Annotated in this window: 37 protein-coding genes (1 of these 37 only partly in view); 17 read left to right on the forward strand and 20 right to left on the reverse strand. The window is 49.1% G+C overall.

What is annotated here, in order from left to right; genetic code table 11:
• The 12 genes from HYW32_02400 to HYW32_02455 all read left to right on the forward strand — a co-directional run.
• A protein-coding gene (locus HYW32_02400; protein MBI2589848.1) for a hypothetical protein crosses the window boundary here: on the forward strand, positions 1-2,198 show its 3' portion. The gene continues 49 nt to the left of window position 1, outside the view; 2,198 of the gene's 2,247 nt are visible here — the last part of the coding sequence; its start codon lies beyond the left edge, outside the window; it ends in the stop codon at positions 2,196-2,198.
• A complete protein-coding gene (locus HYW32_02405) occupies positions 2,195-3,295 on the forward strand; it encodes a hypothetical protein (protein ID MBI2589849.1) in 1,101 nt (366 codons plus the stop codon). The genes HYW32_02400 and HYW32_02405 overlap by 4 nt, the downstream gene beginning before the upstream one ends.
• Positions 3,296-3,590: 295 nt before the next feature.
• Positions 3,591-4,964: a hypothetical protein gene (locus tag HYW32_02410; GenBank protein ID MBI2589850.1), complete on the forward strand. Its 1,374-nt coding sequence runs from the start codon at positions 3,591-3,593 to the stop codon at positions 4,962-4,964.
• A 736-nt stretch (positions 4,965-5,700) separates the two neighbouring features.
• A complete protein-coding gene (locus tag HYW32_02415; GenBank protein ID MBI2589851.1) occupies positions 5,701-6,093 on the forward strand; it encodes a hypothetical protein in 393 nt (130 codons plus the stop codon).
• Between the two features lie 90 nt (positions 6,094-6,183).
• The gene (locus tag HYW32_02420) at positions 6,184-6,549 is read left to right on the forward strand and encodes a hypothetical protein (GenBank protein ID MBI2589852.1); all 366 of its coding nucleotides are present in this window, start codon (positions 6,184-6,186) and stop codon (positions 6,547-6,549) included.
• Entirely contained in the window at positions 6,527-10,009 is a 3,483-nt protein-coding gene (locus HYW32_02425) for a metallophosphoesterase (protein MBI2589853.1), read from the forward strand. The genes HYW32_02420 and HYW32_02425 overlap by 23 nt, the downstream gene beginning before the upstream one ends.
• 198 nt (positions 10,010-10,207) lie before the next feature.
• Complete coding sequence (locus tag HYW32_02430) at positions 10,208-12,826, forward strand: hypothetical protein (protein ID MBI2589854.1); 2,619 nt, start codon at positions 10,208-10,210, stop codon at positions 12,824-12,826.
• Positions 12,827-12,866: 40 nt separating this feature from the next.
• The gene (locus HYW32_02435; protein MBI2589855.1) at positions 12,867-13,346 is read left to right on the forward strand and encodes a PrgI family protein; all 480 of its coding nucleotides are present in this window, start codon (positions 12,867-12,869) and stop codon (positions 13,344-13,346) included.
• Between the two features lie 5 nt (positions 13,347-13,351).
• A complete protein-coding gene (locus HYW32_02440; protein ID MBI2589856.1) occupies positions 13,352-14,068 on the forward strand; it encodes a hypothetical protein in 717 nt (238 codons plus the stop codon).
• Positions 14,069-14,126: 58 nt separating this feature from the next.
• Positions 14,127-16,097 carry an ATP-binding protein gene (locus HYW32_02445; protein MBI2589857.1) on the forward strand — a complete coding sequence of 657 codons (1,971 nt, stop codon included), beginning with the start codon at positions 14,127-14,129 and terminating at the stop codon, positions 16,095-16,097.
• A gap of 9 nt (positions 16,098-16,106) precedes the next feature.
• Positions 16,107-17,300, forward strand: a complete 1,194-nt coding sequence (locus HYW32_02450) for a lytic transglycosylase domain-containing protein (GenBank protein ID MBI2589858.1) — start codon at positions 16,107-16,109, stop codon at positions 17,298-17,300.
• Positions 17,290-18,336, forward strand: coding sequence for a hypothetical protein (locus tag HYW32_02455; protein ID MBI2589859.1), 1,047 nt, complete (start codon positions 17,290-17,292; stop codon positions 18,334-18,336). The genes HYW32_02450 and HYW32_02455 overlap by 11 nt, the downstream gene beginning before the upstream one ends.
• A gap of 45 nt (positions 18,337-18,381) precedes the next feature.
• Here the strand turns inward: HYW32_02455 and HYW32_02460 are convergent, their stop codons facing one another.
• On the reverse strand, positions 18,382-19,728 hold the full coding sequence (locus HYW32_02460; GenBank protein MBI2589860.1) for a hypothetical protein: 1,347 nt from the start codon (positions 19,726-19,728) through the stop codon (positions 18,382-18,384).
• A 201-nt stretch (positions 19,729-19,929) separates the two neighbouring features.
• On the opposite strand from HYW32_02460, the gene HYW32_02465 reads away from it, so the two are divergent.
• Positions 19,930-21,135 (forward strand): hypothetical protein, encoded by a 1,206-nt coding sequence (locus tag HYW32_02465; GenBank protein MBI2589861.1) that lies wholly within the window; start codon positions 19,930-19,932, stop codon positions 21,133-21,135.
• A gap of 32 nt (positions 21,136-21,167) precedes the next feature.
• Here the strand turns inward: HYW32_02465 and HYW32_02470 are convergent, their stop codons facing one another.
• Entirely contained in the window at positions 21,168-22,220 is a 1,053-nt protein-coding gene (locus HYW32_02470) for a hypothetical protein (protein ID MBI2589862.1), read from the reverse strand.
• A gap of 141 nt (positions 22,221-22,361) precedes the next feature.
• On the opposite strand from HYW32_02470, the gene HYW32_02475 reads away from it, so the two are divergent.
• Positions 22,362-27,914: a hypothetical protein gene (locus tag HYW32_02475; GenBank protein ID MBI2589863.1), complete on the forward strand. Its 5,553-nt coding sequence runs from the start codon at positions 22,362-22,364 to the stop codon at positions 27,912-27,914.
• 22 nt (positions 27,915-27,936) lie between these two features.
• Positions 27,937-29,145: a PD40 domain-containing protein gene (locus tag HYW32_02480; protein MBI2589864.1), complete on the forward strand. Its 1,209-nt coding sequence runs from the start codon at positions 27,937-27,939 to the stop codon at positions 29,143-29,145.
• Positions 29,146-29,314: 169 nt separating this feature from the next.
• Here HYW32_02480 and HYW32_02485 read toward each other — a convergent pair whose 3' ends face one another.
• The 8 genes from HYW32_02485 to HYW32_02520 all read right to left on the reverse strand — a co-directional run bounded on the left by HYW32_02485 (position 29,315) and on the right by HYW32_02520 (position 35,144).
• A complete protein-coding gene (locus tag HYW32_02485) occupies positions 29,315-29,599 on the reverse strand; it encodes a DUF721 domain-containing protein (protein MBI2589865.1) in 285 nt (94 codons plus the stop codon).
• Positions 29,589-30,671, reverse strand: a complete 1,083-nt coding sequence (gene recF / locus HYW32_02490; protein MBI2589866.1) for a DNA replication and repair protein RecF — start codon at positions 30,669-30,671, stop codon at positions 29,589-29,591. Before recF ends, HYW32_02485 begins: the two co-directional genes overlap by 11 nt.
• Complete coding sequence (gene dnaN, locus HYW32_02495) at positions 30,671-31,780, reverse strand: DNA polymerase III subunit beta (GenBank protein MBI2589867.1); 1,110 nt, start codon at positions 31,778-31,780, stop codon at positions 30,671-30,673. The genes recF and dnaN overlap by 1 nt, the downstream gene beginning before the upstream one ends.
• 200 nt (positions 31,781-31,980) lie before the next feature.
• Positions 31,981-33,384 carry a chromosomal replication initiator protein DnaA gene (gene dnaA / locus HYW32_02500; protein MBI2589868.1) on the reverse strand — a complete coding sequence of 468 codons (1,404 nt, stop codon included), beginning with the start codon at positions 33,382-33,384 and terminating at the stop codon, positions 31,981-31,983.
• A 193-nt stretch (positions 33,385-33,577) separates the two neighbouring features.
• Positions 33,578-34,336 carry a membrane protein insertase YidC gene (locus HYW32_02505; protein ID MBI2589869.1) on the reverse strand — a complete coding sequence of 253 codons (759 nt, stop codon included), beginning with the start codon at positions 34,334-34,336 and terminating at the stop codon, positions 33,578-33,580.
• 28 nt (positions 34,337-34,364) lie between these two features.
• Entirely contained in the window at positions 34,365-34,607 is a 243-nt protein-coding gene (gene yidD / locus HYW32_02510) for a membrane protein insertion efficiency factor YidD (GenBank protein MBI2589870.1), read from the reverse strand.
• Between the two features lie 2 nt (positions 34,608-34,609).
• A complete protein-coding gene (gene rnpA, locus HYW32_02515; GenBank protein ID MBI2589871.1) occupies positions 34,610-35,002 on the reverse strand; it encodes a ribonuclease P protein component in 393 nt (130 codons plus the stop codon).
• Positions 34,986-35,144, reverse strand: coding sequence for a 50S ribosomal protein L34 (locus HYW32_02520; GenBank protein MBI2589872.1), 159 nt, complete (start codon positions 35,142-35,144; stop codon positions 34,986-34,988). Before HYW32_02520 ends, rnpA begins: the two co-directional genes overlap by 17 nt.
• Positions 35,145-35,199: 55 nt before the next feature.
• Between HYW32_02520 and HYW32_02525 the strand changes: the two genes are divergently transcribed.
• Positions 35,200-35,916 carry a DNA alkylation repair protein gene (locus HYW32_02525; protein MBI2589873.1) on the forward strand — a complete coding sequence of 239 codons (717 nt, stop codon included), beginning with the start codon at positions 35,200-35,202 and terminating at the stop codon, positions 35,914-35,916.
• 24 nt (positions 35,917-35,940) lie between these two features.
• Here the strand turns inward: HYW32_02525 and HYW32_02530 are convergent, their stop codons facing one another.
• The 8 genes from HYW32_02530 to ddlA form a co-directional block, all read right to left on the reverse strand.
• Positions 35,941-36,285, reverse strand: a complete 345-nt coding sequence (locus tag HYW32_02530) for a hypothetical protein (protein ID MBI2589874.1) — start codon at positions 36,283-36,285, stop codon at positions 35,941-35,943.
• Positions 36,275-36,679 (reverse strand): peptide-methionine (R)-S-oxide reductase MsrB, encoded by a 405-nt coding sequence (msrB, locus tag HYW32_02535; protein MBI2589875.1) that lies wholly within the window; start codon positions 36,677-36,679, stop codon positions 36,275-36,277. The genes HYW32_02530 and msrB overlap by 11 nt, the downstream gene beginning before the upstream one ends.
• Positions 36,676-37,194, reverse strand: coding sequence for a peptide-methionine (S)-S-oxide reductase MsrA (msrA, locus tag HYW32_02540; GenBank protein ID MBI2589876.1), 519 nt, complete (start codon positions 37,192-37,194; stop codon positions 36,676-36,678). The genes msrB and msrA overlap by 4 nt, the downstream gene beginning before the upstream one ends.
• A 3-nt stretch (positions 37,195-37,197) precedes the next feature.
• Positions 37,198-37,428 carry a type II toxin-antitoxin system HicA family toxin gene (locus HYW32_02545; GenBank protein MBI2589877.1) on the reverse strand — a complete coding sequence of 77 codons (231 nt, stop codon included), beginning with the start codon at positions 37,426-37,428 and terminating at the stop codon, positions 37,198-37,200.
• Positions 37,421-37,642, reverse strand: coding sequence for a type II toxin-antitoxin system HicB family antitoxin (locus HYW32_02550; protein ID MBI2589878.1), 222 nt, complete (start codon positions 37,640-37,642; stop codon positions 37,421-37,423). Before HYW32_02550 ends, HYW32_02545 begins: the two co-directional genes overlap by 8 nt.
• A 239-nt stretch (positions 37,643-37,881) precedes the next feature.
• Positions 37,882-38,634: a hypothetical protein gene (locus tag HYW32_02555; protein ID MBI2589879.1), complete on the reverse strand. Its 753-nt coding sequence runs from the start codon at positions 38,632-38,634 to the stop codon at positions 37,882-37,884.
• Positions 38,635-38,829: 195 nt separating this feature from the next.
• On the reverse strand, positions 38,830-39,204 hold the full coding sequence (locus HYW32_02560; GenBank protein MBI2589880.1) for a hypothetical protein: 375 nt from the start codon (positions 39,202-39,204) through the stop codon (positions 38,830-38,832).
• A gap of 128 nt (positions 39,205-39,332) precedes the next feature.
• Complete coding sequence (gene ddlA / locus HYW32_02565) at positions 39,333-40,433, reverse strand: D-alanine--D-alanine ligase (GenBank protein ID MBI2589881.1); 1,101 nt, start codon at positions 40,431-40,433, stop codon at positions 39,333-39,335.
• 60 nt (positions 40,434-40,493) lie between these two features.
• Here ddlA and HYW32_02570 point away from each other — a divergent pair, with 60 nt between their 5' ends.
• Positions 40,494-40,718, forward strand: coding sequence for a hypothetical protein (locus tag HYW32_02570; protein ID MBI2589882.1), 225 nt, complete (start codon positions 40,494-40,496; stop codon positions 40,716-40,718).
• Between the two features lie 117 nt (positions 40,719-40,835).
• On the opposite strand, the gene HYW32_02575 is transcribed toward HYW32_02570, so the two are convergent.
• On the reverse strand, positions 40,836-41,987 hold the full coding sequence (locus HYW32_02575; protein MBI2589883.1) for a hypothetical protein: 1,152 nt from the start codon (positions 41,985-41,987) through the stop codon (positions 40,836-40,838).
• 6 nt (positions 41,988-41,993) lie between these two features.
• Positions 41,994-42,200, reverse strand: a complete 207-nt coding sequence (locus tag HYW32_02580) for a helix-turn-helix transcriptional regulator (protein ID MBI2589884.1) — start codon at positions 42,198-42,200, stop codon at positions 41,994-41,996.
• Positions 42,201-42,527 lie beyond the last annotated feature (327 nt).

The raw sequence follows: 42,527 nt of genomic DNA on the forward strand, positions 1-42,527 counted from the left end.
TAGAACCAAGTCCTGTCTATGCGCTTAATAGTCTTCAAGATCTTATCCGAAAAGAAGATGGCGGCTTGCGTCAGCTCTGGGAATTTTCTCGGTCTTTGATCAATTATCTGATGGTGGCGTTCTTAATGATGGTTGCCTTCGCCAACACGCTCCGCATCAACATCGATACCTATGGCGTTAAAAAGGTTCTGCCTAATCTGATTATCGCCTTTTTGCTGGCTAATTTTAGTTTGTTTTTAGCTCAAATCGTGCTCGATCTCGCTGATTCCTTAACTTGTTCGTCATATATGATCGCTAGCAAAGAAGCTTGTGGCACGCAAAGCATGAGCCCAGCCGCTTCAGTGATGGTTGATTTTGCCAGAGGAATGGGCGGGGGCTCAAAAACAGCGGCTGGGATCATTCTTGGCGTTGGTGGGGTAGGAGGACTCGCGGCAGGCGGTCTGGCCGGGGCCTTAATTAGTTTGATTCCGGGAGTGAATTTTGCCGCCGGCGCCGCCGCTTTGATAGGCGTGGCTCTCGCTTGCGTAATCATATTCTTACTCGCCCTCGTTCCAACTATTTTGATGCTAGTTCTCTGGGCAATGTTTATTATCCGTTTTTACTTTCTTCAATTTTTAATTGCCGCCGCGCCCGCCGCCTTTATCCTAATGGCTTTCCCATTCGGAAAAAATATTTTTAATAAGTGGCTTAATCAATTTCTAACCTGGGCATTTATGAAGCCGATCGCGTTTCTCCTGATGGCGCTCGGGAGTATTATCATCCAGAATCCGCTCGGCGATGCAATGGGCTGGGTGGTGAGTTTTTTTGTGGCGGGCGGAGCGATCATCGCCGCAGTGACCGTGCCCTGGAAACTTGGATCAGCGGTCAATAGCATGATAAGCGGTTTATTGCGTCGGGCTGGCGCCTTTGGCTGGAATAGTACTCGTTTAGGCTTAGCCGGCGTAGGAAGTAAGCTAAAAGATCGCAAAGATTGGGCGGGTAGGCTTGGTCGAGGTATGAGTGCGACCGCGGGTGTAATGTCGGCTCCAATAGCAATCAAAGAGGTGCTTGACAAAAATCGCCACGATGCCGAACTCGAAGCCCGAGCCGAAGGCGCGAGCATGATTGGCAACAAAACTTTGCGGCGGCAAGTTGATGACACGCGCATTGCCGAAAAAGCTAAAGAAATTGAAGATAAATCTGCGCCCGAGCTGGGCGAAATGCTTGGCGAAGCCGCTAAAAGACACGATAAACATCTGGTCCAAGCAATTCTGCAAAAACTCTACAAAGATGGCAATGCAGAATTTACTCTCTATGACATGGTTCAGAATAAGATGCTCGATGAAGAAGGCGCCCTGACCGATCTTGCCAAAGAGATTGGTTTGAGCACAGAAGAAATTACGGATCTTAAAAAGAAGGGCCCAACCGGCAAAGGTTTGAGCAAGCTCACGATGAGCATGCTTGGCGCTCAATTTGAGGATGTTGAGGTAACAGAATATAAGTTGGACAAGGATGGCAAGTCAACACAAGAAGAAGTTACAAAGACAAAGATTAAGGACAGCGGTGATTTTGTGGCTCGAATGCGTGAACGCCTTGAAGGGATTGCGCTTGGCCAAAACCGCACGCATGAATTTGGAACGATTGAACGTGATCCCAAAAAACCCGGCGATCAATTTCTTAGAAGCGATGCCGAGATTGCTAAAATAGGCGCAACTATCGGCAAAGATGACCCTCAAGTCATGCTCGCTAAGGCCGAGGGCGACGCGTGGTTGAAACATCGCGGCGAGGAAAAAGGTCTGCAGGATACTGTCCTCCAGCGGATCGAGGACGGCAGTATCAACCTTGGCACTTTTGAGCATATCGATCGATTATCTGGCAAGGTGCGCGGTTTGATTAATAGTGATCCCAAAGTAGCGGCCGGGGTTCAGAGAGATTTGACTAAAAAATCACAAGAGATGTTGGCGAAATACAATTCTGCTATGAAGACTGGAGACTTTGGAAAAGCAAAACAACATTATCTGGCTTATGCGACCGCGGAAGTCGCCAAATTAGGCCTGAAATCAGACTACTCGCGCGAAGAAGTGAACGTGGCCCGAAAAAAATTTATCGAGAGATCAGATAAAAGATTTGGTTCTTTACTTAAAGAGACGCCTCAATCTCAAGAACCTCCTATACCACTCGGGGGACCCGCAGATCCCAATAATATGCCTAACCCATGACGACCGAACCTCAACCCCAAATCACTATCGCGAATTATCAAAAAACGCTTACCCAAGCAGTCGGGCAACTTCGCGAGTTTTTGATTCCGCTCAAACGCGGGGAAATAACCTCGATTCCGCTTGATCCTCTCATCGAGCGAGTCACTAAATTTCACAAACGTTTCCAGGCGCGGCTGACAGCCGACACAGCTCTGGGCTTGCCAAAAACAGAGATCGCCGAGCATCTCGTGCAAGAAACGGTCTCGCAAATTCATAATTTAACCGCGGTTCTGGATGAGATCCAGGCGACTCAACCCAAAACAACATCCGCAATCGACCTCCCGCGCGCGGCGCTTCGTTACAACCAACGCGCGGCCGTGTTAACTCAACTCTTAACTTCGAATCTCCAGTTGCAAAATACAACCGTTCTCAAAGAAGAACATGCCCGAATCGCCGAAGTCAATGCGGTCAGCGCCGAACATGAAACCTGGGTGCCACTGCAAGCCTTGAGCCAAAAAGGGAGCGAAGACCTTTTGCGTATTATTACTCGCGCGATCCCGGTTGATCCTTTGATCGACGAGGACATCAGCTCGCTTTTGGGAGTGTTTCTGCGAGGCGCGCATACGGAAACAGCTATCCAACGCCTCGAGACCGGGCAACAATCACTCCGAGGTGATTCTGTCGCGCTTCGCGCCCTGGCGGACTCGCAACAATTTCGCGATGTTGTGGCCGCCACTTTCGTGCCTTTGTTTTCACGCCTTTTGAAGCAAGAAAAAATCGAAGCCTATGAGGATGAGTTTCGAAACGTCTACTTTACGGTGGTTAAGGAAGTTCAGAAGTATTACCAGTATAAGAAGCAAGCACAACCGCCGGCGCCAACTCTGCAAGTGCAGGCCGATGACCAGCCCAAGCCGACACCAGCGCCAATACCAAGTCAGACAAAGCTCGTGCCCCCGCAGTCTGCACCGCCGGCGCCGCCGAGTCTTCCAAAAACGCCTCAATCTCCACCATTCTCAATCGAACCCACGACCGCCGAGGTGGTTGGAATCAAGGTCAACCGCAAGGGCCAAGGCAATACGCCAGGCAAACGACCGATCACACCCATCCCAACAGAATAACTGCCATACACCTACGAGGTGAAAGGAACGAGGTGTCATTTGGATAGTGATTGCGACCGTTGACAAATCCCTCCTGTTTATGGTATGAAGTCTCGTTTCGCTTGCGATAAACGGGCGGAACAATTTTTGCCCCAAATGGGGCCGGAGGGATTTAACAATGAGGTTTTTTGTTCTGGTGATTTTGGTTGCTTTTTTTTCTTTTTTGACGGCGGGCGCGGGCTTTGCCCAGGATCCGATGATCCTCTACCCAAACGCCGGGGCGCGTTTTCAGGTCGATCCTGAAAAGCCCCTAAAGATGTACTTCATGGGCACCGCGCCGGCTGGCGCCGAGTGGGTACGGGTGAAATGGGACGGGCAAAACTTGCCCGGGCTCGTCGACGTGAAGCCCGATGGAACCTGGCGAGGTTTCGTCTCGCTCGGCTCGCTTGAAAGGCAAAACGGCGCGTATCTTTCGCGCGACAAGGAATTTGTCGCGCAAGCGCTCGATGAAAGTCGAACGCGCCAGATCGGCGATCAACGAACCGTCACGGTTGCGGTTGTGCCGGCGCCGGCGCGCATCGAGGTTGATGACCTCGAACGAGAGATGCGGATGCGCGCCGAGCGCCAACAAGTACCGGCGTGGATCTGGTGGGGTTTGGGCGCCGTGATGATTGTAATTCTCTGGTACCGCTTTTGGCCGCGGTGCCTCGTTTACGAGGATCCGACACCGCGGTACGCGGCCGGCCACGAGATTAAACTCAACCGGCCGAGCCATAAGGGGCTGTGTTGGGGAGGTTTCGCGGTTGATGAGCGAACTCCATTACCGCCTGGCCTCTCCTTTGTGGATGGCCAACTCGGCAACGCCCCGCCCCGAACCTCGGCGTCCGGCATCCTGGCCGGAACGCCAGGAGCGCCAGCTCCGCCTGCACCAGGAGCGCCAGCAATGGCGGCCGGCACCTACGACGTGCGCATCATCGGCGGGCTTTTTGCCACCACCGGCCCCTGGAGCTATCTCGGATGGTGCCGAACAACCGTGACTATCACGGTTGAGGCTCAAACGCGGCGCGTCGTGAAATACAACGACGACATCGCCGTGGTTTGGGAGGCCGGCAAATGGGCAAGTGTCAAGCCCAAGACCGAGCCCAAGGACATGGAATGGCAGTTCGCCATTGTGACCGTTGTGCCACGGGCGCCCTGGCTCGCCGTTAATCCAACGACGGGCGAATTGAGCGGCAGGCCACCCGCCCCACCGGTTCCACCCGTGGCAGGAGCGGCGCCCCCGCCAGACACCTGGCAAGTGGTAGTCTGGGCCACGAACGTGCGGACTCCGATCGGAGTCGTGCCGATCACGGTCACGATCCACGCCCAAGCGCCGGAGGCCCAGACGCGCCAACCGAGCCTCACCTACGAAGTGGTGAGAATGGCTTGTCGGCCTGGCCAACTGGTCTCGCCGAACGCGCCGCGACTCGACCCGCCCGGCACGCTGGCAAATGGATACACCATTCTGCCAGACCTGCCAGGCGGCATGGTCTGCCGGCCAAGTGATGGGATCATTGCCGGCACACCAGGGGCGGAGCGAGACGGCCAGACCTACACGATCCAGGCGTGGAACGGCCCGGCCTTCGTCGCCCAGGCCGCCGTTTGGATCGAGGTCAAGGCGCCTGGAGCGCCAGCGGGCGGTGGCAAATGAGGTAATCGGTCTCCCGGCGGCGCCGGCGATGGGCCTTAAATACGACGAGTAATGCCCTGGGGTTTGATCCCCAGGGCATTTTTTATCTCAAAGAACTTTCTCACTTACTCGAAAAAAATACTTTTTCAACGGTCTCCTCATAGAGACTTGACAAAACAGCCTGACTTGTGATTTAATCTCACGTTTTAACAATTCGGAATCGATGACGACGTAGCCATTGTTGGTGAAACGTGAATAGTGAAGCGTTTGATGCTTAATCGCTGACTCTTAACGACTCGCGCTTTACCACCGGATGGGTGCGTCGTCGTCGACAAGAAATCCCGGCCGGGTTCGGTCGGCGGCGCGCTCCCAAAAAACCAGAAAGGAGGTGGCTCGCATGTTGCGAACCACCGCATTGATCATCACTATTTTTTTCTTTTTCTCCTCTGCCTTTCCCGTCTGGGCGGAGACCGAGGTCGAGGCTCTGCAGAGCCTCCTCGGAACCGCCACCGCAACCTGGACGAAGGACCAGGGGTGGCGGGTTACCTTCCCGAAAGGGAAGCAATACCCGGCGGAGGCGGCTCACGCCGTCGAGGCGCTGTTGAATCGGGGAGAGGGACGGGTTGAGAAAGGAAAAATCCGCCTCAACCCGAAGGCCGATATCGGCCAGCTCAAGCTGGCGGACGCCCGGCTGGCGTTCGTCCTGCAGGGGGTCGCTCGCGACCTCCGGCAACAAAACCTGGAGATGGCGGGGCGGATGGCGGGCGTGGAGACCCGCGCCGACAACCTCGAGGAGTGGCAGAAAAATGTGGCGCCACTCCTCAAGGGAATCGGCCAGCCGAGCTGGGTGGCGTGGACCGCGCTCGCGGTTGCCATTCTGGCACTGATCGCGGCGCTTTGGAAGCGCCGCTCAACGGTCGAGCCGGCCGAGGAGCAAGAGGAGCCGGCTCGATCGCCGACTCGGCAACAACCGGCTCCGCCGGCGCGGCCGACTCCGCCGTCCCAGGGGGGACCCAAGCCAACGCTTCCGGCTCGGCCAGGACCGGCGCCAGCCATCCCCTCCCCAACGCCCGCCGCGCCCCCGGCTCGGCCGGCGCCTCTGCCGGTTCCTAACACGGAGCCGGAGGAGGAAAACGATTCGGCCGCTTAAAAACGGCCGGGGTACCGAAGAGAGGTCGTCTCACGACGCCTCTCTTTTTCTTTGCCCCTTTGTTATAATATGAACAATAAAGGAGGGAAGATGGCAGATCACTTCACCACAAATCCACTTGATCCGGCGGCGTTATTTGAAGAGAATATTTTTGTTCTGCTTGGCTTAAACGATCTACCTGAAGAAAAAAAGGCGGCTCTGCGCGAACAGATGTTAAGTTCAGTTCGCGACCGCGCTTTGGTTCGCATCTACGATCTCTTGCCCAAAGAAGAACAACAAAAATTCAATGAGGCACTTGAAAAAGAAGACCAAGAAACCATTCAACAACTTTTGAGTCGCAATAAACTTGACCTGTCTAAATTAATGGTCGAGGAAGCAATTCTTTATAAATTGCGCCTAACGCAAGCAAGCGAACAACTTGAGGATGCCGCCCATGCTGAAAAATCAGCCACCTAATAGCGTCAACTCACCGGATTCAGACGAAGAAGGTTCAAACGAATCTCCTGAAAATGATTCGCGCGACTCGGCTGATGAAGTTATCGAAGAAATCTCGCAAGAGCTTAATAAACGTGAAAAGGAAATTAGTGATCTTGTCAAAGAATTTTGTCGATTAGATCGCGAACGCCGGCAAGCGCGTTTTGGCGGCGGCGACCAAGCGGTCGGCAAGTTGTGGAATCCAAAAGAAATCGCTCGCCGCTGGGGCAACCTGCGCGATTCACTCCACCGCGTGGGCGCGCGCGTTTTTAATGAGAAATCAGGCACATTCGCTTTTGACAAAAACAAGTATGAGAAACGAGTTTTAGCCGCCCTTGGAGAATCAGCGGCTGGCTTTATAGGCGCTGGCGCAATTTTATTCTCCGGTTTTGGAAGTTATGTGGCGCCCACTCTGTTTGGGCACTTCTTAAAAGAGGGCATCGACGGCCTGGCAAAAAGCACTCAATTTATACTGGGCAAAAAACAGTGGAACGCCGAGATGGTGACTCAAGTTGCGTTCGACCTAAAAATCAAAAAATTTCTTGAAAGTGGCAAGGAATATGATGAGGGGCAATTTACTCAAGCCAAAGTCGAACTTATCGATATGGATGCCGAAATTGCCAGCCTTCAAGCCAAACACCATGCCTCGGATAAAAAATGGACCTTTTGGCGCAAGCTGACTTCAGGCTTTGCAACTGGCGGGGTCGCGTATGGCGTCACGGGTGTTCCGCTTGGCGTCCACAATTTCGATCCAGGCATTGGTGATGGTTTTACCAATGTAGTCGACAATACGTCGCAACATGGAATAATTGGATCCTTGCGCAAATTCCATCGCGTCCTCTGGGGAGCGCAAGGTGGAGAATTTGCGTATGGGCCTGGAGAGTACGAAAGTATAAAAAAAATCGTTGACGATCATGGCGGAGTACTCGAAAAAGTAACACACTTTCTAGGAGAGACCCGCCATACACTTGGCCACGGCTTGCCGTCGGGCCTGAAAAACTCGCTTTGGATCGCCGCTGGATATTTGGGGATTCAAAGTATCTGGGATGGCGCGCAAGGCAGAAATGCGGGCACGCAAACTCGCAAAAGGATTGAAAAAATGATCCACGATGATTACGTGTCGTCGGCGCCACCAACTGAAGCGGGGCAAGCGCCAACGCCCGAGCCTCCATTGTCTCTAGGAACGCCAGGCGACGAATCACCGCCTTCGCCTGAACCCAAACTACCCTCTGTTCCATCTCCTCAACCACCCGAGGACGCGGTGCAACGAACAAGTAAAGAGGAGAAAAAGATTAAAGACTTTCAATTGGCTTTTAGTCAACCGTGGATTCTGCGAAAAGATGGTCTACCTCTGGATATTGTAGGCAAAAAAATTAAGGTGATTTTCGGGCGAGGAAATGTCAAGAATGTCAAGAGTGATATTTCAGCCTTCACGACAGTCCACGACCAAGACACTCGTCGCGGCCGCGTAGTAGTCTATTTGTCTAACGAGATAAAAGAGAAGCTAACAGTCCATCTGGATAAACGCGGTGTTAGTGGAGTATTCAATGATGAAACTCGAGTTGCAGACATAGAGCTTTTCGTCGCTGGCATTCGCGAGGATCAAGGGCAGGCGCAGTTGGAAGTTAGCTTTCAACGTCCCTCAACACCATCAACCCCAACCCAATCGGAACCTCAAGTTTCTATGCCAGCGCCAATCCAGGAACAGGAAACGGAGATAAGGGAAGGGATTGAGGGGTTGGAGTGGCGAGAGAGGCTGACTTTTGAACAATTTAAGCAAATTCTTGACAACGCGACGGCGCTTTATCGGCACGAAATTGAAAACGGAAAACCGATTTTTGAGGGCGTAGAAAAGATTGACCAATTGCAACCGGTTGCAGAAATTACCCGCGACGACGCGTTGATTGTTTTCCCTAAAGATGTGCAAGTCTTCACTCTTGGCGACCTGCACGGCGATACACGCGTCCTGCATTCTTTTCTGAAAAAAACAGACCTTGTCGCAAAAATGCAACGCGGGGAAAAGGTGGCGCTTCTCGTTCTCGGCGACATGCTGGATCGCGGCGCTCAAAGTTCAGAACTCTTGGCGACCTTGCTCTCGCTCAAGCTTGCATTCCCAAAACAAGTAGTTCTCCTGCGCGGCGATCACGAGGATGTTGCAATAAATTGTGATTTTGTACAAAATGCTCGGAATTCCTACCACACAAAGACATTTGGTGCGCATGAGATACTAGGTAACACCGAGACTGAGTGGGAAAAAAAGTTTGGTGCAAAGAATACAGAGATAATTAAAAACACTCACACGCTTCTCTACGGAGGCCTCCCCTATGCCGCGGTGCTACCAAACGGATTTGTGGCAACCCATGCCGGTGTGCCTTATGAACTGAATAGATTAGAGGCATGGACGACACCCAACGAAAAACGGCAGACACAATTCATGTGGGGCGATTATACTGATAGAGAATTACTATCGGGTCTTGGTGATGCTGATAACGCTTCAGTATTGACCCGAGAAAATCCCGGCCGCGTCTACATGTTTGGCAATCAATTAATCCGGCATTTGAAAGAAAAATTCGGCATTCAGGGTCTGGTCCGCGGCCACGAGCATGACCGACAACCATTTCGGAATCAAGATAGCACTGTCTTTACCCTCGTCTCTTCAGGAGAGGTGGTGAGCGACACTAATAGACTCCGCTATGGCTTATTGCAAAGCGATGGTACGTTCTCCGCATACCCCTTGGAGTTTAAGCCCGAATACCCCAAGGGCGTGTTCCTTGCCGCGACTCAATCTCGGGAGCAAGGTCAGTCAAAACTTATTGATCGCTACTACGAGCTTGTCAGCACTTTGAAGAATGACTATCTCAATAAAATTGTAACGGTTGAGGTGCGCCGATCAAGGCTTGACGGGTATCTTAATTACCGAATTCCTCAAATTCAAGACTCGCTAAACGATGAAAATATTGTTCTCGAGATGCCTCAAAAAGAACGCAATCGAATGCGCGCGGAGCTTGACCAGAAAAACAAAAGCGAAGCCCAACTTAAAATTTCTGAAATAAAATTTGTTCTCGGTAAAGATTCCAAGCCAAAGATTAAGATTGAACTCCAAATCCCCGAACATGAGCCCGAACCAAGTCCTGAACAACAAAAACCTTTGCTTTCAAATTTCTCTGCTCAAGAGAATGAGATTCTCGATCAGTTGGTCGACCGAGCCAGCGATCCAGACTCGTACATATTAGTTTTAAGCGAGGCAGAGCTTGAACTTTGCAGAAAACTCGTTCTTCAAATCCCTTGGCAAGTAATCCGCAAGGGCAAGCGAAGAACTTCCAAAGAGAATGAGGCTTGCGACAAGCTTCAGGTAGCTCTTGAGTCGCCGGAGGGATGTATCCAAAACTCTCAAGAATTTGCCGAGAATATTACTTGTATGAGGTTGTTCATTGAGGATTAGTCATTGACCCTAGAACCAGTTCCGTAAATCCTGCGTAATCTTTTGCCATTGCGAGGTGCCAAGGGTGATGAAGCAATCTAATAGGATAGGGTCGCCACGCTTCGCTCGCATGACAAAGTCTGTTTGCGATGACGTCTAAAGAGAAAGGTGAGAAAGTCATAAACATTTTTGTTATAGTAAAAATATCTAGGAGGGAGAGTGGAACAGCAGGGGTCGCGCAAAGAGACGCTGGCTGAATTGGTTGGTCTGGAAATCCAGTCGCTCAATCAAGCACCAACCAAGCCATCCGCCGTAAAGCGGGTTGGGTTAGAGCAGGGTGAGATTGTTTCGCCTCGCTTGAGCGAGACTCGCAATGACAAGAGCGACAAAATTTTTCGCAATAATAGAGAAAGCGGTGTGCCTCTTTCCGTTGAACACGCCGAGCGATTGGAGCAGGTTCGAGAACAAATTCAAGACCTGAAAACGATCGCCGAATGCGCGCGCCAACTGACCGTCCGCTTAAGCGAACTCGCGGCTCAACAAAAGCCCGACTTGCCAGCCGAGGTCGCAAAAATATGGGCAAATGCCAGCAGTCAAATCGCCAGGTATTTGAATCAGCCGGTCCAGATCGGCGCTGGCGCAACGCCGCACTCGCTCGAGGAAGCGCAAGAACAGTTTGAACACTGGATCAGCTTGTTTTGCGAAAATGCCGCTGGTCCCGACGGAACTGGCCTTCAAGATGATCCCGACCGTCTCCGAAGCTTCCAGGGAAAACTCGAAAATATCGAACCGCTTGCAAGCACACTCGCCAAAAACGGGCGCGCGCTCGTGGCGCAGAAAGAACTTACTTTAGAGTATCTCCAAGCAAGCGCCCAGGAAACTTATGCCAAGGCGCATAAAAATACCGAGCGACTCAAGGCGATCGATCAAGCGGCGCGGCCTCTTCAGGCGCATTGGCTTGAGGCTCTTCAGCAGGAAAAACGCGAACTCGAACAGTTGAAGGCTGATCTCAAAAAAATCAGCGGGGAACACCAGCTTTCAGCAACGCTCTTGGCAAAGACAGATGAAGGCATTCAAATTCTCAACCATCTTTCCACCGAACCGCTCGAACAAGCGCAGATTTCAATTGCCGAATGGGTGGGCAAATTTCGCGAGGCTGAAGATTTTACCGCTGAAAAAGTCCGCGAGCGGATTCAAACCGACCTCAAAACTCCATTTCAAAAACTTGCCGGACGCATTGAGGAATTGAGGCGCGCGTATGATCCCGACCGCTTAAAAAAAATTTATGAGGCCGAGCTAAAAAAAGAGCGCGGGGTAGTGATTGAGGAGGCGCAGAATCTTTTAGGCGCGCTTAAAGCCCGAACGAGCGTGCTCACCAACTTGCGGCGCGAAAAACTCGGCTCAAAGCCAGACGTGCGGTTCTTTGGCGAAATTGCCAAACAAGTCAACACCGCGATTACCGCTTTGAGCGAGGCCGAGATGAGCTTGCTCGAAGCGATCAGCGCGCTCAAAGATGCTCCGCTCGTCTCCAAAAACGCCGCGAGTTTTACCGAAAGCCAGGCGAAGGCTAAAAAATTACTCATCCAAACTCAAAATTTTGCCGCTCGCAACAAAATTGAGGAACTTTTGGCCACGAGCTGGAAAACCAGCCTGACGCCGCTCAAGGAAGTTCTTGAAACCGCCCGCAAGCGGGAGATAAGCGCCAAAGCGCTGGCGGATAAGTACAGCCGACATCCTGGCTTCGATACCGCGCTTGCCGCTGACCTGAAAATTAAAACTCAAGCGTTAACCACTGCTTGCGCCCGAGCAACGGAATTTATCACCGATCACGAAAAGCAGTCAGGCGGGGCCAAGGAGCTGACTGCCCAGCGCGAGCGGCTTATGCAAACAATTCAAGCGGCGGCGCAAGCGCTTGAACCCTACACCGATGAGACGCGCCTGATGGCCAAGCTTGAAGCCAACAAAGAGCGAACTGAAGAACGACGAGTTGAAGAGGAACGGCAGGCGCGCGAAGAAGAGGCAAGGCGACGCTCAACACTCTTGCCGCGTCTCGTTACTCTCACGCATGAGGCAAGCCATCTAGCGAGTCAATTTCGCCGGGCGCTCGGTTATGCCACCCAACTCGAGCAGTACGACAGCTCGCGCGCGCTTGAGTTATACCAAAAGCTCACTGCGCTCGCTGAAACGAATTTCAACTCTCAAGTCAGCGCCCTTCCACCGCTTGGCGAGATCATCTCGCAAGGCAAATTTCTCACGGAGCTAAAAACGCGTTTTGAATCTGCTGAACATTCAACGAATGAAATTGAAATCGAGATTAGCCAGATCGAAGTCGCCTTGGGTGAAAACGGCCGCGCGAGCGAGCTTTTCCGCGAATTTAATGATTTGGAAAATAGATATCCACTGACCGCCTATCGAACGCGCGGTCAATTAAGTCATCTGCTAACCGTCCGAGTTGATCAGTTTGAGCAAAAACTTTTTCGTAGGCGGACGCCAGAACTCGACATCTTTCGCGAAGAGGTTGTGTGGTTGCGTGAAGAGATAGAGCGTTTTCAAAACGAACCACCGCAAAAAGCGACAGAGCGAGGCGCCAAATTAGAGGCGCGCCTGAAAGCGCTTGGCGAACGCTTGGCGTCACTCGAAGAACGAACTGAAAATGAGTTTGTTGAGCGCGAGGCTGTCTCAACTCAAGAAAACCGCGCTTTGCGGATGAAGCTTCAGGCGCTTTTGCGCGATCAATCGGACTATCAAAGTTATCCAATCAAAATCGACCAGGAAGCGAATCATCCTCAACCCCAAGTATCTCAAGACGCGAGTGAGACAATTCGGATTCATCGCTAACTGCTCATGTTATACTAGGTAGGAATACCCAGGAGGGCTGATGCGGTATCGCGTTCCGCAGAATATTGATATGGAGGATCGGATTATTGGGCCGCTGACAATGGCTCAATTTGTCTATCTCATGCTCGGCGGCATGATTATTTATGTTTCCTATCTGCTTTTCATCCCACCGGTCTTTTTCGCAATCGCTTTTGGAGTCGGCATCTTAACCCTCTCAATGACTTTTCTTAAAATCCAGGACCAGCCTTTCCCAAAATTCATCGCGGCGACCCTTTTGTATTTGGTCAAACCCAAACAACGGACTTGGCAAAAAGACCCAACGCTCCAGCACATGAAGGTGATTGAAAAAACCGCAACCACGCCTGAACAAAAATCTGTCCCGGGGCAAACCGTGACTAAAATCGAGCTCAATGATCTATCGCAACTTTTAGATACCGGAGGCAGAATAGAGCCGCAAAAACTTCAAACCCAGCCTGCTCTGGAGGAAAAATCCAAAAAAATCGACACGAGTTGGAAATAATCATTATGTTCCGCACTCGCGCCAAACGCACCCAAAAAAGCACCCAAGCCTATTTAGATATCGCCGCGATTAAAGATGGGGTTGTGGTTTTGCAAAATGGCGGCTTGCGCGCCGTGTTGGCGGTGACGTCAGTTAACTTCGCCTTAAAATCGCCCGAGGAGCAAGAGGATATCGTCTTGCGCTATCAAGGTTTTTTGAACTCTCTCCACTATCCTTTGCAAATTATGATGCAATCGCGCAAGTTAGATCTGGCCGACTACCTAACGCGCCTGCGCCAGCGAGGCGAAACAGAAGGCAACGAACAGATCAAAAATCAGATCGCGGCCTACACTGATTTTATGGAAAAACTTCTCGCGGTCGCCAACATTATGGATAAACGCTTTTATGTGGTGGTCAGTTACGATCCGGAGTCGCTCAAATCCAAGAGCTTTCTCGACAAACTTCTCCATCCGTCCAAGCAAATTACAATTAGCATGACGGAGCAGGAATTTCAGCGTTACACAACTCAACTCAATGAACGAGTCAACTTGATTGGTTCAGGACTCGCTTCAATCGGACTCAAGGCCGCAATGCTCACCACTAAACAACTGATCGAGCTTTACTACTCAACATATAATCCCGAAGAAGCGGTTAAAGAACGCCTGGTCGACATCAATCAGTTGAGCCAACAATATATCGTTCAGCCAAAGGCACCCGCCGCCGAGGGGGCGACCAATGGTTAAATTGCCTTTTCTTAAATTAGGCAAAAAAAAGAAAATAAGCGCCAGCGATAGTTGGTCAATGCCTCCTGAAACTAAAAAAGCCGGGCCTCAAGAGGCTCCTCGTAAACACGGCTGGTTTTCCACTCGGCGCGCTCTTAAAAACGAACAGGAAGTTTTTGAGCGTGGCTTGGTGAATGTGCTCGATTACATTGCGCCGGCCGCTTTTGCCGTTACTCCCCAATATGTTCAACTGGAAAATCTCTACGCAAAAACGCTTTTTGTTTATTCCTACGCCCGCTATCTGAATACCAACTGGCTCTCGCGAATTGTCAATTTAGATATTCAAGCCGACATCTCGATGTTTATCTACCCATTAAATACCGATGAGGTGATGAATGAACTCCGGCGGAAAATCGGCCAACTTCAATCCACTGAAACGATTCAGGCGGAAAAAGGCCAGGTTCGCGACCCTCAACTCCAAACCGCGATTGGCGATATCGAGGTGCTCCGCGACGCTCTGGCGCGTGGCGAGGATCGTCTTTTCCAGTTTGGAATCTACTTTACGATCTATGCGACTAAACTTGAGGACTTAACTACGCTTTCCAAACAGCTCGAGGCGCTCTTGGGAGGACTCCTCATTTATACCAAGCAGGCCTTGATGCAGATGGAGCAGGGTTTTAACGCCTCGTTGCCGCTCGGCAATGACGAGCTTTTGATCAATCGCAATTTGGATACGGCCTCGCTTTCAACCACTTTCCCGTTTGTCAGTTCGGAACTAACCAGTAACGATGGCATTCTCTACGGCATCAATCTACATAACTCTTCACTGGTGCTCTTCGACCGGTTTAGCTTGGAAAACGCGAACTCGGTTGTGTTTGCCGCCTCGGGCGCGGGTAAAAGTTTTGCCGTCAAGCTCGAAGCATTGCGGAGTATGATGTGGGGCACCGACGTGATCGTGATCGATCCGGAAAACGAGTACGAGCGCATCGCCAAAGCCGTCGGCGGCTCGTTTTTGAGCCTCTCGCTCAATTCTAAAGAACGCATCAACCCTTTTGATCTACCCAAAACCGCCCAGTACGAAGAGGGCGAGGATATTCTTCGTTCGGCAGTTGTCAGTATTAAAAACCTGGTCGCGATAATGGTCGGCGGTTTATCGCCCGACGAAGACGCCTTGCTTGACCGCGCCGTCTACGAAGCCTATGCCCTCAAAGATATCACGACCGACCCGCGCACTCACCAAAACGAGCCGCCTATTATGAAGGATCTGCAAAGCATTCTGGCGAATATGACCGGCGCCGAGAGTTTGGTGCGCAAACTTTCTAAGTTTACCGAAGGCACCTTTGCCGGTTTATTTAATCAACGAACAAATATCAATCTCGAGAATGGCTTTGTGGTGTTTTCAATTCGAGATTTAGAAGAACAACTCCGGCCGATCGGCATGTTTTTGGTGTTGAACTTTATTTGGAATCAAGCGCGGTATCAAATGCGCAAACGAATGGTGGTTGTGGATGAAGCCTGGATTTTAATGCGCTACAAAGATTCATCGGATTTTCTTTACTCGTTGGCCAAGCGCGCGCGCAAGTATTTTCTTGGGCTGACGATTATTACTCAAGATGTCGAGGATTTTATTACTTCTCAACAAGGTCGAACGATCGTCAATAACTCGGCAATGCGTTTGCTTTTGCGTCAGGCGCCCTCGGCCGTCGATAAATTGACCGAGGTTTTCAAGCTCACCGAAGGCGAAAAACTAATCTTGCGCGAAGCCAAGGTTGGGCAAGGCATCTTTTTTGCCGGTTCAAATCATGTGGCGATCGAGATAATCGCGAGCTATGAAGAAGAACAGTTGATAACCACCAACCCGGCTGAACTCATGAAAATCCGTGAGGCCGAAGCCGAACGCGCCAAAGCCAAAGCGCCAGGGCAGACCGTGAATACAACTCTATCGAGCGCTTCGATTGCGCCGCCGATGGAGGCTTCAACAGCGCCGCCAAAACATTCAACCCCATCGAACTCGCCTCCGCCTCCGCCCAATTCGCCAAAACAAACATAATCATCGAATATGCTCAAGACGGCTTTTAAATGGCTGATTGCGCTTGGCGCAATCTTATCGGCTCTGCTCGCGCTCTTCCTTTTGCCGATTGCAATCTTTGCCCGCTTCAAACTTCTCTCCGACCCGCCAAACAATGTGAGTTTGATGAGTCCGGGAGGTGGATTGCGCTCCGACTGCCAAGGCATACCAAAAGAATATATTCCCTTCGTTAATGGGGCGGCAAAGATGTACAACGTCTCCGCCGCTCTGCTCGCCGCGATGATGACGCAAGAAAGTAGCGGTTCAGCGGGTGCGGTGAGCAAGGCGGGCGCGCAAGGGTTGATGCAGGTTATGCCAGAGACATTTAATGAGATCAAAAATTCAACGGTGAATGCCGGCACTGCAACTGAACCAAAGAAAATTAAATTCGGAAAAAATGTGAACGGCAAAAATCTCAAAGGTGACGCATTTGATCCTGAAACGTCAATTTATGCTGGCGCTCATTATTTAACAGGTTTATTGCACGATCCAAGGACAAAAGGGAATGAGCGTTTTGCGATCGCGGCGTATAACGCCGGGCCCGGGGCAGTAGACAGCTTCCAAGGCATTCCGCGCGGCGGAGAATACGATGAAACTTGGAATTACGTGAAAAGCATTCATCCTCTTCCGGAAGACGATCCGGATAAATCCGGAGGTCTTTATGGGCGCTACAAGAAATGTCTCGACCAAAACGGCAACCTGCAAAATGCCACCACGAATGCGAACGCCGAGCGTATTCGGCGCGCAGTCGCAAGTGGCGGTTGGAAAGGTCAGCAATATGCCGGAGAATGCTTCATAAATGTCACGAGCAACTTGAGCAAAACATTCAATTGGTCGCGGGGATCAGCTTACGGCCTGCGGCAACCAGGCGTGCCCTCAAAATCCGATTTAGATCAACTCCGCAAAACTCTTGCGAGCAACCAGGTGAACGGCGGCAATCTGCCAATGTGGCACATCGAGTACATCGACGGCAGTAGTGAACACTGGATCGTGGTTTTGAGTGTCGACGAAAACAACAACATTGAATTCTACGACCCCAACGGCGGTTTTATCGATACCAAGCCTTATAATGCTAAAACGCCGAGCGGCGATGCTTTCTTTGGCGGCAACATTAATGGTTATAGATCGGATATTGGTTTTCGCGGCATGGAAGCGGTAATTTCTGGAGTCAAAAATGGTAAATAAAAAGCTTTGGATTCTAGCCGGTGGCGCACCGCTCGTCGCCTTAATACTAACGATAATCGTTTCGGCTTTTCAATCTGATAAAAAAACAACGGAATCCATTCAAATAAGTTCTTCACAGACCCCATCCAATGACCAAGCAATGGCAGAAAATATCGTGAGCTTCACCCCAACTGACACCGGCTTTATAGCTCTTCAGAAAACCGGCAAGGTGATTCAATTAAATTTTGACGACGTCACACAAGAACTTGGCACCATTCCCACGCCTTCTTTCACAAATGTTTTTGTCTCGAGGGATGGAACAAAGGTGGCGGGTCAAAATCGGTCGGTGAACGGCGAGGCGCAAACGTGGCAAGTCTACGACTCAAAAACCGGCAAACTCTTAACAACTTTCGGAGAAGATATTGACGCGCCAGGTTGGTCACCAAAGTCAAATCGGATTTTGTACGCGTACGCGCTCGCAAATGGACGTTACAACTTAAGCATTGCCGACCCAGATGGTGGCAACTGGAAGGCGCTTCGTGAATTGCCCGACGTGGTCGATGCGATCGATTGGTTGCCCAATGAAACTTACGCCCTGCTCACTTTTGGAAGCGGCCGCTTGAGAGTGCTCGATCAGATCGGTTTGAGTAGTTTGAAACGGACGACGCTTGTCGAACGCCTGGTCGATTTGCAAATTTCGCCGCGCGGGAAGTGGATCTTGGTGGCCCAGGCCACCGATGATGAGTTCGATGCGTCGGTCCAACTTTTACTCGCGGCGATTACCGGCGATGGTGTCGGCGAGTTGAAGCCCCTGTCTTTAACGCCTGATCTACGCTTTATGGCCTGGGATCAAGATGAAAAAACGCTTTTAGCGCTCAATTTAGATGAACAAACTCTTGTGCGTTATTCAGTGAGCGACGGAACGCAAAAAATAATCGAGCTAACGAGCGACCAAAAAAACGCTCTCATCGATACATACCAAGTGCTTGGTTTTTATGGCCAAAATCTTTGGGTTTTTGCTAATTCCGCGATTGTTTCGGTAAAAATTGAGGAATAAAAAAGAGGACTCGCGCCGGAGTCCTCGAAAAAAAATTGACTTGCGCTAGAGCGAGCCGTAACGGACGGAGACCGGTACAATCAGCTCCCACGATGGGAACTTGCCGCGAAGTTCCTCATCGACCTCCGCCTTCCTATACCACCGCTCGGGCTCGCGTGAGCCCTGAAAACAATAGCTCACGCTAAAAGAGAAATAGACCATGTCGTTGCTTGGGGCAAAAATTGCCGCACGGTAGCGATCACCGCTACCCTCATAAATGGCGACGTATGGATTCCATTTCTGGCCCTCGCAAACGCCAATGTAGGCACTGGCATAGATCGGCAGGCGTTTACTCCGCGCCCAAGCGACAAGCGCTTTGTGGGCGTCTTCCCAACCACCCAACCGATGATCAAAAAATCGCCGGGCATCGCCCTTTTCGGCCGCGGCGATCATCTTGCGAACGATCGCTCGAGCGCGCTCTTCTTCGCTGAATTGATTACCCGGAATCTCGATCTTCGGCTTCAATGGCGCATCTTCTACGCCAGATTGATATTTCTCAAGGTCGATCTTCCGACCAGCACCATCACGAATATCGTGAAACATCGACGTTACCTCTGCGACAATGTACTCGATACTCGCCGGTTTGCGCCTCGAGAGTGTTAAGAGCAACTGCCTGGTTTGTTGGCCAAACTTTGGCGTAAATAGGACCGAGAGCCTTTGTTTGCCACCTCCGAGAGGAGTGAGATGATAACCGGTAGGCTTCTCAATCTCATTCGCCCATTCAACCAGGCGATCGGAATCCTTGGGTTCTAAAATCTTTCCCAATTCTTCCAACCTTCCTTGTTGCGCCAGACCAACCATTTTCTTATACAGACCAACGGCCTCGCTCCAACTATATGGCTTTATGCCTTTGTTGAGGCGCGCGTTGTACACCTTCGCTGGCACGATCGAGAAGGTATTGAGGATCGCCCCCTGATCCTTAAAACGATCCCGCTCACTACCTTCCTGGATAATACGAGGCGCCGCCTCGACTTTAATTCCAGCAAGCTTGCGCTCCTTGATTCGCAAGATCACCACCTTGCCAGTTTGCTCATAGCATCGCACCCGGCAATCCGGCACACGCACTCGGCCGTTCTCGTCATATTCGGCAAATGCGTTCGGGTGATCTTTGATGAGCATTGTCCACCGGATCGCCCATTCGGCCTCGCCATTCGCCCAATTTTGAAGCCGAGTGCGCTCAACGCTCAAACAATTCGGGTGAATATACTGCCCACCCTCACCTTGACGAATACGAACAATGGCCTCATAAAGCCACTTTCGCATTTCGTCGCTTTCCCTAATCGAATCGATCACGGCCCAGGCCGGCATCGACGCAATCACCAGCATTACCAGGACATTGAGACATCGGCGCATTTGCGCCACCTCCTTCTTTTATACTAATTTTCAAGGAACGAACCCGGAAGGGTAGCAAGATTACCCTCCAAAAACAAGTATAACGCGAAAAAATGCTATACTTTTAGCATGTTAAATGAATACTGAGGAGCCTTTGAGATTCTAGCGGAACAAAAATTTATTGAACAAGTTCAGATGGTATATTAGATGTGGAGGGGTTGAATGGCAGGCGAAGAACTCGATCAGTTTGACGAAAATGAACCGGCAGACGAAGAGCTTGAAGGCGAAGATGAAGGCGCTGGCCCGCTTGAACATGCTCAAGAAGCCGGGCGACTGATTGGACGCTTTAGTAAAAATAAAGCCCAGAAAGTTGGCGAAACCGCCGCCAAAACAGCTGACGCCGCTGGCAAGGCCAAACAGGTCAAGGGCTTATTTTCAACACTAGCGACTGCCGTGCGCACCGGCACGATTGCCGAAGGTGGCGTGATTGCGTTTTTAGCTACGGCCTGGCCATATATTCTTGGCGGCCTGGCAATTATTGCTACCCTCATCGCTCTCGGCATTTTAATGTATGCGTTTTTGGGGGGTGGCGGTTCAACTCCAGCTGATCCTGTTGAAGCCGCCGAACCGATGGATATGGATATGTTCAAACTCGCCGACTGCTTAAACGCCGAACGAAAAGATTTAGAAGAAACGAACGAGCCTCTGCCGCCAGAGTGCATTAAGTTACTGGAAGGAACAACTGATGAGCCAGGCGAACTCAAAAAAGCGCTGGACAAAATCGACTTGGCGCTCAAAAGCGTTGAAGGCGAATACGATGATTCTCAACAGGCTGAAAAAGACAAAGTGCGCGCCGCGCTGGAAAAAATGAAACAAGAACTTCAGGCCATCAACCCGCGCGCGCCTTATAACGAAATTAAACCGCATCTTGTTGAATACGAGAAAGCGCGGCAAGAGTTAATAAAAAACTACGGCGGCACAAATGGCGCAAAGGTCTTGAAGATAGCTAGGGAATATAATATTGGGAGGTTTAAGGAAGCTACACAAGAAACATGCGCTCTGGGTAAAAATTGCTACTCGCATGCACGAGCAGTCTATGATATCGCTGGGATGAAAACCCCGCCTCCATCGACTGGGTCTGGCTATAGCTCAAGGATCACCACTCAACCTAAGCCGGGTTACATTATGGATTTGGATCTTGATCATGCGCCAAGAAAAAGCAATGATAATGATGGCGCAGACCACACAATTCTTTTTGATCATGAAGAAATCGTAAACGGCCAAAGAGTCTGGCGGTTTTGGCATGCTGACGCCTCGAATGAATGGGTGTACACCGATGGTCCACCAGGCGATAAAAGTCGACGCGGACCTTATCTGCCGGACACAGAAGGCTTGCCAGTTCATATGTGGAAACCTGTGCCAAAATGATTAAAGAGCGCCCGCGGGCGCTCTTGATAGAATCAATCGTCAAACCTCCCTTTATACAAGTTATGCTCAAGCTTGTGAAGATGCCACAGAGCATCTTCAAGTTTTTTGTATGTGCGACTAATGATGATATTACTTATATCACGAGGATCATAAGGCCAATAGTTAACAGAAACAATGACGGGTTTCCCCTTCATCATTATGACTATACTGAGATTATACTGTCCCTCGTTTTGAATGCAAAGCATTTGTTGCTTTTGCCGAGTGACCATATACATCCTATGGACAGGCTGACCAATGAGGCCTGTCAGTTTGGATCGCTCCGCTTTTGGTAGGCCCAGGGCGTCAGGTGCCTGACGGCCAGTGAGAACATCAAGCCATAATTTTTTGACTTGGTCGGAGTAAACTTGACTTCGACATCCGTTAGTCAACCAATCGTTCGCCCGCTCGATGTAATTGATTGATCCATCGATAAAGCTCGGTTTAGTGGTCCAATCAACGATGGTGCCTCTGAAACTTAATAATGCCAAGGCGCCAAGTTGCATATTATAGACTAGCGTCATTTGGTAACCATCTGGACCGACTACAGCGCCACAGGATCCATATGTCGGAGGTCGCCATTTATATAACACCTTGCGCAATCGATCGATTGACCGATCCTCCGAATGCTCGATTGGAGCGAGTGCAATCAACGCAGAGGGATTTAATAAAGCACTAGGGGGAGCATGCACTTGACGCGCTGGTGGGCAAAGATATTTGTCATAGCCTTCATCGCCCCAAAACTTAAGTTCGAGATAAAGTCGATCATCGCGCGCAGACTTACGAGGCCGAAGCTTATTTGACGTTGAATCCGCTTCATAAAATTGAGCAATCGACCCATTCACAGCGAGTGCCTGGAAATCATCCCAGGCACCAACTTCTTCCGAACCGCCGATGCGACCGCCGTACCAATGAAATCCGGGCATGAGTTGAACAGTCGGAGCAAAACGCTCAAAGACTTCTTTGACTTGGGCGGGATCAGGATATCGCGCGTGTACCGGAGCCCCAAGTAACAAGAGCATGACCACAACTTCAAACAAATTTCGCACTGACCTCTTCCTCCTTCATGATTTTATTTTTCCCTATTTGGAAAGGTGAGTTGTGATTATACACAGCAACCCAGACAAAAACCAGATTGCCGATACTAAGCATTTGGCTTATATTGAAAAGGATTGCACAGGAGGGAATGGGTGCGAACATTTGGTAATGCAAAAAAAAATAATCGCGTGGTCGCGCTGGTGTTTCTCAAGCGCGCGGCGACATTTTTCTTGCTTTCTTTATTGCTTTTGCCAATCAATTTCCCGCTCTTAAATGCGTTCGCGGCGCCGCTCGAAACAGGTCAAATCCAAAAGGTCGCGGCGCCGCCCACTCTCGATGAGCTAATCAAGGGAGTGAGCGAAAGTTCGAAAAAACTCAATCTGATTGCTCAACCTGTCCGCCGCTTGAAGATCAACGGCGTTGATAAGTCTCAATTCGATGCGTATTTGCAACTTGCGAAGCTTTTTGAAATCGACCCCAAAGCGGCGGAAAAATTTACAAAAACCGGCGAAATCGATCTGCCGGGCGAAGTCAAGGGCGCTCTCCAACTCGATCGGCTTTCTGTTTACGATCGAAGATTGATTCGGTCAATTATTCATCAGGTAACGCCGACTGCGTTTGGCGGCGCGGGGCAAGAGTTCTTAAACGTTAAACGCATTACCAAAGGTCATCGCACTGAAAAACGCCGAGAAAGTGACGAAACGATTCCGCCACCCGATGAAGATCGTAAAGAAACGCCCCACTTTTCCGACCGCGGCGCCGCCGCCGATGTGAGTGAAGTTGATTATCTGCGCGGCACCAAGTTCACAATCGAAGCCAAACAAGATCTCGGCTCGCTCGTTGGCGAGAAAAAAGAGGAAATTAAAGACATTGAGCACCTGCCCCTCAAACCGATTGAGGTAAAATGGCAAGAAAAACCGCGAGGCCAAGGCGGACAAGGGAGTCCGCTGGCACTACCAGGCCAAGGGCAAACCCAGGGCACGATGCCCTCATTGAATAAGCAAAGTCCATCAGGTCAAGGTTTAAATAGTTTCCTCGCCGCCCTAATGAAAACTATTATCGATGGCCTAAATGAGGCTGGCGCCGAGGTGGATGGCGAAGCTCTCCAAAAATCAGTGGGGAATTTTAATAACATGGCCGATCTCGCCAAGCAATTAGGCGAAGGTTATATGGGAGAATTGTTTGAGACTGAAGAACGTTTATTCACTGGCCCAAATGGCCTGCGAATTACCGGTCAAAATGCCCTTGAACGCGGCACGAATGGTCAAATTCCCGCCTTTGCTTTTTACGGCGAGACGCTCGATGAATTCTATAGAAACACCGGTCGTGAAGTGACTAGCCGAACCTTAAGTTTGCCGCCAGGCGCCTTAATCGGCAACACCTCAAAAGAAGTCATTACGAATGCCGGCGAACGCTTCTGGGAGGTGGCGATCGGCGACCTGCCTCTTGGCACGCTCGATGGCGTTCAGCAAAGCGACCGCGCTGATTTGGAACGCCGGGTCGGCCGCGGCTTGGTAGCCAAACTCTATAACCTAGACGTAGGAAGTTTGCCACTCAATGTCAGTAGTAATGATTTTCAAGCCGCGCTCGGCCTTGCCTGGCCAACGATTGAAGCCGACCCTCAACTGACAGGCAATCAACTGGGCATTCCAGGCGTTAATAGCGTCGAGGCAATTAAGCAATCGCCCGATGAGTGGTTGCGCTTAATTGGCGTTGAGGTGTTGAAAACAGTTGAGGCGTATCATCCTGCGCGGCGCGATGCGGCCTTTAATCTAGAATCTCGGCCAACGCTCGATACTTTGCCGGAAGGCAATGGTTCGGACAAGGCCCGCACTTTACTCGAGGCGTACGAATTTAAGCCACAGGCTAAAACACTCCTTGAAGATATTGTTACTACGAACGTAGATTTTTTGACGACGTTCGCATCGGACGATGAACTGCGCGGTTGGCTCTTAGATAACGCCTACATTAAAGGCAGTGACCCAAATAAAGCGCAATTAACCGATCGACTCCTTGCCGCCGATGCAACTGCTTTCTATGACACTGGTGTTGAGGCGCTCGCCAAAGGCATGGCGATCGATAACGACACGCGCGAGCGAATTCGCAAGTACCTGCGGGAGGGTGCTTTGCCCGCGCTCACCGAAGTGGCTCTCGACCTTGATACCCTCGCCCAAAAAACTGGTTTTCAAAATCGCGCCGAGTTTGACGCGGTCTTTCGCTACGACGCGCCAGCGCTTGCTTTTGAGTACGTGGGGCGCTTGCGCGTCCTCGCAGTCTTTGCCGCGTCTCCCGAGGAAGCGACAAAATATTCAACCCTGGTCGTACCAACTAAAGATGAATTGATTAAACGCCTGGAAACACTTAAAAAAGCGGGCGACAAACTGCGTGCTGAACGCACATTGCGCGAAAAAACTGACGCGGCCCTCGTTGCGATCGATCACATTTTGGTTGATCTCAATGCTCGAGGCGGCATTCTTGGCAGCCGAATGTACGAACGCTGGAGCCAAGACTTGGCGATCATTGCTCAAGCGGGGCAAGCGGCTGTCGACGTCGCTGATACTAAGACACTTCGCGCTTATTCGCTCGCTTATGGCGCGCTTTTCGGTGAAAACGGCGCCGACGCTTTCGCTATTCAAGATCCGCGTTTGCCAGCGCCAAATTCGTATTTCATGAATGAAATCCTCTCAAAAGTTTTTGCTGAAAAAATGAGCATGAACGAAGCGACCGAACGCATTGGCGGCGAGCTCTATGACACCGCCCTTGGTCTTGAACTAAATACGTTTTATCCCTTTAATGCCGAAATTCGGGATTCACTCAACGAACGTGATATGAATAAAGTCGACCGGTTGATTAAAAACTTTGCCAAGACTCAACTGGCGCCGCTCAAAGAAGCGATTTTCATTGCCGATCGCCTGCTGGCCGATTTAAGTCATCCTCTCAATCTCAATCCGGAATACTTAGTGCGTTCGGTTTTTCAAGGCGCAGGTTTAACGACCGATCTAGGTTCTCTCATTCTGGATGCCGGTTTCGATCTCTCGCCGAGTCGATCGCTGACTAAACTGTTCCGCAACACGCCTTTTTCGCCACAAGCCGCCGATGAATTCTTCAAATCTCTCGGGCTGAACAAGATCGAAAAACTGATTACCGGTCTGGATAATATCTCGCTGGATATCGATGGCGATGCCTACGAGCAGATGCTCTATGGCTATATTAGCCAAAAGCTTGGGATCCAAGTGACGCCGGATGGAGTGGAATTCAACGATCCGATTCGCTTCATCGAGACAGTGAGTGGCCGAAGCGTTGGCGCGCTCTTGCAAGAATACGGCGTCAAAGGAGTGACCAACGCTGATCTTAATCTATTTATTAAAGGTCAAATTTTCGATTTCGATTCTAAATTCTGGAAAGACCAGCAGTATCTTGATCGGTTTGAGCAGATCGGCAAGTCGGCTTTCCCTCAGTTGCCGAGTGGAATCGCTCGCGCCCTTTTCGATAAAAATACGACGCCCGAACAACGTGAAAAATTCTTTAAGGATGTGCTCAAAGGCGAGATCAAACAACAATTAACTTCGGATAACATTAAGAATGTTTTCGGCATTGAGAGTGGCGCGTTGGCTGGCGGTTTAAGCGGGGCCGTGGACATTCTTTTGAGCGATAAAACAGGCGCGGAAAAGGCCGCGGCAATGGAAAACCTTGGCAAGGATGTCGCCGATGCCTTTACTCAAGAAAAATTCGGCGTCTCGATTAAGTGGATGTTCGATGACACCTTGACTGACAAGGAAAAGGCTAAGGCTGGTCTTCGGACAGCAACTCGAGCTTTGAATTTAGACCCATCGATTGGCCAGCTCGCTGAAAACGCCCTGGATCTCATGTTCACGGAGAACGCCCTCGACACCAATACGCCTGAAGGACGAAAGCAAATGGCCTCGCTCATCCAAGCCGTGGGCAATGCCGCCGGCGTACCACCCCAATATAGCGCGATTGCGGCGGGTTTTGCCACTGGCGATTCCGGCGCTACGATGATCGCTTTTGCCGGTGGGCAATTTGACAGCTTCTTGCGAGAAAATGGGATTGTCGGCGTCGGTTTTCAAGATTTTTATCAAGCCTTTGCCGGCCCGAGCGAGAGCGTTTTAGGGTCAATTCGCGCCGAAGCCTTTAATGAGCTGAAAGATGGCATCAACGCCGGCAACACCTATTTTGGCCCCGACGCTGACTGGCCAACTCTGGAACAAATTAATAATCCCGATCGGAGTCAAACCTCGCTCTTGGGACCAGATGGCGAAGAACTTCCCATCACGGACGGCGAAGCGGATTACTACGTAATGCGCTTCAACGACCGCGTCAAGCAATGGCAGGAAGAGAAGCAACAGAAGCTTATGTTTGCTCTTGTCGACAGTGGCCTGACGCGCGCCTTAAGCGAACGGGTGCCCGGCTTGAGCATGCAAGGCTTTACAAAGGCGATGACTCAAGGCACTTTCGATCAACAATTTACCGCAATGGGTAAATTGGTCGCCGGCATTAGCGGGAGCAAAGATGCCGCACTGATTTTAGGCGGCGTCGAGGTGGCAAAAGATCTATATAACTTCTTTGGCTCGGACAAGGATCTCACTAAGGTTTCAGCGGCCGGCTTGAGTCAGCTTGACAGTTGGCTTTCAAATGCAACGGGCGTGCCCTTGCCGCCCGGGGTCAGCGGTAGCCTGCTTGCCTTTGTCAAAACTGGGAGTCTCTCGCAGGATGTTTTAGATGCCAACGGCAAACTCGTTGCCAAATCATTCGAGTCCCTTGTCAGTTCCGACCTAACCATCGCCTACATGGGCGGTTATATCGATAGAATAGTCGGCTTGCCAGCCGGGAGTACCTTTGGGTTATATCAAGGATTCCAAAATTTGGCCGCCGCCCAAGATGCTTATCAACTGGCGCAAATTCAAGCTCTGGCGATGCCAACCGATAATTTAGGCATGATTGAAGGACTTACAACATCGGTCGCAGATGCTCAAAAAGCCCTTCAAAATCTTCAGATGGCGCAGGCGAGCTTGGTGAATCTTGGGGTTGGCCTCGCGCTTGGTAGCACCTTTGCCAAACTCGATGCCCAACTTGGTTTGCCAAACGGACTGACGCAGATGCTGGTCTCAACGGCAATCTTTACCGCGATGGTGCCTGGCATTGGCCTTGCCACGCTCGCCCTAAATGTGTTCTTACCCTTCCTCGCACCCTTCCTGTTGGGCTCACTTGGCTTAGGCGGCTTTCTTGGTGGCAGTCAAAAACGCGTCGAAATTCTCTGGAGCCGTTATACCGATCTCTGGCCCGAAGAAGTCCCGTATGATTTTAAGGATAAGGATAACCCTAAAGTCGGCAAGGAAATCGCCTTTGCCAAAGAATTGCCCATCGGCGTCTTCCGTGGCACTTCGGAGCAAGCCTTTATGCTGGGCGCCGAAGAAGCGGCAAACCATAAACTTGAAATTTTCGTGGGCAATCTGTTACACATGGCCGACGATTTGAAAGACGATAAGATGACGCCGTCCCAAATTTGCTCGCACAAACGCGATCATGGCTATGCTTACGAATATCTTTTTGACCGTGTCTGGGGCACGGGTGTAACCGGTTCTTATTTCGAAAACATTAAAAGAGAAGAGGGGCGCAAAGGTTACTGTTATGACGAACCTGGCAAGCCACCGCTTTTGGCGGAGTGGTTGCATTGGCAGTATTAGTGAATAAAAAGTGCAAATAATTATGAAAAATACGCGAATTTGGCTACTTTCAGGTTTAGTCTTGCTTTTGATTGGCGGGGTGATCTTTTTCTTATTCTTCTGGAAAGCCACTTTGAGTGTTAGTCCAACACCGGCCGAGGCGCAAGTAAGCGTTGGAGACGCGCTTGGAATTGGATCGCTTACGACCAAGCTCTCGCCAGGCGAATCTAAAGTGATGGTCTCGCTTTTAGGCTATCTGCCCTATACTCAAATACTCGAGCTCAAAACAAACGAAAAGCGGTCGCTCGAAATTGAACTTCGCAAACTCCCCATTCCTCAAGAACTGATCGGGGACCGCATCCAGTATCTCGCGCTCGATGCCGAGCGCGAATCGCTTCTTTACCTCAATGGTGGCACAAAAACCATTGAGCGACTCTTTTTAGAGAATCTACTCGAACCCAGGCACGATTCAATCACGCCGGCGCGTTTTGGCGGGATTACCGAGTTCGTCTGGTCACCCAATCGTCAACTCGCTTTTTTTAGAGAAGGCGACGCACTCAAACAATACGACTTTCACCGTTACGATCTGACCAACCAAACAACCAAGGATTGGCCGACTGGCATTGGTTCAATTGACTGGCGCCCAGATGGCGAGAAAGTAGCTTATTACTATGAACCGGGCGGCGGTGAAAAATCACTGATTCGAGCCAACAAAGACAATGGCGAGCTTGAACGAATCTTTAACTTCCAATCGACCGATATCAGCAATCCAACCTTGTTTTGGTCGCCTGATGGCAAAAAAATCGCAATCTTAACTCAAAAACTCTACATTTTCGACGTTTTTTCCAAATCCCTGGCCGAGCTTCAAACCAATGGCTCTGTCAAAGAGGCGCGTTGGCTACCCACGAGCGACCGTTTGCTTTACCAGGAAAATAATGGTCGGCTGACCGTAATTAATTTGGAAAACCAGCGCACTGAATTAAGTCTTAATGGCTCGGTTGCGGATTGCGCCTTTTTCGCCGACGGAAGCGCCCTTGTCCACGCAAGCGGCTCGGGGCAAATAGCCGAATTCATAAAAGTTGCTTTTGATAACTCCGTCCAAACACCCTATCTTTTTGATGCCGCGATCACCGAACTCGCGCCAACAAACTTATTACTCGCTCCCGATGAAAAAACACTTTTCTTTACCAGCAATGGCAAACTCTATGCCTTAGCGCTCGATGATGGGATATATGCGAGCGGTGGACAATAGAACCAGTTCTAGCAAACAAATGTATTTTGAGACTATCCTCAGAAAAATTGGCACGGTTTCACGCTTGTGAGTGGGAACAATTTTTGAGGACTAAGTGAATGAGCCGCTGGAGCGAATGAGCGTGTCGAAAAATACATTCGCTTTCTATTACCCACCGCTTGCTATTCTTTTATTCATAACTTTCAAAACGAAACTTAATCGTTTTTATGAGTGGCTCGCCGAGACGCGTGTTAATGGCCGCAATAATTTCGGGTACCTGGCTTTCAATTAGATACCGCTCGACCGGCGTTTTGATAACGGCAATTAATCGACCCTCGCGAAATGATTTAATCGTCAGCCGACCCTCGGCAACCTCATTGGCAATCGCAACAATTGACGCCGCGTGAAGCTGGCGACTAATTTTATGACGCGTGTGAAAACTTCCTAATTCATCTTTCACCGATTTAAGCGACATGAGCCGGCTTCCGCTCAAAACTCAACTCGAAAATCTGGGCACGTTTGGCAAGCGCGGGACTAATGAAAGCGGCGTCGGTAGCGGTAATCATCACTGGATGAGCTGGAATGAGCTTTTCAAGCGCCTCAGAGCGCGCGCGATCAAGTTCGGAGAACATATCATCGAGCAAGAGTATGATCTGATCGTCGCGCACCTTCGATTCGACAAACTCAAGCTCGGTTTCTTTGAGCGCCAGCAGAAGACTCCTTTGTTCGCCGCGCGAGGTCGCCACCGAGGCTTCGTAACCATCGACTTTGAATTGCATATCATCCCGATGCGGTCCAAGGGTCGTTGCCCGATTTTCCCGGTCGCGGTCGCGAGCGGCAAGGAGGTGCTCCTCATATCGGTCTGGATCAGAAATCGTACTCTGATAGTTAAGAATGATCGATCGCCGGGAATCGATCGCAACTCGATTATAGTTCTCGCCCAAACGAGCGGCCAAAAAATCTATAAGGGCATGCCTCTTTTTAAGCAAAACCCGACCCTCTTGAGCTAGAAGTATCTCCCAGGGCTCAAGGGCGCGCCCATTGGGCTCGGTTAACGCGCGCAGAAGCGCGTTGCGCTGTTTGAGCGCGTGTTGGTAGCCAACGAGACTGGCGGTATAGGTTGGGTCGGTGCCGGCCAAGATCATGTCAAGATATCGGCGTCGCCCTCTTGGGGCGCCTGTAATTAGTTCCACAAGTTCGGGCGAAAATAGGACGACGTGAAAGAGCCCGATCGAATTGAGGGCCGAGATTAGTCCGCCGTTGTGCTTAGCTTGCTTGGTAAAAGTTTGACCAAAAGTTGAAACCACCCGTTCAATTTTCAGTTCCGACAGTTCAAGACGCGCTCGCGCCGTGTCACTTTCCCAACCGATTAACTCTCGATCGTGAAGAGTGCGATACGATCGGCCAAGACTTAAATAATGGACTGCTTCCAAAAGTGTCGACTTGCCAACTCCATTCGGCCCTAAAATCAGTGAAATCGGCTTAAAGTCAAGCTGAAGTTCCTGAAAACGCCGAAAGGCTGTCAACTCGAGAGTGAATTGTGCCATTATTGAGCATCAACTCGAAGCGGCATAACTAGGCTTAAATAATCGGTCTCACCCTCGGGGCGGAGTACGCCCGGTCGATCGGTGCCGGCCAACTCGAGTTTAATTGTATCCGTATGAATTACATTGAGAGCGTCTAAAAGAAACTTGGCATTAAAAGCGATCTCAACAGGGTCGCCGGCGACTTCGGCTGGCGCCGTCGCCTGGTTCTTGCCAACGGCACTGGAAACAGCGGTGAGGCGAAGCATTTCAGGCGCCTTAGCGGCTAACCGAACTTGGTGAGAGGCGTCGCGCGCAAATAAGCTCGCCATTCGCACCGCGGCGATCAACTGGCTCCGTTCAGCAGTTATTGTTGTGGCCGATTTCACTGGAATAATCTGCCGATAGTCGGGAAATGTGCCTTCGATCAGACGAGAAACGACTTGGGTTTGATCAAACTCAAGCGAGAGCTGATTTTCAGCGAGCGAAAGTGTCACTTCTTGCTCGGAGTCAGGCAGAATGCGCCCAAGCTCGATCACGACTCGTGCCGGTAAAATCGCCGCCATCGGTTTATTTAAGGCTTCCGCGAGCTTCAATCGTTTCTCCGCCAATCGATAAGAATCGGTGGCCGCAAGAACAAGTTCACGCTCACTGGCTGAAAGATACAGGCCGTTTAACACCGGCCGAGCGTCATCGATCGCGGCGGCGAAAACTGTGTCTTGTAAAGCTCGCCTTAAAATCATTGCCGGCACCCGTATGTTGGATTTAGCGCTTGGCGCCGGAATTGGGGGAAATTCAGACGGATCAAGCCCATGAATCACCGCTTCGTAACGATCTGAACGGAGAGTCGCTTCAGTCCCTTTGAAACTAAAAGTCAGGGTGGCATCAGTATTACTGGTTACAAAATCCACCAAAAGGCGAGCGGGGAGGGTGATCGCTCCTTCTGTTTTAACTTTGGCGCCAATAAAGGTAATCACTCCTATTTCTAAATCAGTTGCGGAAAGTTTTAACTGCCCAGATTCCGCCGAGAGATAAATATTAGCTAAAATCGGGAGAGAAGATTTAGTTGTCGCAACCCGACTAACGATTTGCAGGCCCCGATTAAAATTTTCCTGCGTAATGATGACTTCCATATAATTACTTTAGATATAAGAATTTGTATTAGTAGTAATAAGGCCTGTGGATTGGTGGATTAATAGAAGAAAACCGTGTGGATAATCTGGGGATAAATGGAAAATTTTTGGGGAATAAGTGTTGAAGAATTGGGGAAAAACTTGAGTGGTTAAAAGTTTTCCTCTTTGTGCGCACTTCTATTCCCCAGCCTTGTCCCCAGTCAATTCGCGTAGAGTTGTTCTTTGATCGAATTAATTTCGCGTTGCAGTGTATCGTTTCGAGTCGCGAGCTGGTGTTCGATTTTGTGGACCCCGTGCATGATTGTCGTGTGATCTTTACCACCCAGCATCTTGCCAATTTGAGGGTACGAGTAGCCAAGTTCGTAGCGCAGGATATACATTGCGATCTGGCGAGGATAAACAAATTCTTTGAGGCGGCGTTTGCCAAGAAGTTCTTCCATCTCAAGAGAGAAAAATTCAGCAGTTGTTTGGAAAACCTGGTCAATTGAGATTTGTTTGCTCCGCAGATTAGCGCCCGTCTGGCTAAGAATTCGTTCGACGAGCGAAGTTGAGGGGGCGACGTTGTATAGCTCGCAGTGCACGATCACGCTGTTCAGCGCGCCCTCGAGATTGCGGATATTGCTTTGAACATGCTGGGCGATGTACTCAATGATTTCAGTCGGCAATGTGAATGATCTTTCTAGGCATTTGTGTTTCAGAATTGCCTGGCGGGTCTCGAAGTCGGGTGACTGAATGTCGGCAACCATCCCCCAGCCAAAGCGAGAGGAGAGACGGGGCTCGAGTGACGGAATCGATTGCGGTCGCATATCGGAAGTCATAACGATTTGCCGGTTGGTTTGATGCAGAGTGTTAAAGGTGTGAAAAAATTCTTCCTGTGTTCCCTCTTTGCCGGAGAGAAATTGAATGTCATCGATGAGTAAAAGATCGGCGTTTCGGTAGCGTTTTTTGAAGGCATCGAGCTTCTTGGCTTGGAGAGCCTCAATGAATTCAGAGGTAAATTTTTCACAGGAAGCGTAAAGGACAGTCTTTTTGGGGAAATGTTTTTTTATCTCATTGCCGATTGCTTGCAGAAGATGGGTCTTGCCGAGTCCGACTCCACCATAAAAATAGAGCGGGTTGTACTTAACAAGCCCGGGCTTTTGAGCGATGGCAGTGGCCGCGGCATGTGCCAGGCGATTAGAATTACCCACGATAAAGGTTTCAAAGGTGTGATTTGCATTGAGGCCGGTTATGACATCCGCGCTGGCTTGCGTTTGAGTTTGCGCGATCGTTTCGAGAGTGGCGAGCTGTTCAGTGGTTCGAATGTCACTATTCGATTCTTTTTTGGGCGCGCGATTAGGTGATTGGGCTGAAGAGACTTGGTATTCGACGCGACGCAGACCTGGGTAAAAACGTTTCAGGGTTTCTAAAATTTCAGAGTGATATTTATCTCTCAACCATGATCTGGCGAAAGTGTTCCACACTCCAATGACCACTTCCTCGTCGGTCACATCGACGATCCGGCTGTTCTTAAACCAAGTCTTATAGTTGGCCTTCGAAAGGACAATCTCCAACTCTCCAAGAACGATTTGCCAGACTTTGGCGGGATTTTCAACAGTCTTCAATTGAACCCTCCTTGTCTTGTACTTTACGACCATACGTTAGTTATCCACAGAGTTCAAGTTTTGGATCAAGAAGGATTTGATTATTGTTTTTTATTAATTTTCTCCTTGAAATATTCCACAAATATACACTGGCAAAAATAACCCACATACGACTTGTGGAAAACATGTGGATAGAAAGTGGAAAATTTTTTACTTATTTCTTTTTAATTCGAACCGCAACGTGTGGCTTGGCAATTTCAGGGTGGACGCGTAAGAGCCAGGATTGTTGGATAACTGAAAACAAGGTGGTCACAACCCAATAGAGGGCGAGGGCCGCTGGCAGAGTGCTTGAGATGAAAACTGTGAGGAGCGGCATTAAATAAGTCATGCGTTGGCCGATCTGTTCGGTGGCTTCAGTGGTCGGGTCGGTAGATTTTGTTTTAACACGGCCGCGGAGCATCTGCCAAGTTTGCAAAAACTGCAAGCCGCCAGCGATTAAGCCAAGAATTAGACTCGGAGCCTCAAGGCTAATGCCTAAAAACATAGTTTCCAGCGCTGTTGGCGTTGGCACAAAGCTGTATAGAAGGTTAAAGTTGTCGGGGTGGATGCCATTTAGAACCACGCGGTAGAGAATTAAGAGAATTGGGAGTTGAATTAAAATTGGCAGACACGAGCCAAAAGGATTGACGTTGTGTTTTTGGTACAAGGCCAACATCTGGCGATTCAACTCCTCGGGCTTATCCTTGTAGTCGGCGCGCAGATTATTGATTTCCGGTTGAAGCGCTGTCAGTTCACGCTGGGCGCGGAGGGCTCGGGCTGAAGATGGGACGAGCATGAGCCGAACAACAACCGTCAGACCGATAATTCCAGCCGCAAGATTCTCGCCTGGCAGGATTGAGATGAAAAAGAAGAGTAAATTAAAAAGTGGCTGATAAAACAGCGTTGTGGACAGTGACTTGATTGTTTCGATCATTGTTCCTCACATTAACCAAGCCAGCGACTTACTTCAAGGACGGAAGCGGGTCGGCGCCGCCTTGATGCCACGGATTGCACCGCAGGATTCGTCCGCACCCCAACCACGCTCCGCGGAGCAACCCAAAACGCTCAATCGCCTTAAAAGTGTAACTCGAACAACTCGGCTGAAATTTGCAGTACCCGGCCGGGTAGAGGGCGCGCAACCAGCCATGATCAGGTGAAAAAGTATGTTGATAAAAGCGAATTACAAGAAGAGCAAGCGAACGCATAATTAATTCAGCAAATTATTTTTTTTGAGCAGTTTTTCCAGATCGTCTTTGAGGCGCGCAAAAGTCAGAGTGGGCATGACTGATTGACGCGCCGTGTCTCGATGTTTAGCCGTCGCCACTTGAATTGTGCGCGGGAGGAGTTGAATAATTAGGTCAATTCGTTCAAGGGCAGGATAGAATTCGCGCAGAATCGATCGCACTTGTCGCTTCAATAAATTTCGTCGCACCGCTTTAGTTGAGAGCTTGCGACTTGTGATGATTGCGATTCGGGCGCCCACTCGTTGACTTGCTAGCCAATTTAGACGAAAAAAATCACTTCGGGCTGAACGGCCGTGTCGATAAATGCGCGCAAAGTCACGCGCGTTTGAAAGGCGAGCGCTACGCGACAACAACAAGACGCTCCCGCCCCTTGCGCATCCGGCGTTTCAGAACGAGGCTTATTCCATTTTTGCCGGCGCGCTTCATCTCATTTTTTCGGGCGAAAAAACCATGCTTTTTAGCTCGCGCTCGATTTTTTCTCTTGGTGCGTGGTAACATATCTGTGCCTTAATGATGGGGCTAGTATAAGGTAAGTTTTTGATTCTGTCCACTCATGACCAAGTTAACCGCTCAAGGTGTAAAAATCTCACTGAAAGCTAAAGCCTCACCCGAAAAGGCCAAAGCATCGGCTTGGTTTTTCAAAACCGGCAAGGGGCAGTACGGGGAGAACGATAAGTTCAACGGCGTCACGGTTCCGGAACAACGCAAGGTCGCCCGTGCGTTCCGCGACTTGCCTTTGAAAGAAATTGCAAAACTGCTTGAAAGCTCGATTCATGAACATCGCCTGACAGCTCTTTTGATCCTTGTGCGCCAATATCAAGGCGATGGTGAGGTGGAGCGGGCAAAGTTGGTTAAGTTCTATCTCGTCCACCTTGATGGGGTGAATAATTGGGATCTCGTTGATTCGTCCGCTCCATATATTCTTGGCGATTGGTTGATTCGGCATCCTAAGGAACGTTTGACGCTCAAGAAACTTGCGGCCACAAAGAATCTCTGGCGCGAACGAGTTGCGATTGTGGCGAGCGGCGCTTTGATAAAATCAGGTCAGTTCGCGGAGACTTTGGCGCTGGCTAAGCAATTTCTCACTCACTCACACGATCTTATTCACAAAGCGACCGGTTGGATGTTGCGCGAAGTTGGGAAGCGCGACAAGACAACGCTCACAAGATTTCTTGATGACCATGCCCCAACAATGCCTCGCACCATGCTCCGCTATGCGATTGAGAAACTCTCGAAAGAGGAGCGTTTGCGATATCTTAAGGCATCTTGAAGCCATTGCGTAATTTCCTCCGAATTAATCTTCAATGTTTTTCCAATCTACTCCAGAAGACAGAACATTTTGATCAGCTAACCTTTTCTCTGCCGCAGTTCCACGAATTATTGCCTGGCGAGTTTGTTGGAGTTGAGATCGTCTTGAACTTTCTAAGAACGCCTTGAGGAAGCGAGACGCCAGGCGACGTTCTTGATCATCTACGCCAAGATCTTTCCAATTAATATCGATAATCAATGTTTTGCCTCGATGCTTGCGATCATCGATTTCTTCTAAAAACTCCCACCGTTCTAAATGTCTAAAAAAGTCGGTCACGTCAACTGTTTGATTAGCATTATTTTCTGGTGACCCAACTGATTCAATGGTCATTCGTCTCCTTTTTTTGAAAGTTTAACACGCAGGAATTGATGCAGTAGCGCTTACCACCGCGAGCCTGCGGACCGTCATCAAAGACGTGACCGAGGTGAGCGCCACAGTTTTTGCAACGAACCTCGGTCCGACGCATACCGTGCGAGGTATCGGGGAGCAGTTCAACATGGGCACGGTTCATCGGTTCGGTGAAACTTGGCCAGCCGGTGCCGGAATCAAATTTAGCGTTGGACGCAAATAATTCCGCGCCGCAAACGACACATTTATACATTCCACGTTCGTGATGATCCACATATTTACCAGTAAAGGCCGGTTCCGTCCCCCGTTCCTGCGTGACACGAAAAGCGAGCGGCGAAAGTTTTCTCTTGAGTTGGTCTTTGGCGGGTTGCGTCATTGTTTAACTTGATCGGTTATAAACTGATCGACTTGGCCGAGATTGACGTGGCAGTAACCGCCGGGATTGGTGTCGAGATAATTTTGATGATACTCCTCCGCCCGCCAAAAGCGACCGGCCGGTTCAATGGTGGTTGTGATTGGCCGATCGTATTTTTTGGACTGCTCGAGGGCTTGTTTTGACGCCTCGGCCATTGCCCGTTGTTCGTCGGAGTGGGTGAAAATAACCGAGCGATATTGACTGCCGACGTCGTTGCCTTGACGATTGCCTTGAGTCGGGTCGTGAATCAACCAAAAGAGTTCCAGCAATTGACCATAACTCACCTTAGCTGAATCGAATTTAACCTCGACAACTTCAACATGACCGGTTTGGTCGATCAGAACATCGTCATAGTTCGGCTGCTCCATTGCCCCGCCCATATACCCAACCTTGGTCTCGACGACGCCGGGTACTTTTTTGAAGGCCGCTTCTGTCCCCCAAAAACACCCGCCGCCAAAAGTTGCTAGTTCAGCCATTGTCTATATTTGTTTTAATTGTCGTTCAAAATCAGATAATGCCATATGCGCCTGCCGAAGAATCGAACGGAACGTGCCGATCGGGATTGCTTTGCGCTTTTTAGGAACAATTGCCGTTAAGGTTGGCGTCCCAATTTTTCGGAATTTAATGTGGCTACCAACTTGACTGACTTGAGTAAATCCTTTTGCCATGAGCACTTTATCAACTTCTTTAAAAGTGTACCGTTTAGGCATTATTTAGTTTGAGGCGGACTAGCTCTGGCTGATTCACATCAGCAAATCTGGATTCATCTTCAAAATAAAGCTGAAGAGCTTCCTTTAAGTTATTAAGCGCTTCTTTCTTCGATGATCCAAAGCTGGCAACATCAACATTCAAACATTGAGCAACAAAATCATCGTCCTCACGCCAAACAATTGCTTGGAGAAAATCAATTTTTGGTTGCTTCATAATAATTTGAGTTTATCAATTCAACACATCTGTTATCAAATTTTGATTTCAAGAAAGCGCAAACTCTGGGCGTCAGCCCAGAGTCAAGCGATACAACAAACCCCGCCACGGCGGGGAACAAGGCGAATCGAAACTCCGAGCGTAAGCTCGGAGAGTTTCATACCCTAACGTATTTTGAATATAGACGGTCAGTGAGTTATGAATTATTTTGCCTCAATCTCTTTATTCACTCACTGTCTTTAGTTAGTTGAGAACTTTATTGAATCAATAATATCTTGAGTCACTGGACTAGGAGTTGATTCAAAAATCTCGTAATACCAGCCATCAAACTCCAGTAAATATATTTTTGCTCCGTCGCCACCAAAAACATTGGGACCAGCATCTGCTTTATAGGCCGACTGGCCGCCCAAGGAAATACCGGTAATGTTTTGGAGCCGAGATTCCTCGGTAGCTGAATAACGATCAAGATAGTCAGCGAGACTCTTGATTTGGCTTACATCTTCCGCTCCGCCGGCATCATAAACTAAATCTTCAAGGGAAGGATGGATTGTAATTCGGAGCGGATAAGGCAAGTCAGTATCATCGTGCTGTGAAAGGAGGGCAGTCTTCTCGATAAGAATGATACCACGATTATCGCCCCGAACTGGCGTTGGTTCTTGTGCGGTGTAATCTTGCGGATAAGAAAATTCCAGTTTGCCTTCTTGATCGGAGCTAACTTCGGTCTCGTATTTTAGATAACTGGTTGATTCTTCGGCTGTTCCACTCGCTATTTCGTCACTAGTTTCTGAAGTTTCAGCTTGAGATGGATTGGTTTGTTGCGACGGGGCGGCAACTTGATTTTTCAACCGACTGTTTTCGGATTCTAAATTAGCAATTTTGGTGTCCGATTCAGTCTGTAGAGAGTTAAGTTTGTTTCGCTGCCAAAACAATAAAACTGCCCCACCAACAACTAACGCAACTACCAAGATGACATAAATTTTTGCATTATTCATCTTCCCACCTTATATCTTGTATTTGGAACTAGATAATTTTGATCATACCCTTTTTCTGGGAAAAATCAATAAGCTAGAGTAGTAGGGATATTGCGTGGAAGTTTTCGTGCCGCTCGGATGTTAAAAAGTAGACCATCAGGGCCTGTTTTTGCATGAGTGACGGCCCATTGCCGCCGAAAGTGGCTAGTTCTGTTGTCATGCTTTTTCAGCTAGCGCCTTGCCCATTGAGGCGGTGACGATTGGGATGATGAGGTAGGTGACGCCGATGTCTTTCAAATAATCCACCAACGTCATTTGCATCGGCGAGGACGGCATAAAGAGAAAAAGGTCGATGACCAAATTGACAACCAACCAGGTAAGGCCGAGCTGAAGGCCGACTTGTTTGTAATGCTCTTTGACACCCCGAAAATACATTTTGGCGGCAAAAGCGGTTGCCAGCGCCAAGGCGACCGGCATGATCGATTCAAAGAGTGGTCGCTCATTCTCGCGAAGTGAAAAAATCGCGATCGCCACCACAAAGACAAACGCCCAAATTCCCGCGCCCCATAGAATCGCTCTTTTGTAGTTCATCTTGCCTCCTTTAGATGTCAGAGAGAGGCCTTAATCGTGGCGATCCTGGCTCCTCGCAATGACGAAAACGGGAAAGTTTTTTGAATTATCAATACTAATGCTCGAACCTTTAAATTATTTCGTATAAATTATTTCGCATCGTAAAAAGTTTTGAGTTTTTGTTCTTTTTCAAATCTTTCAAACGCCAGTTGGATTAAGCGATCTATAAGTTCAGTGTAGGAAATTCCGCTTGCCTCCCATAATTTTGGATACATGCTGATTGAGGTAAACCCGGGAATAGTGTTGATTTCATCGATGAGGACATCGCCGTTCTTTTTGAGAAAAAAATCGATCCGACCCAATCCCTCGCAAGTTAAGGTTTTAAAAGTTTTGACCGCAAGCTCCTGAACTTTTTTCACAATATCGTCCGGTAACTTTGCAGGAATTTCAAATGCCGCACCATACTCGTCGAGATACTTTGCTTCGTAAGAATAAAAGTCGTGATTGGGAATGACCTCGCCGGGGATAGAGGCAATCGGGTCGTCATTTCCGAGGACGGAACATTCAATTTCTCGTCCGGCGATATTTTCTTCAATAAGTATTTTCCTGTCGTACTTAAATGCTTCTCCGATTGCTGTCTTGAAATCTTTTTCCTCAATCACTTTACTGATTCCAACTGACGAACCCATATTTGCTGGTTTTACAAAAAACGGCAATCCTAAATTTTTGACAACCTCATCATAAATCGGAATTTCCTTTTCTCTAAGCGTTAAAAATTTTCCTATTGGTATGCCCGCGTCTCTAAGCAAACGCTTCATCACATCTTTGTCCATTCCAACCGCTGAACCTAAAACACTTGCTCCAACAAAAGGAATATTGGCAAGTTTCAGCAAACCTTGCATTGTTCCGTCCTCACCAAACGGGCCATGCAAAATTGGAAAAACTACATCAATAGATTTCTCTGATTCGTGAGTATCCAGGTTTGCTATTTTTCCGTCGCTTTGTGGAACTAGCGCAACGCTCTGGCTTGTTTCGTTATTGAGTTTGATTAACTTTGGATTTCCACTATTTAAGAGAAATTTTGAACTATCCGCCAAAAACCATTTTCCTTTTTTGTCTACGCCAATAAGAACAGGCTCGTATTTATCCTGATCAATTGCTTCTATGACATTTTTGGCGGACTGCAAAGAAACTTCGTGCTCCGCCGATTTTCCGCCAAAAATGATTCCAACTTTTATCTTCTTTTTCATAAAACTATTTAATCAATAGATCGTATTGGCAAACGAGGGAACAAATGAAGAAAAACTTCATTGGTTCAAAAAAAAGTCGGTTCGAACTTTCAAATTAAGGATCGAACTGGACTTTTTGAGCCACGCGGAGCGTGGAAAAACCTTTTGGATTCGGGAATTATTGGCGGGAATACGTTTGTGTCGCGCCTGCGGCGCGACCTCATTGCGGCTTCCAATTCCGATTTTCAATTTTGGCGGTGTTTTTTGATTGATGTTCGAACATTTTTTGAGCAAAACCCAGAATGATTGCGCGCTTCGCGCGCAAAACCAGAACGCTCGGGCGGGCAAAAAGGAAGGGGGTTGGGGGGAAGGAATTTTTGCCCGCCCTCGCTTTCCGCCACTGGCGCGCCGCCTTTAAAATTATTAACCGCTCTTATTTTTCAATTCCTTGCGCATTCTTTCTACCTCTTTCATATCCTTCACTTTTTGTCTCATTCTGTTCAATTCTTGTCGTTTTTGGTTATTCTTTTCTTCAACTCCAAAAAGTTTGATAGCGATAGCTAATATGTTATCAACTGATTTATCTTCCGATTCTGCAATTTTTTCTGCTAATGTTTTAAAACCTTCCGCCATATCTTCCCGTTTCTGAAATTCAGACTGACTTTGTATAAGAGAAAAAATTTCGTCTGCATTCATTTCTGGTCTGATTTGGTTAGCGAAACCTTCAAAAATTTTCCGTCCGCGCTCGACATTTGCTCTAAATTCATCCTCGTAGACTTTCTCTATATCATCAATATCTTCTTCCGTAATTTTTCCTGTTTCAATTAATTTTTCTGCGTCGGTAACATCATAATTCCTACCTTGATGGAGTTTATAATAAAGAACTTTCCCGGGATGAGAAATGTTAATTTGTCTGTCGTGAAATTCCAGCGGTTGTGGTTGAACCCATTTTTCTGGAATAGGCATACCTGAAACACCTAAGGGTTTTCCGTCCTTATCTCTTTGGATAATATGAACATCTACAAAATTTAGGGCTTTGTCTCGACGAATTTTTCCATTTTCATCTATAGCGGCGATTAACATATGCTCTGCAGCTGATTCGGCAAAATCTCTATGGTTAACTCGCTTCATTATTTTATTTTTGGTTTTGTCTTCCGTGCGAGACAAAAATAAGCCATAACCATTTTTAAGTAATTGCGCCTCCAGTGCTTCAAGTTCGTCTTTCTCTACGGAGATGTCAACATCCTTGTGCTCGCCGATATATTTTTCGGGGTTTTCGCCAGCACCATTCATTAAGGATATATTCAAAGCCCCATCAAGGTGCCAATTTAAACCAGACCCTTCAAATGCTTGGCCCAACTCTTCAAGGCTTCCATTCATTGTTTTAACGACTTCAGGAGATGGTCTTTTGCGGACGAAGTTTTCATCAATCTTTTCCGTAAAGTCTTCCCATGGTGGTTGCTCCTGCTCGTAGTATTCAGCCCGAATTTCAGAGGCATGTCTCTGTTCGTCCGTCATCATGCTTTCAGCTTTATTTACTTCTTCTTGTGTTGGATTGTATTTTTCTGGATTCATAAAATTTTACTTTAACAAATCATCAACTTGAACTTCTAACGCTTTTGCGATTTTTTGCAAAGTTTCAATTGTCGGATTGGTAATTCCGCCAGTTTCAAGCTTGATAATTGAATTATAAGAAACATCCGCCGCTTTTGAGAGGCGATCTTGCGACAATCCTTTGGATTGTCTTAGTTTCTTAATATTCTTGCCGATTTTATTCTCTTGTGCCATACTTGTATTATCATACTGCTATGATAGAATAGTGTTATGCCAACTTACATTGTAATCATATTATTAGGATACATCTTTTTCTTGATTTTTACAAGGGAGGTTAACATTGTGTGCGCACGGGAGGGCGGGGCAAACACAACTCCATTTATAGCGGCGCATTTTGCAAAGCAAAATACGAAATTCGGCGGCGGAAAGCGAGGGCGGGCAAAAATTCCTTCCCCCCAACCCCCTTCCTTTTTGCCCGCCCGAGCGTTCTGGTTTTGCGCGCGAAGCGCGCAATCATTCTGGGTTTTGCTCAAAAAATGTTCGAACATCAATCAAAAAACA

Source organism: Candidatus Berkelbacteria bacterium, assembly GCA_016187225.1.
GTDB lineage: Bacteria > Patescibacteriota > UBA1384 > JACPKC01 > JACPKC01 > JACPKC01.

What these genes read in the sequence shown, in the direction of transcription:
- HYW32_02460 (MBI2589860.1), bottom strand. Translation starts at nt 19,728, where the DNA reads ATGCGCCGATGTCTCAATGTCCTGGTAATGCTGGTGATTGCGTCGATG.
- HYW32_02420 (MBI2589852.1), top strand. Translation starts at nt 6,184, where the DNA reads ATGGCAGATCACTTCACCACAAATCCACTTGATCCGGCGGCGTTATTT.
- HYW32_02560 (MBI2589880.1), bottom strand. Translation starts at nt 39,204, where the DNA reads ATGAACTACAAAAGAGCGATTCTATGGGGCGCGGGAATTTGGGCGTTT.
- HYW32_02520 (MBI2589872.1), bottom strand. Translation starts at nt 35,144, where the DNA reads ATGTTACCACGCACCAAGAGAAAAAATCGAGCGCGAGCTAAAAAGCAT.
- HYW32_02405 (MBI2589849.1), top strand. Translation starts at nt 2,195, where the DNA reads ATGACGACCGAACCTCAACCCCAAATCACTATCGCGAATTATCAAAAA.
- HYW32_02425 (MBI2589853.1), top strand. Translation starts at nt 6,527, where the DNA reads ATGCTGAAAAATCAGCCACCTAATAGCGTCAACTCACCGGATTCAGAC.
- HYW32_02550 (MBI2589878.1), bottom strand. Translation starts at nt 37,642, where the DNA reads ATGAAGCAACCAAAAATTGATTTTCTCCAAGCAATTGTTTGGCGTGAG.
- HYW32_02480 (MBI2589864.1), top strand. Translation starts at nt 27,937, where the DNA reads ATGAAAAATACGCGAATTTGGCTACTTTCAGGTTTAGTCTTGCTTTTG.
- yidD (MBI2589870.1), bottom strand. Translation starts at nt 34,607, where the DNA reads ATGCGTTCGCTTGCTCTTCTTGTAATTCGCTTTTATCAACATACTTTT.
- HYW32_02410 (MBI2589850.1), top strand. Translation starts at nt 3,591, where the DNA reads ATGTACTTCATGGGCACCGCGCCGGCTGGCGCCGAGTGGGTACGGGTG.
- HYW32_02435 (MBI2589855.1), top strand. Translation starts at nt 12,867, where the DNA reads ATGCGGTATCGCGTTCCGCAGAATATTGATATGGAGGATCGGATTATT.
- HYW32_02415 (MBI2589851.1), top strand. Translation starts at nt 5,701, where the DNA reads ATGGCGGGCGTGGAGACCCGCGCCGACAACCTCGAGGAGTGGCAGAAA.
- HYW32_02505 (MBI2589869.1), bottom strand. Translation starts at nt 34,336, where the DNA reads ATGATCGAAACAATCAAGTCACTGTCCACAACGCTGTTTTATCAGCCA.
- dnaN (MBI2589867.1), bottom strand. Translation starts at nt 31,780, where the DNA reads ATGGAAGTCATCATTACGCAGGAAAATTTTAATCGGGGCCTGCAAATC.
- HYW32_02575 (MBI2589883.1), bottom strand. Translation starts at nt 41,987, where the DNA reads ATGAATCCAGAAAAATACAATCCAACACAAGAAGAAGTAAATAAAGCT.
- msrB (MBI2589875.1), bottom strand. Translation starts at nt 36,679, where the DNA reads ATGACGCAACCCGCCAAAGACCAACTCAAGAGAAAACTTTCGCCGCTC.
- HYW32_02525 (MBI2589873.1), top strand. Translation starts at nt 35,200, where the DNA reads ATGACCAAGTTAACCGCTCAAGGTGTAAAAATCTCACTGAAAGCTAAA.
- HYW32_02580 (MBI2589884.1), bottom strand. Translation starts at nt 42,200, where the DNA reads ATGGCACAAGAGAATAAAATCGGCAAGAATATTAAGAAACTAAGACAA.
- HYW32_02455 (MBI2589859.1), top strand. Translation starts at nt 17,290, where the DNA reads ATGGTAAATAAAAAGCTTTGGATTCTAGCCGGTGGCGCACCGCTCGTC.
- HYW32_02465 (MBI2589861.1), top strand. Translation starts at nt 19,930, where the DNA reads ATGGCAGGCGAAGAACTCGATCAGTTTGACGAAAATGAACCGGCAGAC.
- HYW32_02555 (MBI2589879.1), bottom strand. Translation starts at nt 38,634, where the DNA reads ATGAATAATGCAAAAATTTATGTCATCTTGGTAGTTGCGTTAGTTGTT.
- HYW32_02530 (MBI2589874.1), bottom strand. Translation starts at nt 36,285, where the DNA reads ATGACCATTGAATCAGTTGGGTCACCAGAAAATAATGCTAATCAAACA.
- HYW32_02440 (MBI2589856.1), top strand. Translation starts at nt 13,352, where the DNA reads ATGTTCCGCACTCGCGCCAAACGCACCCAAAAAAGCACCCAAGCCTAT.
- HYW32_02450 (MBI2589858.1), top strand. Translation starts at nt 16,107, where the DNA reads ATGCTCAAGACGGCTTTTAAATGGCTGATTGCGCTTGGCGCAATCTTA.
- ddlA (MBI2589881.1), bottom strand. Translation starts at nt 40,433, where the DNA reads ATGAAAAAGAAGATAAAAGTTGGAATCATTTTTGGCGGAAAATCGGCG.
- msrA (MBI2589876.1), bottom strand. Translation starts at nt 37,194, where the DNA reads ATGGCTGAACTAGCAACTTTTGGCGGCGGGTGTTTTTGGGGGACAGAA.
- HYW32_02445 (MBI2589857.1), top strand. Translation starts at nt 14,127, where the DNA reads ATGCCTCCTGAAACTAAAAAAGCCGGGCCTCAAGAGGCTCCTCGTAAA.
- recF (MBI2589866.1), bottom strand. Translation starts at nt 30,671, where the DNA reads ATGGCACAATTCACTCTCGAGTTGACAGCCTTTCGGCGTTTTCAGGAA.
- HYW32_02545 (MBI2589877.1), bottom strand. Translation starts at nt 37,428, where the DNA reads ATGCCTAAACGGTACACTTTTAAAGAAGTTGATAAAGTGCTCATGGCA.
- HYW32_02485 (MBI2589865.1), bottom strand. Translation starts at nt 29,599, where the DNA reads ATGTCGCTTAAATCGGTGAAAGATGAATTAGGAAGTTTTCACACGCGT.